The 57,671-nt window shown below is 39.6% G+C and carries 50 protein-coding genes and 1 pseudogene (1 of these 51 running past the window's edge); 30 read left to right on the forward strand and 21 right to left on the reverse strand.

Annotated features, from left to right (window positions below; all coding sequences use genetic code 11):
• Positions 1–39: 39 nt before the first annotated feature.
• From J2S25_RS10975 to J2S25_RS10985, 3 genes are all read right to left on the reverse strand, one after another.
• Complete coding sequence (locus J2S25_RS10975; RefSeq protein ID WP_307191890.1) at positions 40–648, reverse strand: hypothetical protein; 609 nt, start codon at positions 646–648, stop codon at positions 40–42.
• Positions 649–805: 157 nt separating this feature from the next.
• Positions 806–2,719, reverse strand: a complete 1,914-nt coding sequence (locus J2S25_RS10980; protein WP_307191891.1) for a DNA adenine methylase — start codon at positions 2,717–2,719, stop codon at positions 806–808.
• 65 nt (positions 2,720–2,784) lie between these two features.
• Entirely contained in the window at positions 2,785–3,003 is a 219-nt protein-coding gene (locus J2S25_RS10985; protein ID WP_307191892.1) for a helix-turn-helix domain-containing protein, read from the reverse strand.
• 1,253 nt (positions 3,004–4,256) lie between these two features.
• Here J2S25_RS10985 and J2S25_RS10990 point away from each other — a divergent pair.
• From J2S25_RS10990 to J2S25_RS11010, 5 genes are all read left to right on the forward strand, one after another.
• Positions 4,257–5,372, forward strand: coding sequence for a GntR family transcriptional regulator (locus tag J2S25_RS10990; protein ID WP_307191893.1), 1,116 nt, complete (start codon positions 4,257–4,259; stop codon positions 5,370–5,372).
• A gap of 71 nt (positions 5,373–5,443) precedes the next feature.
• Positions 5,444–6,262 (forward strand): MBL fold metallo-hydrolase, encoded by an 819-nt coding sequence (locus J2S25_RS10995; protein WP_307191894.1) that lies wholly within the window; start codon positions 5,444–5,446, stop codon positions 6,260–6,262.
• Between the two features lie 84 nt (positions 6,263–6,346).
• Positions 6,347–7,447, forward strand: coding sequence for an extracellular solute-binding protein (locus tag J2S25_RS11000; protein ID WP_307191895.1), 1,101 nt, complete (start codon positions 6,347–6,349; stop codon positions 7,445–7,447).
• 82 nt (positions 7,448–7,529) lie between these two features.
• Positions 7,530–8,537 carry an ABC transporter ATP-binding protein gene (locus tag J2S25_RS11005; RefSeq protein WP_307191896.1) on the forward strand — a complete coding sequence of 336 codons (1,008 nt, stop codon included), beginning with the start codon at positions 7,530–7,532 and terminating at the stop codon, positions 8,535–8,537.
• An 18-nt stretch (positions 8,538–8,555) separates the two neighbouring features.
• Positions 8,556–10,265, forward strand: a complete 1,710-nt coding sequence (locus tag J2S25_RS11010) for an ABC transporter permease (protein WP_307191897.1) — start codon at positions 8,556–8,558, stop codon at positions 10,263–10,265.
• Positions 10,266–10,925: 660 nt separating this feature from the next.
• On the opposite strand, the gene J2S25_RS11015 is transcribed toward J2S25_RS11010, so the two are convergent.
• Complete coding sequence (locus tag J2S25_RS11015) at positions 10,926–11,336, reverse strand: hypothetical protein (RefSeq protein WP_307191898.1); 411 nt, start codon at positions 11,334–11,336, stop codon at positions 10,926–10,928.
• Between the two features lie 542 nt (positions 11,337–11,878).
• Complete coding sequence (locus J2S25_RS11020; protein WP_307191899.1) at positions 11,879–12,160, reverse strand: hypothetical protein; 282 nt, start codon at positions 12,158–12,160, stop codon at positions 11,879–11,881.
• An 833-nt stretch (positions 12,161–12,993) separates the two neighbouring features.
• On the opposite strand from J2S25_RS11020, the gene J2S25_RS11025 reads away from it, so the two are divergent.
• Both J2S25_RS11025 and J2S25_RS11030 read left to right on the forward strand, forming a co-directional pair.
• Positions 12,994–13,464: a hypothetical protein gene (locus J2S25_RS11025; protein ID WP_307191900.1), complete on the forward strand. Its 471-nt coding sequence runs from the start codon at positions 12,994–12,996 to the stop codon at positions 13,462–13,464.
• A 114-nt stretch (positions 13,465–13,578) separates the two neighbouring features.
• A complete protein-coding gene (locus J2S25_RS11030; protein WP_307191901.1) occupies positions 13,579–15,267 on the forward strand; it encodes an RNA-binding domain-containing protein in 1,689 nt (562 codons plus the stop codon).
• 377 nt (positions 15,268–15,644) lie between these two features.
• Here the strand turns inward: J2S25_RS11030 and J2S25_RS11035 are convergent, their stop codons facing one another.
• Together J2S25_RS11035 and J2S25_RS11040 are read right to left on the reverse strand one after the other, a co-directional pair.
• On the reverse strand, positions 15,645–16,031 hold the full coding sequence (locus J2S25_RS11035; protein WP_307191902.1) for a retropepsin-like aspartic protease: 387 nt from the start codon (positions 16,029–16,031) through the stop codon (positions 15,645–15,647).
• Positions 16,031–16,288 carry a hypothetical protein gene (locus tag J2S25_RS11040; protein WP_307191903.1) on the reverse strand — a complete coding sequence of 86 codons (258 nt, stop codon included), beginning with the start codon at positions 16,286–16,288 and terminating at the stop codon, positions 16,031–16,033. The genes J2S25_RS11035 and J2S25_RS11040 overlap by 1 nt, the downstream gene beginning before the upstream one ends.
• A gap of 215 nt (positions 16,289–16,503) precedes the next feature.
• On the opposite strand from J2S25_RS11040, the gene J2S25_RS11045 reads away from it, so the two are divergent.
• Positions 16,504–16,638: a hypothetical protein gene (locus J2S25_RS11045; RefSeq protein WP_307191904.1), complete on the forward strand. Its 135-nt coding sequence runs from the start codon at positions 16,504–16,506 to the stop codon at positions 16,636–16,638.
• Between the two features lie 338 nt (positions 16,639–16,976).
• On the opposite strand, the gene J2S25_RS11050 is transcribed toward J2S25_RS11045, so the two are convergent.
• From J2S25_RS11050 to J2S25_RS11070, 5 genes are all read right to left on the reverse strand, one after another.
• Positions 16,977–18,224 carry a DUF4153 domain-containing protein gene (locus J2S25_RS11050; protein ID WP_307191905.1) on the reverse strand — a complete coding sequence of 416 codons (1,248 nt, stop codon included), beginning with the start codon at positions 18,222–18,224 and terminating at the stop codon, positions 16,977–16,979.
• A gap of 57 nt (positions 18,225–18,281) precedes the next feature.
• Positions 18,282–18,491, reverse strand: coding sequence for a helix-turn-helix domain-containing protein (locus J2S25_RS11055; RefSeq protein WP_307191906.1), 210 nt, complete (start codon positions 18,489–18,491; stop codon positions 18,282–18,284).
• A 10-nt stretch (positions 18,492–18,501) separates the two neighbouring features.
• The gene (locus tag J2S25_RS11060) at positions 18,502–18,981 is read right to left on the reverse strand and encodes a DUF2975 domain-containing protein (protein WP_307191907.1); all 480 of its coding nucleotides are present in this window, start codon (positions 18,979–18,981) and stop codon (positions 18,502–18,504) included.
• Between the two features lie 380 nt (positions 18,982–19,361).
• On the reverse strand, positions 19,362–19,826 hold the full coding sequence (locus J2S25_RS11065; RefSeq protein WP_307191908.1) for a DUF8821 family protein: 465 nt from the start codon (positions 19,824–19,826) through the stop codon (positions 19,362–19,364).
• Positions 19,827–19,840: 14 nt separating this feature from the next.
• Positions 19,841–20,335 (reverse strand): GyrI-like domain-containing protein, encoded by a 495-nt coding sequence (locus J2S25_RS11070; RefSeq protein ID WP_307191909.1) that lies wholly within the window; start codon positions 20,333–20,335, stop codon positions 19,841–19,843.
• On the opposite strand from J2S25_RS11070, the pseudogene J2S25_RS11075 reads away from it, so the two are divergent.
• Positions 20,316–20,570 (forward strand): annotated as a pseudogene (locus J2S25_RS11075) (helix-turn-helix transcriptional regulator); the annotation flags it as partial. The gene J2S25_RS11070 and the pseudogene J2S25_RS11075 overlap by 20 nt on opposite strands.
• 212 nt (positions 20,571–20,782) lie before the next feature.
• Here the strand turns inward: J2S25_RS11075 and J2S25_RS11080 are convergent.
• Positions 20,783–20,923, reverse strand: a complete 141-nt coding sequence (locus J2S25_RS11080; protein WP_307191910.1) for a hypothetical protein — start codon at positions 20,921–20,923, stop codon at positions 20,783–20,785.
• Between the two features lie 231 nt (positions 20,924–21,154).
• Positions 21,155–21,883: a MerR family transcriptional regulator gene (locus J2S25_RS11085; protein WP_307191911.1), complete on the reverse strand. Its 729-nt coding sequence runs from the start codon at positions 21,881–21,883 to the stop codon at positions 21,155–21,157.
• 228 nt (positions 21,884–22,111) lie between these two features.
• On the opposite strand from J2S25_RS11085, the gene J2S25_RS11090 reads away from it, so the two are divergent.
• From J2S25_RS11090 to J2S25_RS11125, 8 genes are all read left to right on the forward strand, one after another.
• Positions 22,112–22,660 (forward strand): hypothetical protein, encoded by a 549-nt coding sequence (locus tag J2S25_RS11090; RefSeq protein WP_307191912.1) that lies wholly within the window; start codon positions 22,112–22,114, stop codon positions 22,658–22,660.
• 147 nt (positions 22,661–22,807) lie between these two features.
• Positions 22,808–24,541 (forward strand): methyl-accepting chemotaxis protein, encoded by a 1,734-nt coding sequence (locus J2S25_RS11095; protein ID WP_307191913.1) that lies wholly within the window; start codon positions 22,808–22,810, stop codon positions 24,539–24,541.
• Positions 24,542–24,746: 205 nt separating this feature from the next.
• Positions 24,747–25,712 carry a substrate-binding domain-containing protein gene (locus tag J2S25_RS11100; protein WP_307191914.1) on the forward strand — a complete coding sequence of 322 codons (966 nt, stop codon included), beginning with the start codon at positions 24,747–24,749 and terminating at the stop codon, positions 25,710–25,712.
• Entirely contained in the window at positions 25,709–27,151 is a 1,443-nt protein-coding gene (locus J2S25_RS11105) for a sensor histidine kinase (protein WP_307191915.1), read from the forward strand. The genes J2S25_RS11100 and J2S25_RS11105 overlap by 4 nt, the downstream gene beginning before the upstream one ends.
• A gap of 1 nt (position 27,152) precedes the next feature.
• Positions 27,153–28,670: a response regulator gene (locus J2S25_RS11110; RefSeq protein WP_307191916.1), complete on the forward strand. Its 1,518-nt coding sequence runs from the start codon at positions 27,153–27,155 to the stop codon at positions 28,668–28,670.
• Between the two features lie 195 nt (positions 28,671–28,865).
• The gene (locus J2S25_RS11115; RefSeq protein WP_307191917.1) at positions 28,866–30,485 is read left to right on the forward strand and encodes a sodium:solute symporter family protein; all 1,620 of its coding nucleotides are present in this window, start codon (positions 28,866–28,868) and stop codon (positions 30,483–30,485) included.
• Positions 30,486–30,499: 14 nt separating this feature from the next.
• On the forward strand, positions 30,500–30,703 hold the full coding sequence (locus tag J2S25_RS11120; RefSeq protein ID WP_307191918.1) for a hypothetical protein: 204 nt from the start codon (positions 30,500–30,502) through the stop codon (positions 30,701–30,703).
• A 637-nt stretch (positions 30,704–31,340) separates the two neighbouring features.
• Entirely contained in the window at positions 31,341–32,711 is a 1,371-nt protein-coding gene (locus J2S25_RS11125; protein ID WP_307191919.1) for an MATE family efflux transporter, read from the forward strand.
• A 281-nt stretch (positions 32,712–32,992) separates the two neighbouring features.
• On the opposite strand, the gene J2S25_RS11130 is transcribed toward J2S25_RS11125, so the two are convergent.
• Both J2S25_RS11130 and J2S25_RS11135 read right to left on the reverse strand, forming a co-directional pair.
• Positions 32,993–35,428: an efflux RND transporter permease subunit gene (locus J2S25_RS11130; RefSeq protein WP_307191920.1), complete on the reverse strand. Its 2,436-nt coding sequence runs from the start codon at positions 35,426–35,428 to the stop codon at positions 32,993–32,995.
• A 3-nt stretch (positions 35,429–35,431) separates the two neighbouring features.
• Entirely contained in the window at positions 35,432–35,863 is a 432-nt protein-coding gene (locus tag J2S25_RS11135) for a MarR family winged helix-turn-helix transcriptional regulator (protein WP_044393344.1), read from the reverse strand.
• Between the two features lie 216 nt (positions 35,864–36,079).
• On the opposite strand from J2S25_RS11135, the gene J2S25_RS11140 reads away from it, so the two are divergent.
• Complete coding sequence (locus tag J2S25_RS11140; RefSeq protein WP_044393346.1) at positions 36,080–36,646, forward strand: hypothetical protein; 567 nt, start codon at positions 36,080–36,082, stop codon at positions 36,644–36,646.
• A gap of 272 nt (positions 36,647–36,918) precedes the next feature.
• Positions 36,919–38,421 carry a malate:quinone oxidoreductase gene (locus J2S25_RS11145; protein WP_307191921.1) on the forward strand — a complete coding sequence of 501 codons (1,503 nt, stop codon included), beginning with the start codon at positions 36,919–36,921 and terminating at the stop codon, positions 38,419–38,421.
• A 241-nt stretch (positions 38,422–38,662) separates the two neighbouring features.
• On the opposite strand, the gene ahpF is transcribed toward J2S25_RS11145, so the two are convergent.
• On the reverse strand, positions 38,663–40,192 hold the full coding sequence (gene ahpF / locus J2S25_RS11150) for an alkyl hydroperoxide reductase subunit F (protein ID WP_307191922.1): 1,530 nt from the start codon (positions 40,190–40,192) through the stop codon (positions 38,663–38,665).
• 13 nt (positions 40,193–40,205) lie between these two features.
• Complete coding sequence (gene ahpC / locus J2S25_RS11155) at positions 40,206–40,769, reverse strand: alkyl hydroperoxide reductase subunit C (RefSeq protein WP_307191923.1); 564 nt, start codon at positions 40,767–40,769, stop codon at positions 40,206–40,208.
• A 366-nt stretch (positions 40,770–41,135) separates the two neighbouring features.
• On the opposite strand from ahpC, the gene J2S25_RS11160 reads away from it, so the two are divergent.
• The 3 genes from J2S25_RS11160 (at position 41,136) to J2S25_RS11170 (ending at position 46,486) form a co-directional block, all read left to right on the forward strand.
• Positions 41,136–44,219: an efflux RND transporter permease subunit gene (locus tag J2S25_RS11160; RefSeq protein ID WP_307191958.1), complete on the forward strand. Its 3,084-nt coding sequence runs from the start codon at positions 41,136–41,138 to the stop codon at positions 44,217–44,219.
• 486 nt (positions 44,220–44,705) lie between these two features.
• Entirely contained in the window at positions 44,706–45,881 is a 1,176-nt protein-coding gene (locus J2S25_RS11165; RefSeq protein WP_044393355.1) for a ParM/StbA family protein, read from the forward strand.
• A gap of 14 nt (positions 45,882–45,895) precedes the next feature.
• A complete protein-coding gene (locus J2S25_RS11170) occupies positions 45,896–46,486 on the forward strand; it encodes a hypothetical protein (RefSeq protein WP_044393357.1) in 591 nt (196 codons plus the stop codon).
• Positions 46,487–46,650: 164 nt separating this feature from the next.
• On the opposite strand, the gene pepF is transcribed toward J2S25_RS11170, so the two are convergent.
• Positions 46,651–48,468 carry an oligoendopeptidase F gene (gene pepF / locus J2S25_RS11175; RefSeq protein WP_044393617.1) on the reverse strand — a complete coding sequence of 606 codons (1,818 nt, stop codon included), beginning with the start codon at positions 48,466–48,468 and terminating at the stop codon, positions 46,651–46,653.
• Positions 48,469–48,598: 130 nt separating this feature from the next.
• Positions 48,599–49,762 carry a tetracycline resistance MFS efflux pump gene (locus J2S25_RS11180; protein ID WP_044393619.1) on the reverse strand — a complete coding sequence of 388 codons (1,164 nt, stop codon included), beginning with the start codon at positions 49,760–49,762 and terminating at the stop codon, positions 48,599–48,601.
• 161 nt (positions 49,763–49,923) lie between these two features.
• On the opposite strand from J2S25_RS11180, the gene J2S25_RS11185 reads away from it, so the two are divergent.
• From J2S25_RS11185 to J2S25_RS11195, 3 genes are all read left to right on the forward strand, one after another.
• Positions 49,924–51,051, forward strand: a complete 1,128-nt coding sequence (locus J2S25_RS11185; protein WP_044393621.1) for an NAD(P)/FAD-dependent oxidoreductase — start codon at positions 49,924–49,926, stop codon at positions 51,049–51,051.
• A gap of 351 nt (positions 51,052–51,402) precedes the next feature.
• Positions 51,403–51,750, forward strand: a complete 348-nt coding sequence (locus J2S25_RS11190) for a DsrE/DsrF/DrsH-like family protein (RefSeq protein ID WP_044393623.1) — start codon at positions 51,403–51,405, stop codon at positions 51,748–51,750.
• A gap of 15 nt (positions 51,751–51,765) precedes the next feature.
• A complete protein-coding gene (locus tag J2S25_RS11195; protein WP_307191924.1) occupies positions 51,766–52,146 on the forward strand; it encodes a peroxiredoxin family protein in 381 nt (126 codons plus the stop codon).
• 193 nt (positions 52,147–52,339) lie between these two features.
• Here J2S25_RS11195 and J2S25_RS11200 read toward each other — a convergent pair whose 3' ends face one another.
• Positions 52,340–53,587, reverse strand: a complete 1,248-nt coding sequence (locus J2S25_RS11200) for a GGDEF domain-containing protein (RefSeq protein ID WP_307191925.1) — start codon at positions 53,585–53,587, stop codon at positions 52,340–52,342.
• Positions 53,588–53,813: 226 nt separating this feature from the next.
• On the opposite strand from J2S25_RS11200, the gene J2S25_RS11205 reads away from it, so the two are divergent.
• From J2S25_RS11205 to tnpC, 5 genes are all read left to right on the forward strand, one after another.
• Positions 53,814–54,716 carry an SGNH/GDSL hydrolase family protein gene (locus J2S25_RS11205; RefSeq protein ID WP_307191926.1) on the forward strand — a complete coding sequence of 301 codons (903 nt, stop codon included), beginning with the start codon at positions 53,814–53,816 and terminating at the stop codon, positions 54,714–54,716.
• Positions 54,717–54,739: 23 nt separating this feature from the next.
• Positions 54,740–55,204, forward strand: coding sequence for an HAD family hydrolase (locus J2S25_RS11210; RefSeq protein ID WP_307191927.1), 465 nt, complete (start codon positions 54,740–54,742; stop codon positions 55,202–55,204).
• Positions 55,205–55,596: 392 nt separating this feature from the next.
• Positions 55,597–55,908, forward strand: a complete 312-nt coding sequence (tnpA, locus tag J2S25_RS11215; RefSeq protein ID WP_307191928.1) for an IS66 family insertion sequence element accessory protein TnpA — start codon at positions 55,597–55,599, stop codon at positions 55,906–55,908.
• On the forward strand, positions 55,902–56,258 hold the full coding sequence (tnpB, locus tag J2S25_RS20045) for an IS66 family insertion sequence element accessory protein TnpB (protein WP_369293528.1): 357 nt from the start codon (positions 55,902–55,904) through the stop codon (positions 56,256–56,258). Before tnpA ends, tnpB begins: the two co-directional genes overlap by 7 nt.
• 43 nt (positions 56,259–56,301) lie before the next feature.
• A protein-coding gene (gene tnpC / locus J2S25_RS11220) for an IS66 family transposase (RefSeq protein WP_307191929.1) crosses the window boundary here: on the forward strand, positions 56,302–57,671 show its 5' portion. 256 nt of this gene lie beyond the right edge of the window; 1,370 of the gene's 1,626 nt are visible here — the first part of the coding sequence; its start codon is at positions 56,302–56,304; its stop codon lies off the right edge, out of view.

Consider the following 57,671-nt stretch of genomic DNA (forward strand, 5'->3'; position numbering starts at 1 on the left):
GTCGAAATGTTTCGAATTATATATGGACATTATAATCGACTAATTCTGGACAGGCAATACCGTCAACTTTCGGAAATTTAAGAGTGTCATAAACACTACTACATTATCAGTATCTTTTGTTATATAAGTAGAATTATTAGATTTATTTCTGTTACGGTTGAGTTCTCTCCCAGCCATAATATCTTCAATTGTGGCGAATGGTAATATATCATTTGGAAAATAATCGGATGTGTTCAAAAATTGCACACCTGCAGTAGCCATTAATCGGTATAAGAAGCGATAATAATTTGTATTATTATTTCCTTCAAAAGGAAGGAAATAAAAGTATATATTCTTATCGGTATTAGGGTCGGCGTAGTACCTTACTAATGAAGTCGGGAAGCTTTGGAAATATGCATTACGACCATCGACTGCTAAGTCAGGGACTAAAACGTATGAACTTGAACCGTTATATTCTAATAAAGCAAGTTTACCAACATTTACATCATTAATAAAATCAACAGTAAAGGTATCAATACCTGTAATTCGTAGACAAATATCCTTTAAGATTTCATTCGTTAGAAAGTCAGAATAATGGCTAGTGCTTTTTTGATAATTATTGTTAATAATGAAATGTGGTAGATTAGATGTCTTCATATTTTCTAACAATCACTTCCCCTTCATACCCCTTATGGAATTTAATTCTATTAAATCATAATTGACTTTTTAATCCATTTTTTAATTCGCGATTTATTTTCCTTTTATGCTCAGGAACGTTCACAAACTTAACATTGTTAGCGTTAATTGCTATTTTGATATATAAGTACTAGCTCCAAATTGCCATATTAACATCATCTAAGGATTCATGAGTAAAACTTGAAGAAGATACTAATTTGTCATAATTTATAATCAAGACCTCATTTCTCTTTCGACCAGGAATACCGGGTATATTTATTAATCTGTAACCTCTATCTTCAATCCAGGATTTTAATTGATAATTAACCTCTTCCTTATGTTCAAGTACATAAGAAATCATGAACTTAACTTTATTAAAATTTAGATAATCAGCAAATTCAAATAGTCCTTCTTCGTAGGTCTCGTTCCAGCCTTTAAATCCTCTTTTACCATCATTATAAGTTCCTGTTGTTAATCTGTATGGCGGGTCCATATAAACAAAGGTATCTTTATTAATTTCACTTTTTAATTCAGTATAATCACAGCTTTTAAAAATAACATCTTTTTCTTTTAATACTCTTGAGAAACTAATCATCTTCTCAAAGACTTTATCATTAAACCACCTCATACCAACAGGATTATTAAAGTTATAATTACTATTAAAACGTATTTGTTGTTGAAAGCCATATAAAATAATTGTATAGAGAAGTTTAGGGTTACGTTTTTCATATGGTAAAGAATTGTAGTAATCCCGTGCATTTAAATAGGCTTCTGAATTAGCAGCCTCAAGTCCAAATTTCTTAATAATTCTACGCATATATAAAAGATAATCATACGTATCATTTTCTTTAAATGATTCTACTAGTTCTTTAACCAAAAAATTAAAATCATTATATATTACTTTATTTGCTTTTATATTTATGCCGACATTGAAACCACCTCCAAATGCATCGATAAATGTTTCAATGTTATCAGGTAGATATTTTTTGATATCATCAATCATTTTTGACTTGCTACCAATATAATTTAGAGGAGATTCATAATTAACCTGATCATTATTCCTTTTTTCAATGAAGAATAGATATTCAAAATGGTCCTTTTTACCGTTAGACTTGAAGTTTTTATATTTTTTGTAGGATATTTTCTTACATACATACGTATCTACTTTTCCATAACGTTTTAAAGTAGCTTCAATAAAATCTTTAGACAAGAAGCCATCAATACTATAACTAAATAAAATGTACTTAGCTTTTGTTTTTGCTATGACTTTATCAAAAAGTATATGACTCTTATTGTCCTTTGACCAATCAGATCTCATAGGAGTTGTACTTCTAGAACCTGTAATCGGACTTATACTGGGGTTATCATCCAATACAAGGGTTTCCAAGATATGGTATTGAGTTCCATACTGATTTTGCGTATAAGGTGGATCTAAATATAAAATATCGCAATCAACTTCTGAAATAATGTTTTCAGTTTTATCATTATAAAAGTCTAGATTATTACGACTTGAGTTTTTTGATTCGACCTTAATAAACTGAATTGGCTTTACTGCTCGTGAATCCCAATGTTTTAAAAATGCCCCATATACCCCTGCAGTGTTTGAGACTAAGGATATAGATTCAATAAGGCAAGCTAATAGAAAGCAATATTCATCCTCAGATATAACATCTTTATTTTTCCATTGCTCAATTTTTGCTCTAAAAAAATCTATACGCCCTGCATTATGAGGACTAAAATACATTCTACTAGACCCAGCAGGAGAATAATTGGTATAGAAGAAGCCTTCTAAAATATCATCATTTTCATTAAAGTACTCAAAAGGATTAAATCCAAGTTTATCAAACTTGCAATTATGTGCACAAAGTCGCCCTCTAGTATAAATAACACTCCATGTCAGAGAATCATTGACAATTATATTAAAGTTCCCTTTCAAAGCGTCAGAAACTGAACCTGTTCCACAGAAGGCATCGAATAAGGTATAGTTTTGGTTTATTAATCCCCTTTCTTCAAGCAAATCATAAATTTCCGGTGTTATTGATTCTTTATTACCTAAATATCTCATATTTTTCTCCATTTATAAGTTTTTAGTAAATGTGTGACTTTGACTGTCTATTAAATTATCACTAATTAAATATCCTTTTTAATTTCCTTTATGATTTCAAATACATCATTGGGTGAACAATCTAGAGCTAAACATATCTTTTCGATAGATTTCATATCGATATAACCGTTCTTTCCCATCCTTGCGATTATATTTCCAGTTATATTGGCCTTCTCCTTAAGATCCATCTTTTTCATATCTCGCTCTATTAATAAACGCCATAATGGCTTATAGCTAAGCGCCATGCTATTTACCTCCGAAAAATATTGTAGCAACCTATAAAGAAAGTATATCAATATATACATTTATACACAATTAAAAATACCGTATACGAATATTTAAATAACGTAAAGGTAAAATTTGTAAGTTGATTACTAGGAATTAATTTATAGTACAACAACAATTGTTTATGAATAAAACACCATATTGTTTTAGAGAGGGACAAGGGGACAGGTTTATTGTCCCATTCTGTTTGTATATCCGATATCCTGTTAGGCTCTTTCCTGTCCCTTTTACATTAAGAGCCAGAGGACAAAATTAAAATCCTGATAAATCAATTTGTAAATAAAACCCTGTAAACAATTTGGTTATTCATATTAGAAAACGAGCGAATTTGGCTATATTCCATCCGAAATGGGGTTTGACAAATTACAAAAGATTCGTTCCACCAAGAGGTTACGGTACCAACTTCACAAGTTGGGTTTGGATGAAACCAGTATGATCAAGGGTCTTGGATTTTTGTCCGTTGGCTCTAACAAAAAAATATTTGGGATAGCTGCAGGGAATATGGTGGGACACGGTTCCTGTCCCCGCGTCCCTTCGAAAAGTAACAGAGTCTCATCTCACAAAACCAGTTTTTTCATTAGAAGCTGGGATAGAAGGTGTTGATATACCTTATTTTTCCGTTTTTCTTTATAGCATCTGGATAATTATAAACTTGTTTGAAAGGTTAATCTCCGTAAAATCAAATTCGAGTTCAATCTTGTCAATTTGACGTGGACGAGCATTTGTTCACCAAAAGGTGATCATATTGACCAAGAGCTGCAGAATTGTTTTTGCTCTTCTCTAGTTGAGGACTTATAGACTTCTACAAATTTTTCTAGTAGAAGATGAACCAATTCAGGAGGAATAACTTTTGTATCAGATTTGCTTATTTTCGTTTATAAGTCGTTCCTCTTTTGTTTGATTGTACTTTTCTCGTTGCCAGCTTGCAGCAAACGTTATTTTGCAACCTTAATCAATCTTATTTTTTCATATCATTGATATATGATTATCTACTGATATAGAAATCGTTAATATTTTTAGAATTTACGATATTTACAAAATCTTAAAGTTTATATCATTGAATATGTCAGTGACATTAGATAAGCTTTTTTTAGATCACTGATCAGGGTCGTAGTTATTAAGGATTCATCCTAGAAATCACTAGATTGAGATTCTATGTTAAGTTGTCAATGCTGCAGTCCACGAGTTTAAGAAATACGGGGGATAAATTTAGATGGAAAAAGAACAATCACCTAAGAAACCGAGTCAACTATACCTGCAAATTTCCGATAAGGTCAAAAGTATCATCCAGAGCCGCAGACTTCAACCGCATGATCCGGTACCTTCGGAGGGAGAGCTCGCGAAGTTATTTGGAGTAAGCCGGATGACGAGTAAGCTGGCACTGGAACATCTTGTTAAGCAAGGTATAGTGTACCGTCTGCCAAGAAGGGGAACGTTCCTTTCCGGACAACAAGATGAAGTTTCTTATGAAGGAGAAATACCGTCAAAAAGACAGTTACTTGCGGAGAATGAGAAACAGTATAAACAGATAGCTCTCATTGTACCACACTTATCCGATTACACTTCAAAAATAATTGAAGCTTCTGAGAACGAAGTGCGAAAGCATAATTGCGATCTTATTTTGAAAATAAGCAAGGATAAAGAAGATGAGGAACGTTGCTTGCAAAGGCTTGTTGAAGGGGGAATCGATGGGATCATTTTATTTCCCCAAGGTCGAAAGACATGCAGTGATCAGGTGATGAGATTGAAATTGCAACAGTTTCCAATAGTTATTATCGACCGTATATTTCGTGAGGTTCAGATTGACAGCGTATATCATGATCATTATAAGGGCTCTTACGAGATGACAAAGTACTTGATTGAGAAGGGACACAGGGAAATAGGATACACTTCGAACCCGATAGATAATATCACCAGCAGGGAGGAGCGGTATCACGGTTATATCCAGGCGCTGCTTGACCATGAGATTTCAATCAAAAAACAATATATACATTTTAAAAGTGCTCCATGCGATACAAGCTATATTAGCGAGAGTGATCCTGAACAGGAAACATTTATTCAGGGTAACCCGGATATGACAGCCATCATGTGTGGAGATGATTATGTCGCCATTTCAACATTATATACAGCAATGAGCATGAATATCTCGGTCCCTTTCCAACTTTCTCTTGTCGGTTTTTCTGATATCCATCTGTCAGCGTTAACTCCAATTCCTCTTACAACGGTCAGACAGGATACTCAAAAACTTGCCCAATCGGCATTTAATCTTCTTATGAAGCGGGTGAATCACTCTCTTGAGAAGCAAATTACAATCAAAATTGAAACGTGAATTGTGGAAAGAAAATCGGTTTGCGTGAATGTAAATAAATGACTCTAATATGTAAGATAGGTGAAATTAATATGAAAATCCATTTTTTAGGAACAGCAGCTGCGGAGGGCTTTCCAAATGCTTTTTGCCGCTGTGAAACTTGTCTTAAAGCCCGGGAACTTGGCGAAAAAAACATTCGTACACGAAGCTCGACAATAATTGACGATGTAATAAAATTCGATTATTCGCCTGATTCTTATATGCAGGCGCTTCGAGATAACATTGATTTTGGCATGATCGAGCATTTGCTTGTTACTCATTCACATTCAGATCATTATAATGCTTTCGATCTGGAATGCAGGAGAATGGGAATTGCTCACGGCCTTCAGCATCCGATGCATATCTATGGAAATGATGCGGTGATGCACCATACGCGTGTAGCCATCGGCCGCTTTGCAGGAAAACGGTTTGCATTCCACTTGCTCCGCCCATTCGAGACAATAGCTGTTGGTGAAATACTTGTTACTCCACTTCTGGCGGATCATGATCAAATGGAAACATGTTTATTGTATGTAATAGAAAAAGACGGAAAAAAGTTGCTATATGGACATGATTCTGGCTGGTTTCCGGAAGCGACATGGGAATGGTTAAAGGAGAAAAATTTAGATTGCGCGATACTCGATTGTACGCTCGGCAGGACAGGAAACTCACGTGACCGCAATCATATGGGCGTAGAAACCGTGCTTGAGGTTCAACGTCAATTTCAAAAAAAAAATATAGTGAAAAAAGAAGCGCAAATCATCGTCACTCACTTTAGTCATAATTCCGGGTTGCTTCATGAAGAATTAGAAAAAATATTCGAGTCATCTGGAATCGTGGTAGCGCATGACGGATTGATTTTTCACATCTAGAAGTTTCTTTCACACCATTGCCTAGGAATAGTTATCATGGGATTTTACTAAAAATAACATAAACCCTAAAGGAGATATAAGAAAATGTTTAAAAAATTTGCAGGTATTTCTTTGCTATTAATTCTGCTCCTGATGATAACGGCATGTAGCAGCGGAAATAACAGTAATGCCGAGTCGGACTCATCGAACAACACATCCACTGCATCTGTAGGGAATGAAGCGGTTAAGAATGAGAAGTTGATTGTTTATACGAATGCGAATTCCGATGGCCGTGGCGAATGGTTAATCGAGAAAGCAAAAAGCGCTGGCTTTGAGATTGAGCTTGTTGGAGCAGGCGGAGCCGACTTGGCGAATCGTTTGATTGCAGAGAAGAACAATCCAATTGCGGACGTGGTCTACGGACTGAACAACATGCTTTATGAAAATTTGAAAACAGAAAAAGTCCTGACCAAATACGACCCTAAGTGGGCTTTGGAAGTAGAGCCTGGTTTGAATGATCCGGAGGGTTACTATCATGGTCTTGTAAAACAAGCTATTTTGCTTGGATATAATCCGAATACATTCACAGCCGAGACCGCTCCAAAGGATTGGACGGAACTATACAAAAATCCAGCATTCAAGGGAAAATATGAAGCTCCAACCATGTTGGGGCAAATTACCCCACAGCTTGTAGTTGCAGGAATTCTGACCAGATACGAGGATCCGAAGGGTGAGCTCGGTATCTCCAAAGAGGGATGGAATGATGTTAAGCTTTTATTTGACAACGGTGTCGGAGCTGTTGAAGGAGAAGACTTCTATGCAAATCTGGCAAGTGGAAAAACGCCACTTGGAGCCGTAGTTTCAGGAACACTTAGCAAGAAGGAAGAGCAATATAAAGTGAAGGCAGGCATCGTAAGTCCGCAAATCGGTGTACCTATGATTGTGGAGCATGTAGCAATTATTAATGGTACAAAAAAGAAGGAAACGGCGGAACGATTTGTCGAGTGGATGGGAGCTGCTGAAGTTCAAGGGGAATTTGCTGCCAAGTTTAATTCTATGCCTGCAAATACGAAAGCAGCTGAAAACGCGAATGATTCCGTGAAGGAATTGTATTCAAATCTGAAAGCTCAGCCTATGGATTGGGAATTCATTGCTAAAAACATTGGAAAATGGGTAGAGAAAATTGAATTGCAGATCATGCAATAATCAATCTCAAATGAAGAAAAACTGCATAGTGGAGGCTTCATTATGCAGTTTTTAAAAAGAAAAAAAGGATATAGAGGTAAATATGATTACATTTAATAATATTCAAATTAACTTTGGGAGTTTCCATGCCATCAAAAACCTGAATCTGCATATTAAAGAAGGCGAGTTTTTTACCTTTCTCGGCCCGTCGGGTTGCGGGAAAACAACAATACTTCGGAGTCTCGTCGGGTTTATTGAGCCTTCGGGTGGACAAATTTTACTAAACAATAGCGATATTACCCATGTACCTATTGAAAAAAGAGGAATAAGCATGGTATTTCAAAGCTATGCTCTATTTCCTACTATGAATGTTTATGAGAATATTGCTTTTGGGATGCGTGTCAACAAGGCTTCGAAGGCTATTGTGGATCGGGAAGTGAGGGACATAGCACAGAAGGTGGATCTGAAGGAGGACCAACTTTATAAAAAAGTATCAGAATTATCAGGTGGCCAGCAGCAGCGGGTAGCTATTGCCAGAGCCTTGGTTCTGAAGCCGAGTATTCTGGCGTTGGATGAGCCTTTATCCAATCTGGATGCCAAGCTAAGAAACCAATTAAGAAATGAGCTAAAAAAACTTCAGAAGAAGTTCGGGATTACGACAATTTATGTTACTCACGATCAGGAAGAAGCATTAACATTATCTGATCGAATTGCTGTGTTCAACAATGGAATCGTGGAGCAAGTCGGTACCCCACAAGAAATCTATAACCAATCCAAAACAGAGTTTGTTTGCAATTTTATAGGGGACATTAATAAGATTGAACCGCTTATTATCGAAAACAGTCGATTGAAGGATTTTTTAGATCCTCAAAAAAAAGCATATATTCGCAATGAAAAAGTAAGCTTGCTTCCCCTCACTGGTTCCGATGTAGTACAAATGAAAGGGACTATCATTGATCAGGAGTTTTATGGATTATACAGTAAGTATTTAATAGAAGTTGAAGGCGGAGGAGTACTAAAGACCATAGAGAAGGAAAGTGGGCTAACCCTTAATAAAGTTGGCGAAGTCATTGATATAAATATAAATATCAGTGATATTCTTCAATACTAAGGGAAGGAGGGGAGTTTATTGAGTATAGAAAAAATAAAAGAGAAACTAGCAACCATTAATCCGACTACATTCATTTTTTATGGATTAATTGCCTGGTTTGTTGTTGCCTTTCTAATCTATCCAAACATAAATATTTATTATGAGATCTTCTTTAAGGATGGAAAACTATCCTTCAAAGCAGCTGAGAAGCTCTTGTCATCGGAACGTGCTATGAGAAGCTTGTATAACAGCCTTATTCTGGCAGTATCACTTGTTTTTACAGTGAACATTGTTGGCATAACTTTAGTACTGATCACAGAGTATTTTGATATCAAGGGCACGCGAATATTAAGGCTAGGGTATTTTACAACCCTTATATATAGCGGTGTCGTATTAGTTTCTGGTTATAAATTCGTATATGGTGAAAATGGCTTCATGACCAAACTCTTGGTTAATCTATTTCCTTCCTTTGATACGACATGGTTTCACGGCTATTGGGCAGTTCTTTTCGTAATGAGCTTTGCAGGTACCTCAAATCATGTCCTATTTTTAGGTAACGCAATTCGTAAAATTGATTTTCAAACAGTAGAAGCAGCAAAAAACATGGGAGCTTCCACTTTTTATATCTTATGGCGGATTGTACTTCCGGTCTTGAAGCCAACGATATTTGCTTTGACGATTCTTACCTTTTTGACAGGCTTGGCAGCAACATCCGCTCCTTTGATTTTGGGGGGGACAGAGTTTCAAACGATTACACCAGTGATCCTAACATTTTCAAAAAGTGTAACTTCAAGAGATTTAGCCGCACTATTGGCACTCGTTCTCGGTCTGGCTACATTAGCTTTGTTGACCATTATGATCAGATTCGAACAAAAAGGAAACTTCATGTCAGTTTCTAAAGTAAAATCGGAATTGGTCAAGCAAAAGATCAGCAATAAGCTCGGAAATATTGCTGTACACATGCTGGCGTACTTCCTGTTTCTCCTTTATGCCATTCCAGTCGTTCTAATTATTATTTTCTCGTTTACAGATGCACATAGCATAGCTACGGCAACGTTGAATTTTAACAGCTTCTCCATGAGTAATTACATGAATGTATTCTCCAACTCATCCGCATTAAAGCCTTACCTAGTTAGCATTGTGTACGCCGCTACAGCATCAGTAACCGTTGTAGTCTTAGCGTTGATGGCATCGCGAATTTTACAAAAGTTCAGGAACAAGTGGACGGTCATCCTTGAATATGCGCTTCTGATCCCCTGGATGTTGCCGTCGACCTTAATCGCAATTGGACTCATAGTAACATTTAATACACCAAGAATGATTATCGGAAATTCTATATTAGTTGGTACAGTCTGGATGCTATTTTTCGCCTATGTAATTGTACACATTCCCTTTACCTTACGAATGGTGAAAGCGTCTTTCTTTAGTCTAGACACCAATCTTGAAGATGCTGCCAAAAATTTGGGTGCCAAGTCTTTCTATACGTTCACAAAAGTATTGTTACCGATTATACTCCCGTCAACTCTAGCTGTTTTAGCTTTGAATTTCAATGGTATTTTGGCAGATTATGATCTTACAGTATTCCTTTATCATCCTTTATACCAGCCTCTTGGTATTGTTATTAAGAACAGTACGGATGCCCAGGCTCTGTCTGACACTAAAGCGTTGACTTTGGTGTATTCTGTAATCTTGATGATCATGTCTGCTATTACTTTATACTTTGTGTATGGAAGGAAAAGCAGGACTTGAAAAATGGGCACACTCACCTTATATAAACTGGACCTTGTAAAACAGACACGGATAAAAAACTACCTATCCGTCTGTTTTACAGGGTTTTTTGTCGTATTATTATTCTATATCGTGAAACGAGGGTGATTTTATGGGAGAGCATAAGGGACATGGGGACAGGTTTATTGTCCCATTCTGTTTGTATATCCGATATCCTGTTAGGCTCTTTCCTGTCCCTTTTACATTAAGAGCCAGAGGATAAAATTAAAATCCTGATAAATCAATTTGTAAATAAAACCCTGTAAACAATTTGGTTATTCATATTAGAAAACGAGCGAATTTGGCTATATTCCATTCGAAATGGGGTTTAACAAATTACAAAAGATTCGTTCCACCAAGAGGTTACGGTACCAACTTCACAAGTTGGGTTTGGATGAAACCAGTATGATCAATGGTCTTGGATTTTTGTCCGTTGGCTCTAACAAAAAAATATTTGGGATAGCTGCAGGGAATATGGTGGGACACGGTTCCTGTCCCCGCGTCCCTGTTCCAACCGAACGGGTTACACAGAAACAGGAAGCGGGCTTTTTGCACTTCAATATAAAGGAGAGAGAAAGCTTCTGCTTATCGCAGATAGCATCTAAGTAATGCGACACTATTTTTTATTCCATATGAAGATCATCATTTTTTTTTGGAACTGCAAGAGAACTCATATTTATGTTTTTTAACTACATCCAATAAAGTGTAACCAAGAATAAACGAAATCACAGTTAAGAAGTATCTGGATGTTAAAGCTATTGAGTCCAAGAAAAGAAATGACGCAATTATATCTAATGGTCTTAAGTTATTAAAGGAAAAAAAGATAAAGAGTGCCGGTAACATAATTAAAAACAATCGAACCCATTCAACCTTCCAAACACCTTCAGTTTTTAAATGCGAAACGAAAGAAGGGAGTTTAAATAATAAGCCATTAATGATTGATAAAAGTATAAAAACAAATGTAGAAACTTCAATAAGGTCCTTGCTTAAGTAATTCGCAATATTGTAAAGAACAATAAAATACACAATACCATAAATAATTTTAAATACCATATTATTCCTCCTTAACATCAAGCGTTGGCGAAATATCCGCCAACGCTTGATTAAATTGTTTCTTAGAAAGTATCTACTGCTGTCTGACTTGTTTGATAATATCCATTATAATATCAATCTCCTGCCCATCTAGCCATAGTAATGCTTGTGTATTTTAACACTGGGTCGTGATTAGCAGGGAACGAGTAGTCTGTCGGCCCCCAAGTGTAATAATAACTATTGTTGGTGTCTTTCCAACCTACACTTATATACTTATTGAAGTTTTTAGCGGACCCCAGACTACCTGCGCAATAATACACTCCGTGAAATTGATAGTTAAACTTTGCGTTTTTTACAGAATACTTAGACTCCACTCGCCAATATTGAACCTGGTTCCAAGTTAGCTGAACGAAGGTTCTTGAGTCTTTTGAGTATGTCTTCCACTCATGCCAGTATCTAATACCAACTTCATAAGTATTTGGCGCGTACTCAAAGGCCGGCCCTTTAAAAATAACACCATTTTCCGGACCAGGACAAGCTTCTGCTGAAATCGAACCATCATTTTAAGGTTTTTCAAGAACCGTAATCCTATTTTCACGAAGGTCTTCTGCGGTGATTTGCCCTGTTTTTAATAATTCCGCTACATGTTGATTTGATTCAGTTACATCAACTTCTTTATAACCCTCTTTTAAATACATAGCTTTTCGTTGTTCAAACTGATCGTTATAATACGCATCATCTGGCTTAGGATCTGGAACAAATTCCTCGTTTTTTTGAGCAGAAACACTAGAGGACAACAAACTCAACAGCAACACGAAACAAAGGAAAAGTACTGTTTTTTTCAAAAGAATAACCCCCTAAATTATTTGCACATCCTCAACTGTTAACAACTTGGAAGTTGGTTTGTATAATTAATGGTAAAGAAGAAAATCGGAAATTTCAAGGAAATATATGAATCTTTTGAACTAATACCAATTTTCCCGAGTTTTTATAAGAGTTATAATCTGGGTGAGATCACACTTACATACAATATCTAACTTCCGTCAATAAGTGGACCCTTAGTAGTTAATGACCAAAAGACAGCACAAAATCGCTTGTCCTATCCCGAAATAGACAGGATTGTTAATATGAACCTATCCAATTTTATATTTAGTCAGGAAAGGGGAAGAACAAATGAAGTCATATCATATCAGTGACAACGTCTAGATGGAGTCGGCTGTCTCTATCTAGGGGAATATCGGAAGCTCGATAAGTCTCAAATTCTTAGGCTTGCATCTGGTGATTATATACAGGGACATGGGGACAGGTTTATTGTCCCAATCTGTTTGTATATCCGATATCCTGTTAGGCTCTTTCCTGTCCCTTTTACATTAAGAGCCAGAGGACAAAATTAAAACCCCGATAAATCAATTTGTAAATAAAACCCTGTAAACAATTTGGTTATTTATATTAGAAAACGAGCGAATTTGGCATATTCCATTCGGAATGGGGTTTAACAAATTACAAAAGATCGTTCCATCAAGAGGTTACGGTACCAACTTCACAAGTTGGGTTTGGATGAAACCAGTATGATCAAGGGTCTTGGATTTTTGTCCGTTGGCTCTAACAAAAAAATATTTAGGATAGCTGCAGGGAATATGGTGGGACACGGTTCCTGTCCCCGCGTCCCTTCAGTAAGTTGATTGAGGATATCGAGTATGCCAATGATATAGTAAAATCAGCAAATCAGAAGAGACCATTATTTATTAGCTTTGAAAGTGAGGAGAAGTTTAGATCAGGAATTTTTACCAAGTATCCTGTGGAACTAGATGTTGTACTAAGTGCGCTAAATGATTTAAAAAGTCATCCGAGGATAGAGATTAAGGATAAGAATAGTGGAGATAGCCTGGAAACAAGATTAGAATTCTTCTACAACAATGAGCTTATTATGGAAGGGACAATAAGCCAATTTAGAGAGATTATGACTAATCCTAATAACCCAAATGATAAAGATCCTAGATTGGGTTTAGGAGATCGTTTTACGTTGGATGAATTCCCTAAGGAAGGAGATTCAACTGTTGTTAGGGTAATGAAGATGACTACAAAAACAAACCAATTAAACGGTAAACCTGATACTATTCAATATTATCTTGAACCTTATTTAAGTTAAGAGTAATTGTGTATTTTTGTAATGGTTTGAGAAAAAGTATGCTACTGTGTCAAATATGTGTAAAATAAAGATAAATAATATGAAAAATTTAACAAGAGAGGAGGAAATACTTAAATGAAGAGCAAAAGTGAGATAATGGATATAATCAACAAGTTAGATGATCATATAGCAGATGATTTTGAAGCTCAAGACTTGGACTTCAAACAATGGAATGATAGAAGTAGAGAAGATAATGTAAAGACAATGATTAGTTATGCTGTTTGTATGGCAAATGGTGGTGGAGGTAGTGTTGTCTTTGGTGTTGCTGACAAGGTCAAAGGTAAGGATTTAGCTCTGAAAGGAATACCTTTTGATATTGACGCGACAATTCTTCAAAAAAGGATTTACGAAAAGACAGATCCACATATAACTCCGTCTTTTGAGGATCTGTTTGTTCAGGATAATAAAATCAGGCTATTGATTATGCATATTTTCCCTGGAATGCCCCCACACACAACTACTGATGGTGCAGCTACTATTAGGCAAGGAAAAGATTGCTTACCATTTACCGGAACTTTAAGACGACAAATGGTAGACATAACCGGTCAAATGGATTATACCGAAGAAATAATCTATGAAGACTGGAAAACACTTTTTTCACATTCGGCAATGGAGCGTGTACGTGAAATTATGTCACGGGAAAGGGTAGATGAAACGCTAATATCTTTAAGTGATGAAGATTTATTAACTGCTATTGGTGGACTAAAAGGTCAACACTTAACTAAGGGAGCGTTACTTTTAGTCGGAAAACCTGAAGCAATCTCAAAAATTATCCCTCAACATAGATGGTCATTTAGGAAGATGATAAGTGATACTGATTATTCCCATCGCGATGACGGCACTCAGCCTATTCCATTAGCCTTATATGAGTTAGAGCGCTTTATCTCAGTTGATAATCCGCTTGTTACTATAGAATCAGGCTTGGTGCATCCAGAGTTTAATACCTACCCTACAATTGCATTACGAGAAGCACTTTTAAATGCGTTTGGTCATAGAGACTACAGAATGTTGGGTACAGTTATGCTTAAGCAATATAAAGAACGTTTAGTACTAACTAATCCTGGTCAATTTATTGGTGGGATAACACCACAAAACATATTACATCACCCGCCTGTAGCCCGAAATAATCATTTAATGGACTTGTTGGATAGATTGAAGCTTGTTAATAGGTCAAATCTGGGTGTTAAGAGAATATTTAAATCTCTACTTATTGAAGGAAAAGAGCCTCCACTGTATAGAGAAGTGGGCAATAATATTGAATTAACGTTTATTGCATCACCATTGGAGCAATCTTTTCAAAAGCTAGTTCAACAAATTTCAATGAAAGGTGTTCCGGTTGAGGTAGATCATTTACTTATACTTCAATATTTAATGCGTCATGAGCAGATTGATACAAGTACTGCTGGATACATTACTCAAAGAGGAACAGAGCAGGCAAAAGAACTTCTCAGTGGGCTTATGAAAAACTTTGATTTAATCGAACCAATTGGTCGAGGCAGAGGAAGGTATTACACTCTATCACGTTATGCTTATGGACTTTTACAGGATAGTTTAAGATATGAACGGCAACAACATCTAGATAAAGAAGCTGTAAAGACCCGAATACTATCTGTTTTAAAAGATAGAGACTTAACGAATGCAGAAGTACGTCAAATAACTGGAATGGATAGACGACAAGTGAATGCAATAATAAAAGAAATGGCATCAGAAGGTGTAAAAATAGTAGGGCACGGACGAGGAGCCAAATATACTATTAATAAATAAAATGTACAGAAATGACAAATAAATGTACATTATATCATTAAAAAAGTACGAAATTGGAGCCATTTAAGTGAAAAATATACAAATAAATGTACAAATAAATGTACATTAAAAACAAAATGGGAGAGGATATTTTCCTCTCCTTTATTAGTAAATCTTATTTAGTTTACCCTATCCCACGTTACGGTGAACCGTACCATAAGTAAATGAGGCTTTCTCCTGCTAAAAATAAAATACCAAAAATATGCAATTATTGAGTAAAAACTTGCATTTTTTCGGGTGCTTCTATTGAACACTAAGTAAAATCAGCCTCCTTTAACCTTGAAAATGTATAAATAAATAACTGGTAAGAATAGAATTTACTTTCTAATACTTGCCAGTTATTTATTTATATCTAATGTAAGCATATCTATGTTAATAATCGCTTTTATTTCCTGTAATAAATCCAAGCCGATAATACCGTCTAAATTGAAATCATAGTTCATCGCACCAACTTCTAAGGTAAAGCTCTGTACTTCCATATTACCAATTTTAATTGAATTAACCGTTTTAGAGAAAACAAATTCTGAACCTCCGACCCCACTGATACGATAAATAATATCGTTTTCTTCAGCAATGATGCCAATTTTCTCGGCTAAGTCAGTCGAAATAATCGTACTTCCTGAACCTGTATCAACTAAAACCCGTTGTAAAATGAGTTGTTCACCCCTAAATGTTAACTCCATGTCTGTAAGGAGTAATCCATTATCCACAAATAACTTCTTCATTATTTTCTTATACCTACCCATTTTTTCTCAATAATATTAGGGTTCTTTCGATTAGTATGGAGAACATATAACTCACGAGTAGGGTCCTCACGGTGAATTTCTTGATACGCTCGCATTGCTTCAGGAGATGTTGTAAACTTTTTCAAAGGAGTAACTTCTTCCAAAATTCGTTCACTTTGCTCATTTGTATAAGCTTGTACTGCCTCAATTAATACCCATTGTTCCGGAAACGCTTGGCACACGTCTTCCCATTTCATTTAAGTCACCTCCGAATACTTTAATAATATTTTATCATTTACAGTAAGTTTTTTGTACATTTACCATTCTCCGACAGAAGACTCCCACCTCAAGGAACATGTAAGGCGGTAGCCCAGTGAGTAAGTGGGAGATGAATGTCGGTTGGCAATAGCCAAAACCTTCCACCTACGAAATAATAGGAACATATATTCTCACCAAGGGAGGTGGAGGAACCATGTTAGTCAACAGAGACAATAAATTCCTTATCTATCCAAATAAAAAACAGGTTGAACTGAAAGCGGTATATGAAAGAGGGACATGGGGACAGGTTTATTGTCCCATTCTGTTTGTATATCCGAGATCCTGTTAGGCTCTTTCCTGTCCCTTTTACATTAAGAGCCAGAGGACAAAATTAAAACCCTGTAAACAATTTGGTTATTCATATTAGAAAACGAGCGAATTTGGCTATATTCCATTCGAAATGGGGTTTGACAAATTACAAAAGATTCGTTCCACCAAGAGGTTACGGTACCAACTTCACAAGTTGGGTTTGGATGAAACCAGTATGATCAAGGGTCTTGGATTTTTGTCCGTTGGCTCTAACAAAAAAATATTGGGATAGCTGCAGGGAATATGGTGGGACACGGTTCCTGTCCCCGCGTCCCTTTGTTCATTTTTATCAACATCCTTTACATTAATATAGCCTTTCTAATTAAAAAAGAAAGGAAAAGTAAATGTAACGAAAGCCGCCCAAAGTCCGTAAACTGGCAAATACTTAGTGACCGCATCTTGGATGGGTGAAGGTCCGGTCTTGTTTTGTAGAAAACGCATATAGGAGACCATAATCCAAATAAGATTTCCCCAGATAAGTATGTTTACACCTAAAACAGCAAGTCTGTTTGGTGTAATCCCATAAGAAGAAAGTCTGAACACGATGGCTGACAAAGCCACACTGTCAATGATAAGCGCAAGAACAATTAAGGAAAAGTTTATATAATCAGAAATGTTCTTTTTCTCGTCTGAGTCGCTTTCGGTAATGGAAAATATGGTAACGGCCAATACACCAAGGAGTATTCCGTTGAAGGCTATCAGAAAGTTGCGGTCCAAGAATGGATTTTTTCCGATCCATATCACCGTTATAAGATAGACCAACAATGTGACCAGGACAAGAGGACTAAAAATTTTAGCTATATATGGTGTAATATTCTTAGCAAGTTTAAGATTCATTGATACCAGGTATGCGGCCACAATAGCGAGAGCGGCAGCACCAAATAAAACGATATTACTAAAATAGAATTCTTCTATATCCAAGCCAACAATGCTAAATAACTGCATGGTTAATGCCGCTAGCACCATTCCGCTAACTGCCATGCTGGCGTAGAGAATAAAAAATTCCAAATTAAATTTAATATAGGCTAATCTTGTACTGCCTTTTGAATATTCGTTGCCTGTAAATGCAAGCCCCACCAATGCCCATAAGAATATGGGAAGGTGTAAATAAGCAAGGATAATACTGTCTTTATAATTTAATGGTAGCATATTAAGATAATACCCGGAAATTAGGAACAACGCTGCAAGGGAATAAATAACACTCTTTTTCGGAGTATTATTGTAAACAAAATAGGCAGCAATAAAGGGAATTATACCAAAAGCCAGGTTAATTGGAGCAATTGCTTCCTGTTCGACAAAATGGAAAATGATTCTGGTGCTTATCCCGGCCAGAATGGCTAAAATGCCCATGAATAAGAAACCTTTTTGAAGCAAGGGAGATTTTTCTGAATGTGCCGTCTCCTTGAAATGCAATCTTTCATACCAAATACCAAGAACCTGAGAATCAGGATTTTGTTCCCATGCGTCTGAGAATGACTTTTTAAAGGCTTTGGGGTCATTTCTAAACATTTTCTCCAGCTCATGGGGATTAGCAATATTATCAACAATTAAATTGGTACTGTCCATGATTATACCTCCCTCGTATATTGTCAAACTAAGACCTACTTTCCTCAACAATGATTATTAATCGTCACTTTTGTATTCTAAAATATCTCCAGGCTGACATTCTAATGATTTGCAAATCGCCTCTAGAGTTGATAATCGAATCGCTTTTGCCTTTCCATTTTTCAATATAGAAAGATTCGCCATCGTGATGCCAACCTTCTCCGAAAGTAACGTTACGCTCATTTTCCTTTTAGCCAGCATCACATCAATATTGATTATAATTGCCATTGGTTTCACCTCATATCGTTAAATCATTTTCTGATTTTATATCGATGGCATTTTTTAATAGCTTTTGAAGAACAGCAGCAAAGACTGCAATCATCATTGAAGCAAAAGGAACAACCAAACCGACAAAGATAACACCTGGGGCGTCGTCTTTCTCCGCAAAGAGATAGAAGAGTGGCAAGACTAGCACATGCAAGGTACTGATTGTGATGGCACAGAATTTGATATTCCTCAAAGAATATACAGATAATTGCGAGAAAGCTTTATTTTGGTCAATATAGCGTAAAAGTTTAAAAGCCTGATACAAAGCAAAGTAAAAGGGAATCGCCGATGCATCAAAAACGATAGTAACGAGGTATTTGATCAAATCAAACTCTGGTAGCAATTTTGCTGCAATATTACCTAGCTCAGGTACCAAAAAGATGCATAAAGCAAGAACTGGAATGCCCATAAGAACAACTGCTAACTTTAAAAATAGTGTTTCAGGTTTCATGAAAAACACCTCTCATAAGTATTGTTTATTAGATATTAACATGATATTTATTGCTAAACAATAAATTTTTATTAATTTTTATAATATTTTTGTTGTTAATAAGTTATTAAGGTGAAAATAAAAAGCATTTCTCTTTACAAAGAAATGCTCTAAAGGGTGTATCTCATGAGCCTCAGTTGAATTACTGTTAATCACTAAAAAAAGCTGACTTTTTGTTTAAAAAAATGAGCCGCAAATGAGGTTTTTTTGTTTTTTCTAAAAGTAAAATTCCAGCCGATCCTAATTTAATAGGAAAATTAGGCTGGAATTTTATTTTATGGAGAGGTGCTGTTTTGTTATTAGAATACATAGACTTTCTAAATGAATTGCTTTTACTTATCTTAATATTCTCCTTTTATAACAAAAAACGAGCCCCGAATGGTTCCAGCTAGTTTAGACCTCTGCCTAGCAAACTTAAACTTCCCTTCCAATTCTTTCGGCACCTCCATCCCCTCAGAAAGCTTAAAACCAACGGCGCGCTTCTTAGGGTCATCAACCGTATACATGACGTTTACCGAAAGACCATCTTCATAAAAGACGTAGGCCCATTTAATATGTTCTACTTGAAAACGCGATGTTTCTAAAGGTTTAGCAGCAAAGTCCATATTACGTTCCTCTTTCAAAATTTGGTTCACATAATCAATGGTCTCCTGGCTTTCACTAGCCTGTACAACCGTAAATTCATGCTTGTATTTGTTCAAAAAATAACGGGCTTCATTAGCGCGTAAACCAGCAAGTGCATCAGAAACGGACGAAGTCTCTAAACCAACGGTGGACACATTTTTAAAATCAACGATATAGGACAACTCCATCTCCCCTTTTATTTCCTAACAACAGGAATCCACATTTCACCAAAAAATGAGCCATTTCGCAGTCCCATCTCAACCGATGCATTTGGTCCGCCAACATAGGCAAAATCATTTACTTCAGGCAAAACTTGACCGAAGGCAATGCCAGTAAGCATATTGTTTAACTCTTCTGATGTCTCAGCTTCCCCTTTTACAACTAGGTATTCGCCTTTAGGAAATTGAATCACTCTGGATGCTTCCGGTAATGTTGCATCAGTCATGACGCCAGCATAATGCATCATCTTGTGATTGACAGCTTCATTTACAGCAAAAGTATAGTCATTTAATGCTATAGCCTTTAACATGTCAAGCCTGCCATCTTGTTTAACTGCTGACCAAAAGTCAGCCTTTTCCTTGCTTATGCCAGCATAGTCAGTGTAGTCGCTCTTAAGTTCAATACCAATACCCAAAACGGTAAAGCTGTCTTTTTCTTCTAGAGTATAATTTGAAAAATTACTAAGCCTCATCTCAGAAAACCAGCAAGATGACCTTGTTCTTCTAAATCAAATCCTGCTTTTTGAAGGGACTAATCCGAATAATCCCGACCTGCTTGATTTGTCAGATCTTCCCCATCCGATATTAGAGAAGCTCATCCAGATCCTACTTTTGGATATCACTTTAATGATTACGATCAAAGAAGGGAATGCGATTAATTCTTATCCAATTTATCTCTTGTACCTTTATCGTGAGTCCAAAAACTATTGAATGTTAGAGTAGTGCTCTTTAACAGATGGGAGAAGGTTAATGGATTGAATTAGAAGTCCTAGGAAGATGTAGAAAACATGAATAAACGCAACTCCTTGAATCATATACAATTCGACTGTAATCCAAATAGGGAATAATGGGGACATTATTAAAAATAATAATCAGACGAGGTACTGGCAAGAATAGAGTTTATTTTCTAATTCTTTCTGTTACTTATTCCTATCTAATGTAAGCATACCCATGTTAATAATCGCTTGCATTTCCTGTAATAATTCCAAGCCAATAATATCGTCTAAATGGAAACCATAGTTCATCGCACCGACTTCTAAGGTGAAGCTCTTTACTTCCATATACCAATTTCCCCATTTTTTCTCAATAAGATTCAGATTCTTTCGATTAGTATAGAGAACATATAACCACAAGGAGGGTCGCGTTGACATTTATCATTCTCAGACAGAATACTCCCGTCATGGCACATGTAAGTCGATAGCCCAGTGAGTAGGTGGGAGGAACCGATTGTGCAAATAATCGTTTAGGTCCATAAACAAGGAGAGGATCGACCTCTCCTTGTTTATTTCCCCTTATTTTTTTTGTGTGTCTGCATAGACTGCCATTGTATCGCGCATGAATGTCGCTAAGCCGTCACCGAATTGATCAATGTTTTTCGTGAATCGCTCGTCATCTACATACATTTGCCCCAACCCTTTGAAAGCCTCAAGAGAGTAGTTCCCGATTTTGTTTAAGAACTGATACCACTCATGAATCCCTTCTTGAGCCTCTTTGGAATCAGGTGAGAGATGGCGAAGAGAGGCGAGGTTACGATAGATTTCATTGAAATTTTCCTGGTCGGATGCAGTCATGTTTTTTGCGTTTTCATTTGCTTCATCAACTGCTTTATCTCCCCATTTTTTTCTTGCTTCTTGTTCATATGGATTGTGGCTGAAATCAAAGCCTTCGAATTTTTCTTGATTAGACATTTGTATTTCTCCTTTCGACTGTTGAATGGTTTTTTCGATAGTCCCAATCATCTTATCGAGCCGGCTCTTTTTTTCGAGAAGCATTTTATGCTGCAGTTCCAGGGCTTCTTGCCGGTCAAAAGATGGGCTATCAATAATTTCTTTGATTTTCTTTAAAGGGAAGCCAAGCTCTTTAAAAAATAAGATTTGCTGCAGGGTCTCGAGATTCTCGTCAGAATATACCCGATAGCCAGCCTCAGTGGTTTCCTTTGGGATTAATAATCCAATTTCATCATAATGATGTAGTGTGCGCACACTAATACCCACTAGATCGGCAACTTCCTTCACTTTCATCTTGTTTCGCTCCCTTCAAAAATTACTATAAAGCATCACGCAACGTGAGAGTCAATAAGAATAAAAATTATTATAAATTTAACTAACCTTTTGGGGGCAACGCTCATTTAACGACATCTATCGAAAAGATTCGGGGTGACGAGGGTCATAGTTGAAGTTATAAGTTATAATAGATGGGACGATTTTGAAGCTAAAATCAGATAATTACATTTGCGAGGTGATAGGAAGATGAAGAAAATAGTGATTGACTCTTATAACTTAGACAGAATTTCAACTAGGATGGCTAAAGATTTCGGAAGGATTCCAAATGGCCATGAAGATCAATATGCATATACACTTTCTTCAATGGAAGGGAATTTGCTGAAACTTCATCGCCAAGATCCCAGTCGAACAGGTTGGCATGCATTAACTGCTATTCGAATGGCATTACTAACGATTGACGCTTATCTCAAACAAGTAGAGAACGATTTCAGTCATCATGTGACTCCGGAAAATCAGTCTTTTTTATATGGACTTCTAATGAGCTTTGATCCCTATACCAATAACGAACTTTACGAAATACTAATGGAAAAAAACCCTAATTTTGAGTCTCGAGAATATTTTGGTACATTCATTAAATGCTTGTTAAGAATTGAAAAATCCATTGAACTTTGGACAAAAAGATCGGGGCAAAACGGGTATTTTGTGTTTATTGAAAACCATATGGGTCATTTGATTGATCAGGATGATAAAATGAATTTTTCTATTATGGTTCCACTTGTTGACTCGAGAGATTAACTATTGGATGAAGAATTCTCCATTGGAAAAACCGCAACTAAAATAGTTTTCCGTATTTCCGTTTGTTTTGTAAACGTTTTAAGTTATTCAACCGATATATTTACTGTCAATCGGTCGAATAATTTTCTTCAAAGGAGAGTCAGCCAGGTGAAATCGCTAAAAGGAAAGTTAATCAGTATGTCTTTGTTATTGCTAGCTATTCCTAGTCTCATTATAGGAACGGTTGGGTATGTTACTGCCAAAAATAGTCTTAATGAACTTGGGCAAACGAATTTAAAAAACGGTGTTGAGATGGCCATTCAAATGATTGATTCACTCGATCAAGAAGTAAAAGCAGGGAATGTTTCCATAGAAGAGGCTCAAGAGAGAGTAAAAACGTATTTAATCGGACCTAAAATTGGAGATGGGAAAAGGGAAATTCACACTCCGATAGACATAGGTGAAAACGGATATTTCCTTGTCTACGATGAACAAGGCCTTGAAGTTGCACACCCTACAATTGAAGGGGAAAATGTCTGGGAAACAAAGGACGTTGATGGAAACCTTATTGTACAGGAACAAATTAAAGTGGGAAAAGCAGGAGGCGGATTTTATTCATACAAATGGGCTTTGCCTAATGACCCAAATAAAGTAGCGGAGAAAATAACATACAGTGAGCTGGAACCTAATTGGGGTTGGATTGTCAGTGCCGGCACTTATAAGAAGGATTTTAATGCTGGGGCAACTCACCTTCTTACATTGCTGGGAATTACCCTTGGTGTTGCTTTACTCATTGGCAGCATCATCACCTATTTATTTTCCAAGCATCTTGCAGATCCAATCATTGCCATTACAAATCAGGTGAACGAGGTGGCAGAGGGCAATCTTGCTATAGAAATAAAGGAGATGAAACGGAAGGATGAGATCGGTTCACTTGTGACGGGATTCTCCCTGATGATCACTAGCCTGAAGGGATTGATCGGAAAAGTAGAACAATCCATATCCGAAATCAGTCTAACCTCTGATAACCTGAGTGCCATTTCTGAAGAGACAACTGCATCAGGGGAAGAAATCGGACGGGCCATCGAAGAAATTTCTAGAGGGTCGATTCAACAAGCATCCGAGACAGAAGAAACAAACCAAATTACCTTATCATTAGCCTCACAAATTGAAAACTTAAATACAAAAAACAATCATATGTTATTTGCTTCAAAGGACGCTCAAAACTCAAATACAACTGGTTTGGCATCTGTAGAACAGTTAAAATCGACTTCTCAGCAAAGTCATGTGCTAATTTTTGGAGTTCAAGAAGTCATTACCGGACTTTTAAATAAAGTAAAAGACATCGAAACGATTCTTGGAACGATCAATGAAATTTCAGCTCAAACCAATTTATTAGCTTTAAACGCAAGTATTGAAGCTGCTCGAGCTGGTGAACACGGGAAAGGATTTGCGGTCGTAGCCGAAGAAGTAAGAAAACTGGCAGAACAAACATCATCTGCAACAGAAAATGTCAGGCTAACATTAGCAGGCATTAAAAATGAAACAAGTATTGTTAACAAAGAAATGGAAAAGACAGCTGAGATAGTCAGTGAACAAAATGATGCCGTAAAAGGTACCGAAGCTGCATTTAAAATGATTGCTAACTCAATAGATAAAATTAATCAGGCAATCGAGGAAGTTAATGACGAAATGAAAGATCTTACTTCGGCTAAAGAGCAATTTACAACTTCGATCGAGCAAATAGCAGCGATTAGCCAGCAAACTGCCGCTTCTACGGAAGAGGTAACTGCATCAGTGGAAGAGCAGCAAAACGCAATTCAAGTCGTATCACAGTCAGCCTTATCGTTAAACGACGAAATTTCCGATTTAAAAAAGGCAATAAAGTATTTCAAACTATAGAATCAACAAAAGAGACAGCTAATTAGCTGTCTCTTTTGGTTGATGTCAATTTAAGACTAATAGTTACCTATTCGGAAGGGTTGGGGTGCTGGAGTTTCTAGAAGAATCACCTTAGCCAGTACTCAAAATAGTAGGATTAAGTTATCATGAAGAATAGTGTATGCAGCTATCATCGTTCATCAACGATTCAAAGGAGGGAGTTAGTTTGACTATAAAAAAATGGCATGTGGGGCTTGTAATCCTGCTCCTCGTATTTATCTATCTTTTCATTCAACTATTATTCGCCTCCGCTAAGATTCAAAGCTCCGTTAAAAAAACAAACCAGTTTGAGTCTGCGTCTGGCCCCCATGTTATTCTCATTACACAGGAGCTTGACAATCCTTATTGGAAAACCATAGAGCAGGGGGCAGTAGATGCAGCCGGAAAATTCAACATGAACCTGGAATATATCGGGCCTGCTCATATTAATCCAAACGAACAACTGGATTATTTTCATAAAGCTATTGCCGCAAAAGCGGATGCCATCATGGTCCAAGGAACAGTGGGAGAGGAGTTTGCCTCCCTGATGGATGAGGCAATGGCCCAGGGAATTCCGGTTATTACTGTAGACACCGATGCACCTGGTACGCGACGTTTAGCCTATGTAGGAACGGACAACTTTGCCTCCGGAGAAAAACTTGGGGAGTTAGTTGTTAAAGCTCAAAAGGGAAAAGGGCAGGTTGGCGTGATAATCGGCAGCAATACGGCAGAAAATCACAAACTCAGATTACAGGGCTTTTTATCGATTGTGCAACACTATCCCGATATCAAGGTAGTGGATATACAATCTTCGAGCATATCGCAAATTCTGGCGGAGCAGCAGGCAGAAAAAATGCTAAAAAAAAATCCGGAGATTCAAGTTCTTATTGGAACAAGCGCACTGGACGGCGTCGCCATTGTTCAGGCTGCTAAAACACTCAAGAAAGATCACATCAGAGTGTTTGGCTTTGATGATTTACCGGAAACCATTTTCGCTATCAAACAGGGAAAAATCGAAGCATCAATTGTCCAGCAGCCTTATAGAATGGGCTATGATTCCATCCAAATGCTCGATCAATTTTTCAAAAATCAAACAGTATCGACTACTCGTTACACAGATATCCATATTTTGAATAGGGGGAATGTAAAATGAATATTCGCACCAAGCTATTCATTTTCATTCCGGCACTGGTCCTCCTTTTAAACGGCGTTTTTTTGTTTGTTTTTCAAAGTGGAAAACAAGTCCAGGAAAATTATAACATTATGATGGATCGTATCTTGCTTTACAAGCAAGCGACAGATGAGACGGAGCAAACTCTCCGTTCCCTTAATCACTATTTGATTAATCCAACCCCGTCCACCTTATCGGAGTTTACTCAGCATCAACGGAAACTGAAAAAATTAAAAGAAAGTCCAGCCTTGGCGAACTTTAAAGGGGCTAACGCTCTTGCAAAGGAGGACTTCTATCACACGGTTGGAACATTGATCGAGCAGGAATCGGAAGTCATCCGTTCTTTTGAACAAAAGGACTTGGAAGCTTATACACAGCGTTATGCCAAAGCAGAAAAAACAGCTCGATTTCTGCAGGAAGAGGGTGAAAATCTTGTTGATTTGGAATTAAGCTTTTACCAGCCACTCTACTATGATATCTTAACCCAAACGGAAAAAATGAATAGATTAGGAGCGTACATGGTTGTAGTGACCATTCTGCTTAGTGCCGGTTTTGCCATCCTCTTGTCAGATAGCATCACTCATCCTATCAGCCGGCTGGTTCAGGCGGCGCGGCAGGTTTCCAAGGGAAATTTAGCTATTGAATTTCCGCGTTTTCCTGAGAGAAATGAGATTGGCATCCTTTCCGAAACTTTCCGGCAAATGCTAAAGGACATTCGCGATCTGATGGCCAAAAACTTGGAAAGTCTTCAAAAAGATAAAGTAGTTAAGGAGCTGGAACTGAAAGCCTTGCAGAGCCAAATCAACCCACATTTTTTATTTAATACCTTAAATATTCTTTCTAATCTTGCGATGATAGAAGGGGCAGAAGAAACTAGCGATTTGACCGTATCTGTTTCCAATTTAATCCGATATAATCTTAGAAAGCTTGATCAACCTGTGACATTGCGGGAGGAAATTAACCATGCCAAGGAATATTTCATCATCCAAAAAGCGAGGTTCCGCGACCGAGTAAGCTTTATTTCCGAAATTGAGGAAGAAGCTTTGGATCAGCTGATCCCTTGCCTGACCTTGCAGCCAATCATCGAAAATGCCTTTGTCCATGGGATTGAAGGGATGGAACAAGGTGCCGTCATCCGTTTAACAGTAAGAAAACTGGTGGACAGCATTGAAATTCGAATTTCAGATAATGGGAGTGGAATAACGGAGGAGATACGAAGTGCACTGCTTAACTTCGATCAGGAAGATGCTCTTCCGATCTCAAAAGGCCATTCGACAGGACTGGGGACAAAAAATGTGTTTAAACGTCTCCACCTATTTTACGGAAAAGACAAGCTTGTGGATATTGCCGCCGAGCAGCCGACCGGAACAACAGTGATTTTTAACCTGCCTGATAAAATAAAGGAACAAGGGGTTGTTTAAGGTGAATCGTATTTTGATTGCTGATGATGAAGCATTGGAACGGGAAGGCCTAGAGTTCATTTTAAATAAATATCTGCCAGGCCAATATAAAATTTTCCATGCAAAAAATGGACGAGAAGCGATTGAACAGGCGGAGGAAAACCAGCCGGATATTGTGCTGATGGATATCAAAATGCCCGGGATTCAGGGTTTGGATGCATTAAAAAGAATCCGCGAAATGAATCCAAAAACAAAGATGGTTGTGATTACGGCATATGATTATTTTTCCTATGCCAAGGAAGCGGTTCCGATTGGGATCAAGGAATACATCTTAAAGCCGGCTAAAAGAGAGCAGGTGGTTTCCCTCTTGCAAAGATTGACCAAGGAGCTGGATGAGGAAAAGGAAAAGACGCGAGAAAGCCTGAAGATGCAGGAGAAATTGACGGAGTTAATGCCACTGGTGGAAAGCGAAATGGCAATGATGATAATGGTCGACCAGGTGCAGGAGTTGAATCTTGTGCGTCTGGCAGAGCTGTCCCAATTTCAAATAGAGACAGGCTATTGCCTCGTGCTTGCCCTTCCGATTAATTCATTGAACAAGGATAAAAGAAAGCTATATGAAGCAGCGAAAAATTTTATGAAAACAAATGTTTCCTGTGTTGCCGGCCCGATGATTGGGAATCAAATTGTCTTCTTTCCTGCAGTGGATCGAACAAAACAGGGATACTCCTTAAGGATTGATGCGATAGAACTGGCCCAAAAATTAAGCGACTATATGCAGGATCGGTTCCGTCTAGAGGTTTCCATTGGCATTGGCTCCATCCAAACCAAGCTCGAAGGTTTGCGCCAGTCATATCAAGAAGCAATCCATGCTCTTGGTGAAAAAAACATTAACATTAACATCCGGCATTATGAGGATATTCTGATGAATCCAAGCTGGGACGGTTTTAAAAGCATGGACATAAATGAAATAATTTCTAGTTTCCGCCAGATGTTTGATCGTCTTAAACAGGATTCAGACAGCGATCTGAAATCTTGCAGGGATGCCGTTGTAGGTTTACTAGCGATCATCAGCCGCTATTTCCGTCAGTTTGGTATCCATCTAGAGGAAGGAACAATTGTCGCAGCCGATTTCCAAGAATTGCAAGAGATAGCTGAAAAGAGACTTCAAATGATGATTCACACTATTTTACAGCATAAAGGGAATAAGGCAATGGATGTCATGGAGCGTGCACGAAAATTTATTCAAGAACATTACCGTGAGGATCTATCAATGGAACAGACAGCCGAGCATGTTAATTTGAGTCCGTACTATTTTAGTAAAATTTTTAAGAGTGAAAACGGGAAAACATTTACCGATTATCTAACAGATATTCGTATTCAAAAGGCAAAAGAATTGATGGCGGAGATGACTATAAGCTTGAAGGAAGTCTGTTATGAAGTAGGGTATAAGGACCCGAACTATTTTAGCAGGGTGTTCAAAAGAGTGACAGGAATGACGCCAACTGACTACCGCCAGCAACTATCCACCTTTTTATAAGGTGGATTTTTTTGCGGTTCTAGGCAAAAAAGTGCTATTCACTTCTACGAGCATTTTTTTCAAAGATAAATGAGTCTAGAAGGATAGCAAGGAAGTGAAGGGATATGACCTTTTTGCCGAATGGAATTGTGATACCATAAAATATGTAAACGGATTCATTTATTAATCTACCATAATTTGAAAGGAGAAGGTACAATGAGTGACGCAATACTCCATCCACAATTAGTGGATTATGTTATCATTGCAGTCTATTTTATCTTTGTAATTCTAGTTGGAGTCGCCCTCAAGGATAAAATGAAAACGGGTTCAGATTTCTTCCTCTCTGACCGTTCCATCCCTGGGTGGATCACTAGTCTTGCTTTTTTATCAGCAAATCTGGGTGCACTTGAAATGTTAGGAATGGTTGCCAGCGGTTATCAATATGGAATAATGACCGTCCACTATTACTTAATTGGTGCAGTTCCGGCGATGATTTTTCTTGGCGTTTGGATGATGCCCTTCTACTATGGTTCCAAAGCCCGTTCTGTTCCGGAATATCTAAATTTTCGGTATAACGAGGCAACCCGAGCGTTAAATGGCATTTCCTTTGCGGTCATGACCGTGCTAATGTCAGGGATAAGCTTGTATGCCATGGCACTTATTTTAAAGGTATTGCTTGGTTGGTCGATGACCACCAGTATTTTACTATCAGCGGTGATTGTTCTTGTCTATGTAGCGATTGGTGGATTAACTTCTTCCATTTATAATGAGGTTATTCAGTTCTTCTTAATTTGGATTGGTCTGTTGCCAATTACCTTTCTTTCTTTAAAAGACGTCGGCGGCTGGAACAGTTTACTGGCACGTCTTCCGGATGGTTTTAGCCACGCTTGGCAAGGAACGGCTACAACTGCAGGGAACGGCATGAATGTTGAGTGGCTAGGGATTGTGCTTGGACTTGGTTTCGTCCTTTCCTTTGGTTACTGGACTACAGACTTTCTTGTTGTACAAAGGGCAATGGCTGCCAAAGACATGACTGCAGCTCAAAACACATCGATTCTTGCTTCTTTTCCAAAAATGCTCATGCCAATCCTTACGGTCATACCTGGAATGGCTGCGATTATTCTTTTGCCATCATTAGGCCAGGCAAGCGGTGTGGGTGATTACAATATGGCTCTCCCGTTATTAATGGCAAAGTATTATCCTCCCGGTTTATTAGGATTGGGGATAACGGCATTACTAGCTTCGTTCATGTCAGGTATGGCTGGTAATGTAACCGCATTCAATCAAATTTGGACATATGACATTTATCAAGCGTATCTTAATAAAAACGCTTCTGACAAACACTATCTGTTAATGGGACGCATTTCAACGGTTGCGGGAATTATCATCAGTATCTTTACTGCCTATATCGTTATGGGCTTCCCGAGTATAATGGACTACATGCAGACTTTATTCGGCTTTTTCAATGCTCCGTTGTTTGCGATTTTCTTGTTGGGGATGTTTTGGAAAAAAGCAACTCCTTGGGGCGGCTTTTGGGGCCTTTCAGCCGGCATTGCCACCGCGGCCATTCTTTATTACGGACTTCCAGCCGATCATTATGCAAGTCCTGCTGCCGGAAACTTTTGGAGAGCATGGTGGGCATTCTTTGCTGCATTTGTGGTCGAGACGGGTGTAAGCTTCGTTACTAAACCAAAAGAGGAAAAAGAACTTGTTGGTCTTGTCTATGGAATGAGCAAAAAAATAAACCATGCCCATTTGCCATGGTATCGCAAGCCTACTGTATTAGGGGCGATCTCCATGATCGTAATGGTTCTTATCAACATTTGGTTATTCTAAAGGAGGCGCAAAACTTGAAAATTTTCTTGGACTTAAGGGTAAATATCGGACTCGTGCTAACGATTATTGGAATCATTATCTTTCTCACCGGCCTTATAACTAAGCCTGAACTAGAATCACTTCATGGTGTGAACATTAACTTAATTTGGGGAATTGTCACAACAATAGTAGGAGCGTTCTTTTTAGGATTGTATTTTAAAAATCCGGATCAAGAATGATTATTTGCAACACTCAACTATGAAGCCGATGAAGACTATTTTGAGGAACTTGACAACTATAATTCCAAACTTTCTAAAGGAATTTATTGCCAACTACCCTGAACAAAAGACGTCAGATCGCGAAACTTTAAAAAACAAAAAGGGGCATCCAAAAGTCAAATAGAGACTTTATGGAACCCCTTTTTTCTTCCGCTCTAACGGCTAAGAGTCTGTCCGACAGAGTGAAATCCACGTATTTTTATTCAAAATGAATGTTTTTATACAATACAACGGATGAATAGGAAGCATCGCGTAATTATACACTAAAAAATTTATATCGGACAGACTCCTAGCACATCGAAATCGACAAACCGGTCCGAAGATAACACTAGTTTGGATAGCTTTAACCCTTTTCCAGTAAAATCTTTCTAAAGTTTCTTTTAGTTCGAGTGCATTTGTACGGTGAATAAGAATGAATAGAAAAAATGATTCTATCTGCAAGGGTTTGTGACGATTAAACTAGAAATAAAATGACATTACCCACCTGGGGGGATATTATATTGGAAGGTGGGCATTAATCATAACCTTCACAATGGCCATCATCATGGTCGTAGACATCCAATTTTGATGATTTTATTCGATAAGGGGGGATGAAAGAATGCAGGAGGCTGAAATCCAGCAAAATAAAACAACAAAGCAAAAATTATTTGTCATTCTTGCTCTAGCTATTCCGGCGATGATTGAAAACATTCTCCAAACCGTTGTTGGTTTTGTAGACACCTTGTTTGTTGCCAAGTTAGGCTTAAACGAAGTTACTGCAGTTGGTGTTGCGAATGCCATCTTGGCAGTATATATTGCCATCTTTATGGCGATAGGCGTTGGAACTTCTTCTTTGATAGCAAGGAATATCGGGGCAGGGGATTTGGAAAAGGCAAAATCAGTTGCTCGTCAGTCAACGTTTATTTCAGCAATTATTGGACTTCTTTTTGGACTGATCACCATATTTTTCAGTGAACCATTACTTCAGCTGATGGGAGCCGATTCCAAGGTTCTAGCAGACGGAGTAACATATTTCAAAATTGTTGGAATCTCATCCGTTTTTATCGCTCTCATGTTTACATTTGGCAGCATTCTGCGCGCTGCAGGAGACACGAAAACGCCAATGAAGGTCAGCTGGTGGATTAACATTTTGCATATTGGGTTGGATTATATCTTGATTTTTGGCGTTCTTGGGTTAACGGGGCTGGGAGTAGCTGGTGCAGCATGGGCTACGGTCATTGTACGTATAATCGGGACTTTGGCATTATATTTTTATATAAAAAAGTCTCAAGTATCCTTTCGTTTAATGGGAACTCGATCAACAAAAGATGCTCATTCAATCATCAAGCTGTCTACTCCTGCAGCAATCGAAAGATTAATCATGCGGCTGGGGCAGGTCCTCTACTTTGGGCTGATTGTAAAAATTGGAGCGGATACATATGCTGCGCATACAATTGCCGGAAATATTGAAACCTTTTCTTATATGCCTGGATATGGATTAGCTATAGCGGCTACCACTCTTGTAGGTCAAAGTATAGGGGCTAAACAGTCTAAAGAGGCGTTTGAATATGGAATGCTGACTACATGGGTGGCTGTCGTATTTATGTCATTGATCGGGGCGATATTGTTCTTCTTGTCACCTTGGTTTGCAACTTGGTTTACGACTGATAAAAACGCTGTAGATATGGTAGTGACAGCATTAAGAATTGATGCCTTTGCTCAGCCGGCATTGGCGGTTGGTTTAGTATTGGCAGGAGCTTTGCAGGGGGCAGGGGACACTAAGAGCCCTATGTATAGTACTGCAATTGGAATGTGGGTTATTAGGGTAATAGGAGTGTACATACTGGGAATCCAATTCGAAATGGGAATCGCAGGAGTCTGGATTTCCATTGCAATTGATTTATATGTTCGTGCGATCTACTTGTTCTATCGATTTAAAGTTAGGGCTAAAAGAACATCCGCCCTAAATGAATACAGTAAAAGGGAATGAAGGAAGCAGTGCAGCTTATACCTAGTGCACTGCTTCTTTGCATTCATCATGACAAATTAGGAATTGGTTATGGATTTATGTCTAATGCATAATTTTAGCACAATCGCTAACATTCTTTGCGCGTTATCCAGCTACAGCGAGTCTGTCCGATAAAAATTTTTAGCGTATAATTATGCGATAATGCTTCCTATTCATCCGTTTTATTGTCTAAAAACATTCATTTTGAATAGAAATACGTGGATTTCACTCCGTCGGACAGACTCCTAACCACTTGCACTTTCTTATTCAGTTTGGGCATTTTTTATTTTTTTTGTGCCCCATTTGTTTTCAAAAAGGATAATTATTGAAGGCAAGACTAATAGTGTACTGATTAAACAAAACATTGTATCTAATACGGTCGTAATTCCAAACGCTCTTAACATGATAAAATCAGAAAAGATTAGCGTACTAAATCCACCAATAACGGTTAAAGCAGATGCTGTAATCGCACGTCCAATTTTCGTCATAGCCGTTACCATAGCTTCCTTTGATTCTATTCCCTTTTCCCTTTCTTCTTGATACCTTTCCATGAGAAGGATCGTGAATTCGGTTCCTATCCCTAATATCAATGCACTTAGCACGGCTGTTAAGGGGTTAATAGCAACATCTAAGAAATACATCATTGCTGCAGACCAACCAATGACAAGTACAATAGGGACAATTGGATATAACGCTTGTTTTATTCGACGGTAAAGGACAAGTAAACTGAAAAACACTGCGCCAATTCCTAAGAAAGTGGAGAAGTGACGGTTGTCTGTTAAAGTGCTAATGCTTTTCACTGCAAGAACCATCATACCGGTTGAAGTTACTTCTACCCCATCAGGTGGTTGAATGTCATTTTCGATGGCTTCTATTAATTCTTTTTGCTGTTCCATTCCCATATTTTTCACGCTAAAGGTAATGGATGCCATTTTTTTATCTTTTGTAATCATAGATGATTTCATTGCTTCTGGTAGAGATTCAATTAACTGGTTAATTTGATCGTTATTATCAGGCAATTGACCATCATTCATCATCATCAAAGCAGATGCCATGCTTGTTGAAGATTCAATGGCTTCGTATTTATTCAGCTGACTTTTTTCGAATTCTTCCATCCATTGAAGCATTTCTGGTGTCGTTACGTCTTCAGATTCAATCATAAAATTCATTTCCATAGTTGAACCTATCGTATCCCTAATTTTATTTAACCCTATTAAGGCGGGTGAATCTTGTGGCATCAGTTTTTCAATATCTGTTTCCACACGAAGGTTATCCTCAAATGTAAAACTACCAATTGATAAGCCAATTGCTAACAATAAAACAATCAGTGGGTTGGCAACCACTTTTTTTGCTAACCACCCAAGCGCTTTTTCTATCTTATTTGAATGTTGTTTTTTAACAGTTTGACTTTTATTTCTATCACGAATGTTTAAGATGGCAAACATCAAAAATAATTCAAGAATATAAATAATAAAGACCCCAACAGCTAACATTTTGCCAAAGTCTTGAATCATTGGAACTTTGGAAACCAATAAGGTAATAAATCCTGCTGCCATCGTAATGACGGCTATACCGACTGCTGGTCCCATATGCTTAATGGAAGTAATAACGGATTCTTTTGCATTGCCTGATTTTGTAAATTCTTCGTCGTATCTGTTATGGAACTGAATAGCAAAGTCCGCTCCTAGACCTATTAAGATTGGGAGGATTGCCATTGTTACCATACTAAGTGGGATACCTAAATATCCCATTAATCCAAATGTCCAAACAATTCCAAGAAGCACAATCGGCAAAGTTAATAAACGCCATTTAACTGGAAATACAATTAATAAGATTACGAACATAAGGACAACGGACAGACCCAGCATAACTGCCATATCTTTCGTCATGCTATCTTGTATGGCTTGTGTTAATTTGGGTGTTCCTGATACAAGGGATTCTAGGCCGTTAATGCCTTTGTCCTGAAATGTAGTTTCTACATCATGAACAGCTTGGTTCATATCATCAATCGATAAATTCCCCGCTAATTTTATAACCATTACTGCATGCTGTCCATTTTGCGGTAAAAGCTTATTAGCCAATTCTTGAACATTTCCTTTTTCATCAAAAAGAACGGTTTTAACAAAAGTCTCGTTTGATAATGATGGTTCTCCTATTTTTTCCATTTGCAAGATTTGCGCACCATATTGGATTTCTATTTGTTGCATTACTTGTAATTTTGTTTCTTCTGCCACTTTTGCTTGCATTTCTTCTGAAGCACCTTGTTCTTTTGCTGTTTGAATAGCTTGGTTGACTGCTGCATCAACTGCCTGATTTGTCTGTTGTTGAAATGCTTCTTGCTGTTGTTGTGCTTTATCAACTGCCAATTCAACAATCGATGCTGGGCTAAATACATTATCAATTAAAGGATTATTAGTTAACTCTGTTTGTATTCCATTTATTTCATCAATTGAGGAAAGAATCTTTTCTTTGTCCCCCGATAACAACACAAAAATGGATTCACCGCCAAATTCGTTTTGAAAACGAAGATTATCTTGGAAAACAGGATCATCAGCTGGAATCATCATATCTTGACCTGTTTTCACTTCAATTTTAGTTGCTCCGATAACCATAATTACTGTTATTAAGATTATGAATATAATGGATATGAATGATTTCTCCGTAATCCATTTACCAATCGCTGAAAATAATGACTTCATGTATTATTCCCCTTTCTCCGAGAACGCTTTTGTAAGTAAATTCATAAACGTCTTTGTTTCTTCTTCTGTCCACTTACTAAAATAATGTTCTAAAACTTCATTTCTTTTTTGGGTGATTTGGTCATATAATTCCGCACCTTTTTTTGTAAAACTTATCCAAATAAGCCTTCTATCGGTTGTATCTCTCTCTCTGAGGACATAATCCAATTTAGTCATTTTATCAATTAATAAAGAGACAGCTCCAGTCGTAGTCCCTAGTTCGTTGACTATATCTTTTAAATTACATCTTTTCTCTTTAGAGATGGTTTGAAGAACAATAAATTGAGGAATTGTAATTTTTTCCTCAAAAATTTCCTGTGTTTCCTTTCCAAGACTTCTAATCAAATGGGAAATCAGATAATCAATTTTTTCATAATCAATTGGTTTTTTGAGCATAGTAATTACCTCCCGAAAAGTATATTACCATAAATAGTTTTAAAATAAAACTATTTAATTTTTAAACCTTTTAAGATGATAATTTTGATGATTTTATATCCTCGGTAAAAATTATGCAATGTTTGACTAATTTTCCCTCTATCTTGGTGTTTGGTATAAAATTGTTAGCTTTAGCGGAAACTGATGAAAAGAAAAAAATCGGTGGGGGTTATTTCAGTGAGTTACCAGGAATATTGGAAGCAAATAACGGAAAAAAACGATGAATTGACACAGTTAATCACTTCCTATTGGCACCAATACTCAGGTTTCGGAAATTGGCAGTTCTGGGTAGTTTTAGCCTTGCTTCTGCTGCCGTTGGTTTTGCTGTATTTTTTCATTGATCGGAACAGAATATTCGAGATTTTTTTCTTTGGTTATACGGTTCATATCCTATGGACATATGTCGAACTGGTCCTTGCAAATTATGGTCTTTTCATCCATACCTACTTCCTCTCGCCCTGGTTTCCTCAAGCTTTTAGTATGACAGCGTCTGCCTTGCCAGTTGGTTTCTTGCTTGTCTATCAATATTGTACGAATCATAATAAGAATTTTTATCTATATTCTGTCTTGCTTAGTGTGGTTTTCGCTTTCGGCTTCGCAACATTTGAAAACTTTATTGGCTTAGTGAAGATGGAGCGAGGAATGCATCAATTTTATATTTTTCTCATTGATATTGGGGTAGTTTTCTTGTCTTATTGGTTTACGAAAGGGATGCTTATATTAAGGGATAGAAGGAATGGCTAAACAGTTTGTTTTTCGAGTACAACGTGATAACCTTAGAATTTTTCATAGCATCCTCTTATCGGGCCATTGTTTCTATTGTTTGGCCTGTTTTGTATGTGTTCGGATTTTAGGATGACTTCACACTTTTTTACAGTGGCAAAATAGTTTATAATTATCAGTAAATAGCTTTGACCAATTTTTTTAATAGATTATGTTAAGGTTTTAACAAAATCGGAAGAAGTGTGTCTCAATCAGACGCGCTAACTCCAATATATGGGGCAAGGATGGATAAAATGAGCAGCATACAGAAAGCTACAGACGTGATCTTGATTGGTGCTGGTGTGATGAGTGCAACATTGGGATCGTTACTGAAACAGTTAGCACCAGAATGGGAAATCAAAGTGTTCGAAAAACTTTCTTCAGCAGGCGAAGAGAGCTCCAATGAGTGGAATAATGCCGGTACTGGACATGCAGCCCTCTGTGAGTTGAACTATACACCTGAAAAAGCGGATGGTTCAATCGATATTACCAAGGCCATTCATGTGAATGAACAATTCCAGCTTTCAAGACAATTTTGGTCTTATCTTGTAAAAAGCGATCTCATTCACAATCCTCAAGGTTTTATCAGGCCTCTGCCACACATGAGTTTAGTAGAAGGAGAAAATGAGGTAACCTTTTTGAAAAAAAGATATAAAGCGCTTTCGGCTATTCCTATGTTCCAGGGAATGAAGTTCTCAGATGACCCGGAAAAGCTGAAAGAATGGATGCCGTTAGTCATGGAAGGCCGGACATCTACTGAACCGATTGCGGCAACAAAAATAGATTCGGGTACCGATGTAAACTTTGGTGCTTTAACGAGGATGTTGTTTGAGCATTTGGAGGGTCAACATGTCAAGATCCACTATAAGCATAGTGTGAATGATATCAAACGCGAAAGTGATGGCTTATGGGAAGTCAAGGTCAAAAATCTCACTACCGGTACTGTGGAATTTCATAAAACCAAGTTTGTCTTTATTGGAGGCGGGGGAGGAAGCTTGCCGTTGCTGCAAAAAACTGGGATACCTGAATCCAAGCAGATTGGCGGATTCCCTGTAAGTGGCTTATTTTTAGTCTGCAACAACCCTAAAATAGTGGACAGGCACCACGCGAAGGTATATGGAAAGGCGAAGGTTGGGGCGCCACCGATGTCCGTGCCGCATCTTGATACAAGATTCATCGATAACAAAAAGACGTTGTTATTTGGCCCTTTCGCAGGATTCTCTCCTAAGTTCTTAAAGACAGGCTCAAACCTTGATTTGATTCGTTCGGTAAAGCCGGATAACATCGTAACGATGCTTGCCGCAGGAATGAAAGAACTGGACTTGACGAAATACCTGATTGAACAAGTAATGCTTTCCAACGAAAAGCGCATGGAAGAATTGCGTGAATTCATACCGAACGCCAAGAGCGAGGATTGGGGAGTGGTAGTCGCGGGTCAACGTGTACAAGTCATCAAGGACACAGAATCAAGCAAAGGCACACTTCAATTCGGTACAGAAGTCGTCCATGCTTCAGATGGATCCGTTGCAGCTTTACTAGGCGCATCGCCTGGTGCATCGACAGCAGTAAACGTCATGCTTGAAGTGCTCGAAAAATGCTTCCCGGAAAAAATGTTCGAATGGAAAGATAAAATCATGGAGATGATTCCTTCCTATGGAATATCTTTAGCGGCCAATCCGGAACTATTCCACGAGATCCAGGAATCTACAGCCCACGTACTCGGGTTGAACGATAAACAACAAGTTCATAGTATGTAAGATTCCCACCTTCGATCCCCTTTTAGAGGATTGAAGGTTTTTGGTAGAAAAGTGATTAAAGTGGTTAGCTGCTTCTCATTGGTAGATTAGTAGTGCTATGGGTTCGTTATTTTGACAGGTTGGAGGGTGAAGGGTTCAAAGTTGTCAAGAAACCGCTGTTATTTTGACAGGTTCGAGGGTAGAGCGAGCAAAGTTGTCAAAAAAACCGCCTGCTGCTCAATTGGCAGCAAAGCGGTCTTTGTTAGTTACGAATCAGGTAATCAAATGCACCTAATGCTGCGGTTGCGCCTGATCCCATTGAAATGATGATTTGTTTGTATGCACTGTCTGTACAGTCGCCTGCAGCGAAAACGCCAGGTAGGTTTGTGGCACCATGCTTATCAACGACAATCTCACCGAAGCGAGTGCGTTCAAGCGTGTCCTTGAGCCATTCTGTGTTCGGTACTAGGCCGATCTGGACGAATACACCTTGTAATTCAACGTGATGTTCTTCACTTGATGCACGATCGACATATGAAATTCCGTTTACTTTATCTGCTCCGGTAATTTCCGTTGTTTGTGCATTCGTCACGACTGTAACATTGGGCAGGCTGTTCAGACGTTCCTGTAAAACGGCATCCGCCTTTAGTTCAGGAGCGAACTCGATTACTGTTACGTGGTTTACAATCCCGGCAAGGTCGATTGCTGCTTCAATACCGGAGTTTCCTCCGCCAATAACAGCGACGTCTTTTCCTTCGAACAAAGGACCATCACAGTGTGCACAGTAGGCAACCCCTTTGTTCTTAAATTCTTCCTCTCCTGGTACGTTGACATTCCGCCAGCGGGCACCAGTTGAAATAATAACCGTTTTGCTTTTGAGAACCGCACCATTCTCGAGTGCGACCTCAATCATGTCTTTTTTCTCAAGTCGCTTTGCGCGTTGCAGGTTCATGATATCAACACCATATTCTTTCACATGCTCCTCAAGACTTGCAACGAGCTTTGGTCCTTCTGTATGCTTCACACTGATGAAGTTCTCAATGGCTAATGTATCCATGACTTGTCCGCCAAAGCGTTCCGCAATGATGCCGGTTCGGATTCCTTTACGAGCTGCATAGATGGCTGCGCTAGAACCAGCTGGCCCCCCTCCGACAACAAGAACATCATAAGGCTCTTTATCATCCAGCTCAGCTGCATCCGGGCCAGAGCCCAACTTCGCAAGGATTTCTTCAAGAGACATACGTCCGCTTCCGAATGGCTCGCCATTAAGGAATACGGTTGGCACCGCCATTACCTGCTTGCTTTCTACTTCCCCTTTAAAAGCAGCACCGTCAATCATGACATGGGAAATGCTAGGATTGAAAATGCTCATCACGTTCAGGGCTTGTACAACATCAGGACAATTATGGCAGCTTAGGCTTACATAGGTTTCAAATCGATATTCATCTGTAATTTCTCTAATCTGGTCGATGACTTTCTTGTCGACCTTAGGAGCTCTTCCGCTAACCTGCAGCAGAGCTAGAACTAATGAAGTGAACTCATGACCTAAAGGGATACCTGCAAAAGTAACCCCGGTATCTTCGCCAATACGGTTGACGCTGAAACTAGGTGTTCTTTCCAATTCGGCATGCTCCACTTTAATACGTGATGACATTGCTGCCAATTCATCTACTAAAGATAGCATGTCTCGTGAAACATCATCTGATCCCGCGCTAACTTTAAGCAGCACATCGCCTTCCATCATCTGAAGATATTGGGCTAATTGTGCTTTTATTTCTGCATCTAATAACATGGGTTAGTTCCCCTTAAATCTTTCCGACAAGATCAAGGCTTGGCTTAAGTGTTGCTTCGCCTTCTTTCCATTTTGCAGGGCAAACTTCGCCTGGGTTATTGCGTACATATTGTGCTGCTTTCAGCTTGTTTACTACTTGGCTTGCGTCACGGCCGATTCCACCTGCGTTGATTTCAACAGTTTGGATAATGCCGTCTGGATCGATGATGAAAGTTCCGCGTTCTGCAAGTCCATCTTCCTCGTTCAATACATCGAAGTTTCGAGTAACCTTCTGGGAAGGATCGCCAATCATGATGTACTCAATTTTCCTGATCGCTTCTGAGTGATCATGCCATGCTTTATGCGTAAAGTGTGTATCAGTGGAAACAGAGTAAACTTCCGCTCCCAATTTTTTTAGAGTAGCGTATTCGTTTTGCATGTCTTCAAGCTCAATAGGGCATACGAATGTGAAGTCTGCAGGGTAGAATACTACAACGCTCCACTTTCCTTTTAAGTTTTCTTCTGTAACTGTAATAAATTCTCCGTTGTGGAATGCGTTTGCTGTGAATGGTAAAACTTGAGTTCCAATTAATGCCATGATTATTTTCCTCCTTAAAATTGGTGAATTATTTTTGAAATAGTTTCCCTGAATGATTCAGTTAACTATTTGGTAAACTAGAATAATTCTAATACAGTAACGATTATTATATAAAATATAAAAAGTGTCAAGTGAACCGTATTAGTATATCCCATTTTCTTTCATTCATGTTTTTCAGACCTTTATATATATTTTATCAATGCCGTCCTATTAAATCCACCAATTGCCATTGCTTGTCGGAATCTATTTTAAAATCCTGGTTTTTGTAAAGACGGAGTGGTCTAATTGTTTATAAAATTGACAGATGACCGGTCAGTCACTATCATTAGAATGGATAGAAAAATGATGAATAAGGTAGGTGCAATAGTGAAAAATCTAGTCAATTTTGTGCTTGGAAATAAACTGGCTGTTTGGCTGCTAACCATCATCATCACGGTTTCAGGAATATATTCCGGTACACGTATGAATATGGAGACAATTCCAAATATATCGATCCCGTATTTGATGGTGATGGATGTTTATCCCGGGGCCACTCCGCAAAAGGTAATGGATGATGTGTCCATCCCAATAGAAAAAGCGGTCGATGGACTGGAAAATGTAAAGTACGTTTATTCCAATTCTTATTCCAATCTATCCAATATTCAGGTTGAGTATGAATATGGAATTGATATGGATGAAGCCAAGCGGGCATTGCAGTCGACTCTGGATGCAATTCAACTCCCGGAAGGTGCACAGGAGCCTACGATCACGAGCATCAGCATGAACATGATGCCGATCATGGCACTAAGTGTCAGCAGCTCGAAAGAGGACATTGTTGAACTAACAACAACAGTCGAGGATATCCTGCTTCCGAAGATCGATAAAATAGACGGAGTCGCTTCGGTTACGATTACAGGACAGCATATAGAAGAAGTGAATCTCGCATATAATGAAGCGAAACTGAAGCAGTTCGGTTTGACGGAAGAGAAAGTCAAAGAAATGATTCAGGCAAGTAATTTAGGCGTTTCGCTTGGACTTTTCGAATTTAAAGAAGGCGAGCAGGCCGTTGCGGTTGATGGCAAGTTCACAACGACGGAACAGCTGAAGAATATGCTGATTCCTGTCACACCATCGCAAGCAAATCCATCTCCTTTTATAAAGCTTAGTGAGGTTGCAGAGGTTGATCTTGTAGGCAAAGTACAATCCATTTCGCGTACAAATGGCAAGGATGCGATCGCCATCCAAGTTGTTAAGGAGCAGCAAGCAAATACAGTGGATGTAGTGAATGCCATAAAGGATTTAGTCAAAGAAGAACAGAGTAAAACGGATGGCCTCTCGATTGAAGTGTCACTGGATCAGGGAAAACCTATTGAAGATTCTGTAACAACGATGGTGGAAAAAGCTATTTTTGGCGGATTGATTGCGGTCTTGGTTATTCTGTTATTTTTACGAGATTTCAAGTCTACGATTATCTCGATTATCTCGATTCCAGTTTCGATTTTCATGTCACTTCTGCTGTTGAATTGGCTGGGAATAACGCTTAATATTATGACGCTTGGGGCAATCACGGTTGCCATTGGGCGGGTAATAGATGATTCGATTGTTGTTGTAGAAAATATATACCGTCGCCTTCACTTGAAGGAGGAAAAGTTATCTGGACGTGCCTTAGTTCGTGAAGCGACAATTGAAATGTTCAAACCAATTTTGTCGTCAACTCTCGTCACGGTGGCTGTTTTTGCACCATTGATTTTTGTGGGTGGCATGGTAGGTGAATTGTTTGCACCATTTGCATTAACAATGACATTTGCCCTTGGTGCTTCCTTGATTGTTGCGATTACGATCGTTCCAGCTTTGTCGCACTTCCTTTTCAGAAAGAAGTTATATGGTGAAAAAACAGACAGCAGCCACAAACAGACTGGAAAACTGGCGAGCTGGTATAAGAATATCTTAAACAAAGTGCTTAACCATAAAGTCATCACTTCACTTATTGCGGTTGTCCTTTTAGCAGGAAGCCTTGCGCTTACTCCGGTAATCGGCTTTAGCTTCATGGGCAGCGAGGAAGAAAAGGTGATGTATTTAACCTATACGCCTGGAGCAGGGGAGCTTAAGGAAGACACTTTGGCGAATGTAGGAAAAGTAGAAGAGGAAATGTTAAAGCGTGACGAGATTGACATTGTCCAAATCTCTGTTACCGAAGAAGCGGATCAAATGTCTGCAATGTTGGGAGCAGGTTCTGGCGGCGCATTAATGTACTTGATATTTGATCCTAAAATGGACAATTTCGCCGATGTTAAGAAAGAAATTGAACAATATGTTTTCAATATCGGACAGAGCGGTGAATGGAAGAGCCAAAATTTCGGGGGCACGTCGATGCCGGAGAACGAGATTAGCTACACATTCTACAGCGAAGATCTTCAAAAACTTACTGACTCTGTCAAGTTGGCTGAGAAAGAATTGAAAGGAATTAACGGCTTAGAAGATGTAAGTTCCACTGCAGAGGATGCCTACGTGGAATACACCTTTAAAGTCGAACAGGATGAATTGCTGCAATACGGGTTAACAGCAGGGCAAATCGTGATGATGCTAAACCCGAATAAAACAAAAGATACATTGACGACCATTGAAAAAGATGGTAACTCACTTGATGTCATCGTCCAGCAGGAACAGAAAAAGCAGCCTGAGTCGGTTGATGATCTGCTGGATACAGAAGTTCCTACAGCTATGGGAACAACGAAACCATTATCAGAATTAGTGACCGTAGAAAAAGGAACAACAATGAATACACTGGCCCGCAGTAAAGGGCAGTATTATGCGTCTGTTTCAGGAACGGTTACAGAGGATGATATTTCAAAAACAGCTGCTGAAGCTCAAAAGGCAATTGACGCCTTAGACCTTCCTAAGAATGTTGAAGTAGGCGTCGCTGGTGTTCAAGCAGACATGACGGAAACATTCTCGCAGTTAGGTGTTGCGATGCTCGCAGCAATTGCGATTGTTTACTTCATTTTGGTTGTCACCTTCCGTGAAGGAGTTGCACCATTTGCGATTCTCTTCTCCCTTCCATTTGCTGTAATCGGCTCGTTTGTCGGCTTACTTATTGGTGGCGAAACGATTTCCGTCTCGGTGATGATGGGTCTGTTGATGCTGATTGGTATTGTGGTAACGAATGCAATCGTACTCGTTGACCGAATCATTCATATGGAACGGGATGGACTGACGATGCGGGAAGCCATTCTCGAGGCTGGTGCTACGCGATTACGTCCAATTCTGATGACGGCTATTGCCACTGTCGGTGCGCTGATTCCATTGGCTATGGGCTCAGGAGGCGGAGGCTTGATCTCTAAAGGGCTGGCCATCACGGTAATTGGCGGCTTAACAAGCTCCACCCTGTTAACACTGATAGTAGTACCGATCGTCTACGAAGTGTTATCGAAGCTATTTAAAAAGAATCGCCGGGAAATACGAGAAGATTAACACTTGCCTTCGTGGATGCTGTCATCCACGGGGGCTTTTTTTGATAGATAAGAAAGTTTAAAAGTCCGCTTCGATAATTGGCTAGCTCCAGCGCTCGTACTTTTCTTCTATATCCATTCATTGAACGATACGTGTGGCAAATGGATTCCATGATGCTATTGCAAATCCATCTATACTTGTAAGTAAAATAGGAATCTGTGGAATGAAGAGGGGGTTTTTCACTATACAAAAGCCTTATAATCATTTTGTAAACATGTATACACTTTGTAAACGTAATGTGCACAAATGTGTTTACATGTTTACATAAGTGTATACATGGCGTAAATTCAATATGTATACGTTTTTGTATTTGTTGTATACAATCTTGGTCTCGTTTGCAAGTTTACAATTACATTTCTTTTTGCTCGTTCCTCTTGCAGTATCTATTATTTCCCTTTACCTTTAGAATAGAAGATAAATATACATAAAAGAAAAGGAATGATAGAAATGATGAAATCGAGAATTGCAGCAGTTGATGTTGGAAATGATTCTATTAAAGCTATTTTTGGAGAATTTGATAATGAGTTGAATATCCCCAATATCGTAGCAAGGGATACGGAAGACCGACCGGTAATTGGGATTGAGGAACTTGATACGAAGAATCCGCTTGATGGAATTCATATTCGCGTCCACTCCCCTGCCCTGAAAGAGAATAACGTAATCTATCGTGTCGGAAACCTGGCAACGAAAAGCGACAATGCGACAGAGCTCGATCCGGGAAGCAGCAAGTCAGAGGAAGATCAGACACTGGTCATGCTTTTCGCTACCCTTGCATTGGATGCAGTACAGGAAGGAAATGATAAGCTTTTCCCGAGAAACAAGAATGTCATTGATGCGAATTATACGCTCGGCACTGGTTTGCCGCTGCGTGAAGTAAAAGAAGGAAAGGATGCTGGCTACCGTTCAAAACTAGCAGGATCGGTCCACCAAGTAGAATTTCTTGTTACGCCAAAATACCAGGGACTGAAAGTCAATATCAAATTTGATGAAGTAAAGGTGTATCCTGAAGGATTCGCGGCTTATATTAATCTTGTAATGGATAACAATCTGAAAATCATTAATAAGGATTTGATTGATAAAAGAATTTTGATCCAAGATATCGGTGGATTATCAACAGATATCGCTGTCATCAAAAACCGCAATGTCGATGATGACAAGGCTCAAGGTTTCAACCTTGGTGTAGCAGAAGCGCTTGAACAAATCAGGGAAGAGATTCGCAGCAAACATGGCGTCGAGCTAGACAGCCGTACGGATGTTGTGGAAATCATTACACGCAAGAATGACCGCAACCATATCATGGTAAAAGGAAGCCGTACAAGCGTTCATGACATCACAGACCGTATTCTGCTTGAACTAGCTAAAAAGCAATACCGCCTGCTTCGCAATGTATGGGCAAAGAATTCTCAGACAGAAATCTGCTATTTTGTTGGCGGAGGCGCAACGGTTTTAAAAGAATACATCAAAACACTGAACAATAATCTTGATGGCTATAACATCGAATTTTTCGAGGATGAAAAAGAAAGCATTTGGATGATGGCGAACGCTTATTACAAGCTCATTATGGATTATGTGAAAAAGTTAGAAAAAAGCAGCAAGGCCGCTTCTGATCCTGTGAAAAGCTAAGATAAGGTGATTTTATGAAAAAAACCAACCCAAATGAGATTAAGAGAGGTCAAGCATTGTCCTTTCGTGTCCCCTCTGATACACCAGACCATATTTTAAGACATCTTCAAAACTTGAAGGAAACAGAGCGAAGAAACTTTTCGAGCAAAATTGCCGAATTTGTTGTAAAAGGTGTGGGAAATTCCTATTCGAGGGAACGCGAAACGATTACCATCCCGCTTCCTCGCAGTCTCAGCAAATCGCAGCGGGATTGGATTAAGCATGAGCATTCCGAAGCGTTGTTGGGCAATATTGTTTATCATCTATTAGCGGATCCGTTGAGGGCAACCGCACTGCTGGCCTCATTGAACAGCAAGTCAACGGAAATTGATGAAGCTCTTTATCTGCAGGAGGATAGAACCATGCTCCCGACAGCGTCCGAACTGGAAGCTCCGGGAGCGAAGGAATCGGCCTCCAGTGCGGAAATCGCAGACATGGAGCTGGACGATGATTTAGATGCATTTGAATGGGATTCATCCCAGCAAACAGAAGCAGCGGCAAAGGAAGAGTCAGAGGAAGATCTGGATGACCTGCTAGGAGATTTTCTCACTAAAATGAATAAGTGAACAGGAAGAAACCCTATGGAACTTCACATAGGGTTTCTTTTCATAAAAATAAGAACGACTTCACCGGTCAAGCCCTCCGAGGCACAGGATGTGCTAGACCCGCCAGCCACAGGACGTGGCGTTATCGGCGGGCAGCGCTTGTCGGGGCTGAACAAAGCGCTTTTTTATTGATAGGATGCTTCTAGTTGGTCAATTAGAGATCCTACATAACTGACGGCTTTTCGTACAGGTTCGGGAGTCGACATATCGATGCCGGCATGCTTCAGTAATTCTAGCGGCTTCATCGTTCCGCCTGCGCGGAGCACCTCAAGCCAGCGGTCGACAGCTGGCTGGCCTTGCTCCTGAATCAACTGCGAAACAGCAGTCGATGCAGTCAGACCGGCAGAATAGGTGTATGGATACAAGCCCATATAGTAATGAGGCTGACGCATCCATGTGAGTCCCGCTCCTTCATCGATTTCGACTGTATCGCCCCAGAAACCGGTCAGGACCTCTGTTTTCATTTCAGTAAGGGTTGTCGCCGTAAGCGCATTGCCTGCTTCTGCATGGGCATAAACACGACGCTGGAATTCAGCCTCAAGTAGGTGGGTCACAAAATTATGATAATAGGTTCCTAGCAGCTGCAGGACGACCCAGCGAATCATCTGCGGGTTATCCTTATTTTTTTCAAGAAGGTATTGGGCCAAAAGCATTTCGTTCATTGTCGAAGGCGCCTCTATGAAGTACATGGATGGGCGCACGTTCATGATACGCTGATTTTTATTCGCTAGGAAGAAATGGCCTGCATGGCCGAACTCATGGGCCAGCGTGAAGCAGCCGCGCATATTGTCCGCCCAGGTGATCAAGATATATGGGTGCGATCCATATGGGCTTGAGCAAAATGCCCCGGTAGATTTCCCGACATTATCAGCAAGGTCGACCCATCTTTCTGCAAAGCCTTTTTCAATCATTGCGGTATAATCAGGTCCCATAATCTTCAAAGAATCAGTAATCAACTGCTGTGCCTCATCAAAACTAATTTCAGGGTCAAAGTCAGGATCGAATGGAGCCTTCAAGTCACAAAACATCATTTTATCCAAACCAAGTACCTTCTGCTTTAATTGAGCAAACCGGCGCATATGCGGGGCCAGTTCCTTGTAAATGATATCAATTTGATTGTTGTACATTTCCTTTGTAACCTGCTGTGGTTCCAAAAGCATTGCAGTAACGGATTCATACTTCCTCAGCCTTGCAAGAGTCACCTGTTTTTTTACTTCAGTTGCATAGGTGGCAGCGATGGTGTTCTTATACTGTTTAAGGGTGGAAACAAAAGATTCATAGGCTTTTCTACGGATATAAGGATTCGGTGAAAATTCATATCGGCTCTCAAATAGCGCAAAGGAGACTGGCAAATCGTTGTTTTCTTCGTCCATGATGGACGAAAACTCCATATCCGCTAGTTTTGCCATATTGTAAATGTGGTAAGGCGCTGAATGAACTTCCCCTAAAGCAGCGAGGACTTGCTCCGTTTCGGGTGATAATTTATGCTTTTTCGTGTCGAGAAGCTCCAGGAGCGTCTTTTTGAAAGGCAGGAGTCCTTCCTCTGCTTGAATGAATTCTTCCACTTTGCCTTCCTCAAACTCGAGAATTTCTGATGAAATAAAGGATAGGGCAGCCATCGCTTTCGTGACGATCGATCCAACCTTTGCGGAGTTAGCCTGATTAGCTGGGTCAGTGCCGTCTGCGGACTGCTTCAGACTTGCATATGTATGGGCCTTGACCAATTTCTGAGTTAACTCTTCCTGGGCAGACAGGCATTCCAGTAATGCTTTCGGCCTTGTATGTAAGGTTCCCCTGTAGTCGTCGAATTTTTTTACTTCGGACTCAATCTCCTCTAATGCCTCGATCCATTTTTGCTCCGAACGGAAAAGATCAGTAAGATCCCATGTCAATGATTCAGCAATTTCTGAGCGAACAAGACGTTTTTCCACCGTTTGATTCATTTTTATCTCCTCCTTTGTCCTTCCATAATACTACGAATATCGAAACAATGTTAGAGAGAAAATGAAATATTTTGAAAAATCAATATAAAAAGACGGCTGTTGAGCCGTCTTTATTACCATTTTGCATGAATTATGCTTCCTGTTTAACGGTACGAACACTGTAAAAATGGTATAAAAGGAAAGCGATAGCAGAAAGAATAATTCCTGAAATATACGGCAATCCAATTGCAATCGAGAACAGCCATCCGCCTAATGGCGGTCCGATAATTCTGCCGAGCGAGTCAAAGGACGACAGGAGCCCAGTTGTTCCACCATGGCCTGTCGTAGATTTCTTGGTTAAAAGGGAAGAAACGCTTGGCCGAATCAATCCATTGCCAATTCCAAAAATGGTCAGGTAAAGAGCGGCCGTGCCAAAACTCTCCGTCAGAAGAATCAAGCCAAACCCGATCGCCGATACAACAATGCCAAGCTGAATGACCTTCCCTTCGCCGAGTGTTTTCGTCAATCTTCCGACTAAACCACCTTGGACAACCGCACCGGCAAGTCCCATGATCATGAATATATAGCCCAATTGAACCGAACCGAGAGCAGCTTTTTCCGCGGCAAAATAGGCAAAAGTAGCTTCGAGACCAGATAAAGAAAGGGAAACAAATAACTGAAGCAAAAACAAAAACGACAAAGGTTCTCCGACGGCTTTCACTAGTGAACTCCGCTCTCGTTGCTGACTAGTGCGCTGATCTGCTGAAAGCGACTCCTTTAAAACAAAAGTGACAACTAGGAATGTGACTAGGGATGTGGCACCTGCAATGTAAAAAGGGGTGCTCAAACTTGTTTTTGAAAATACGCCACCGATCGCTGGTCCAAAGATGAAGCCAAGTCCAACAGCAGCTCCGATGATTCCCATCCCTTTTCCGCGGTCCTCTTCTGAGGTGATATCTGCGACATAGGCCATCACCGTTGGCATATTGGCTGATGACAAAAATCCGCCGATAATCCGCGCTGCAAACAGCATCCAAAGCTGAGTAGACAGAGCCATCAGAAAAAAGGAGAGAGCCAAGCCAAGAATGCCAATCATGATGACTGGTTTTCTCCCTACCCTGTCCGAAATGCGACCCCACATCGGTGCGAATAAAAATTGCATCAGCGAGTAAACCGCCATCAACAGTCCAAGTTGTGTAGGGGATGCCCCGATTTCCTCCGCATAAAAAGGGATGACGGGAATGATGATCCCAAACCCGACCATCACAAGAAACATAACTAAAAATAAAATAGGCAGAGCCTTCTTTGTATTCATTCGCATATTCACTCCATTAAGTTAACGATATTGAAAATTATATCAGAAGAGCAGGGGTATAGCGAAAAGTTGACCTGATATTTTCATTTATTGGTTTTGAGTCTGAAACAGATTTTCTGTAATATGGGTAATAAGAAATTTTTACAGAAAAAGGTGTAGGGATGGAAAAATATGTGGTGATCGGAGCAGGGATTCTCGGTGCCTCAACTGCTTTTCATTTAGCAAAGGACGGAAAGAGCGTAACAATTATTGACCGAGAGGAGCCAGGACAGGCAACAAATGCAGCAGCCGGAATTATCTGTCCGTGGCTGAGTCAGCGGCGGAACAAGGCTTGGTATTTTTTGGCGATAAATGGTGCGGCTTATTATCACTCGCTGATCCAGCAGCTAGAAAACGACGGGGAACAGGAAACCGGGTATCAGCAAACTGGAGCGATAAGCGTAGATATCGCTTCAGATAAAATTCGAAAAATAGTAGAAAGAGCGATACAAAGACGGGAAATGGCACCCGAAATAGGCGATATCCGCCAGCTAAGCGAAAAGGAAACAAAGGCGTTATTTCCGCCGTTAGCGACGAAATATGCTTCTGTCCATGTAAGCGGGGCCGCGCGCGTGGATGGCCGTCTTCTGCGGCTGGCATTATTAGCTGCTGCCAAAAAACACGGTGCCAAATGGATAGCAGGTAATGCTGCTCTTGATTTTAGCGATGGCCAGGTAACAGCGGTTACGATCAACGGAACGAGGCTAGAGGCGGACAAGTTCATAATCACAGCAGGTGCATGGGCGCCTGAGCTAGTAAAGCCACTTGGAATGGAGCTAAAGATCACTCCGCAAAAAGCCCAAATCATCCATTTGCAGCTTGAAAACGAGGATACAGGAGAATGGCCTGTTGTAATGCCGCCAAATGCTGCGTATATTGTGACATTCGCAGACGGAAAGGTAGTGATGGGCGCCACCCATGAAAACGATATGGGATTTGACTTGCGGCCGACGTTAGGCGGGATGCAGGAAATCATCGATAAAGGTCTGGAGCTGGCACCTGGCCTAGCTGATGCAACCTTTCTTGAAACCAAGGTTGGTTTTCGGCCAGTCGCTCCGAACTTTCTCCCGATTATCGGCGCCGTTCCAGGATTCGAGAATCTTTACTTGGCAAATGGACTCGGGTCTTCCGGCCTGACAGTCGGTCCTTATCTTGGTTACCAGCTTGCAAAATTAGCAACAGGAAAAGAACTTGATATCGATCTCGCCTTATACAATCTATCAGAAGCAATCACCAAGGATATTTCCTAGGCAATGAAATATAGGAATTGAAACGCATATAAATCCCTGCATAGCGGGTATAACACTTAATCAGTGTTTACTAGAAAGCAGGGAGAACCATTTGTATGCAATGGAAGGGCGGAAAAAGCACAGCTGATAAACTGAATTCCCTCCACGACAGTTTGATCAGACGGAATTCAATAAATAGCAAGTCCGGTTCTCGAAAGGCTATCAAGCTGGCAATCTTGGACAAGGAGATACATTTAACACCAGAGATTTTAAGTTTCTAAAATACCACATTAGGTATATAATAATAGTGCAAACAGTTTATATTTTCTAGAAATGAAAGCGTAAGCAAATTAAGCGGAAGAAGGGTCGCTGATGGCCAAAAAGAAATTTGTTTATTTCGTTTCGTTGAGCTCCAATGTTCCTTTTGTTTTGAAAAAAGCGCTGAAAAAAGCAGAGGAAGAAAATGAGGTAGCGCTTTTCTTTGATTTGGATGGTGCAAGGGTATTGGATAAACGGTATTTGAAAATGGTGGAGAGAACCCATAATATCGATTTGCAAAAACTGATGAAGCAGGCGATGGATTTAGGAATCAAGTTTTATGGCTGCCAGATGAATGTGCTGATCGCCGATGGGCTGGAACTTGTGGAAGGAGCAGAATTGGCAGGAGTGGTAACTTTTTTGGAAGCCGCTTACCAGGCGGATGCAGTGCTAAGTTACTGATGGGGGGAAGAACTGATGGAGAAAAAGAAAGTAGTAGTAATGGCGTTGCATGATGAACTGGAGTCTGCTTATCCACCCTTGAATGTTGCAGTTGGCGCTGCTTCCTCAGGTGCGGATGTCATCCTTGCCTTTTCCCGGAAAGGGGTCAACATCCTTGATAAACGGTATGTTTCGGTCCCGTCCGAGGAGCTGAAGTATCTTTCAAACGCATTGAATGACTTTGGCGTAGCATCCGTCCATGAACTCCTGGGAATTGCTGTCGAAATGGGTGCCCAGCTGTATGTCGTTGATCTGGATGTAAAAGACAATTTTGAATTCATCCATCCAGCCGAACAAGTACCAATTAAATGGCTATTAAATGAAGCAGCATCCGCAGATTTATTCATGCATTTTTAAGATGAATTAGCAGCTATCCGAGTAGAAAACGATGGAATCATGACAGGTTCAGGGTGCAGGGAGGCGAAGTTGTCAAGAAAACGATGGAATCTTGACAGGTTTAGGTTGCAGAGAGGCAAAGTTGTCAAGAAAACCACGGAATCATGACAGGTTCGGGCTGCAGGGCACCAAAGTTGCCAAAAAACCTGCATTGTTAAACAGAGATCTTCTCGGAAAATCCGTTTTTGAAGGTGACTCTATTTTTGCCAAGCTCCTTCGATTTCAGCAAAAGCTGATCGGCGTGTATATAGCCTTTTTCCATGGAAGTATACTGATTCACTTGAAAGTAATATAGCCCGAAAGAAGAGGTGATTGTAATTTGATGCTTCTCCGATTGGTATTCGACCTCGACGGAGCTTGTTTCGACTCCATGGCGAATTTTTTCGACGAGATCGATGGTTTGGCTAAGCGATTTCTTTCTCAGAATTATGGTGAACTCTTCGCCACCGCTGCGGAATAGGTAGTCTTCCGTGGACAAATAGGATTTTAGCGTATTGGCAAAATGCAGGATGACCCGGTCCCCTACTGCGTGATTATAAGAGTCATTGACCAGCTTGAACTTATCGATATCAGCAACGACGATGGCTATTGTTTCATCCGTATCGTTTAATTCGCACATTGTTTTATCCATCCATGCTCTGTTCGGAATCCTGGTCAGAAAGTCTGTATAGGCCATTTGTTTAAACTTGTCCCGTTCAATCTTGTTTTTGATACTTTGTGACTTCGAATGGAACGAGCGGCTTACCAGATAGTTGAGGATGAACAGGCCGACAACCATTTCCCATTCCTGTTTCATCAATAGCAACAGCAGCAGGCCATTCGTGAACGCTGTTTTGCCGAGATCAAGCCAATTATTGCTCTCCCGGAAAAAACGGATAGCCTGCTTGAAATCCTTCATTTCGCCCATCATAAAAAAAGCGGTCGACAAAAAAGTATAGGAAATCAAAGTAGTGATCACTGTCAGCATCAACATCAAAATCCAAAAACCAAATGGGATGTTGGTGAACGCTTCGTGTCCCCATTGATACAAAAAGAAACCAATCGAGTAGTTCAGCGCATGTGCACCAATATTGTAAAATGTGTCCCAAAATTCATCTTTATCAGCGGTGTTGGAACGTTTCCTTGTAAAATAAACGGTGAACCGGTAGATTGTCTCAAAAATGAATAATCCGATTGGTCCTGCAAAAATTCCAAAGGATAGACTGTAGCTGATGCCATAGTCGAATTTTATTGTTCCGTTTTGCGCAGTAATCCGCAAATGATTATAAAGGCTAGAAAACAACCAATAAATAAACAATGCAATGAAAAATACATTTTTATCTAAGGTAAAGACACCCAGCCCAAAAGCAGTAGCAATGGCAGCAAAAAATAATGTAAAATCATATAACCTAGCTTTCAGCATAGGAAAAAAGTCCCCTCTCCAAACGTACACCCTAATTTTATCCTAATCCTAATTACAGTTGCAAAATAATTTTTTGATTTGTGCAAATTTTGTGGGCGTTTCCCTTTCTGTAGTTGATCATAAAAGTCTATAATATCTTTATAAGCATGAAAAGTCACCGGTTATCAAAAAAATATAAGAAATATTTTCAGAATATTTAATTAATTATTGTTGGAGAGGGATGGAAATGAAGCTGCTATTTGGCGGGATTTTGCTGCTTTTGGTGTTCGCTGTGACGGGTATATCCAAGTACCATCAGCGGAAGAGCAGGTTGATGCAATTGCCTGCCAACAATCCGCAGGCTTTTATCGAAAAAGGCTCGCGCCAGGAAGGAAAAAAACTGGTTGCTGTCATCGGCGGTGATATAGTTCACGGTACGATTAGCTACAATTTTGTTGATGATGCAGCCAGGAGACGAAGCTGCAAGGATTATCAATTTATCAATGCTGGCGTGAATGGGAGTACAGCTTATGATGTCCTCCAGCGCCTGGAAGACGTAATTGCCTGCCAGCCAGATTTTGTGGTCGTCCTAGTTGGGTTAAACGACGCTGCGGTTAAAATAGCACCTGAGTTTGCCAGGAATAATACCAAGCTAGCAGAGCAAGGAGAGAAACCGTCCTTACTGGTATACGAAAAGAATCTTTCCCTGATTGTTTCTAGATTGAAAGTGGAGACTTCTTCGAAAATCGGTCTTATGTCGCTGCCGGTAGCCGGTGAAAATCTCTTTTCAAAAGAGAATGTGGAATTGGACCAATACAATGAGGGGATAAAAAAAATTGCCGCTATGCATCATGTTTCCTATCTTCCTTTTAACGAAAAGTTAAAAGCTTATTTAAAGGGGAAAAATCAGACGAGAGGACGGTCGCTTAAAAATAGTTGGAAGCTCTACAAGAAATCGGTCATCGAGCATCTTGTATTTGGGCACAGTCTTGACCGCATCTCGTTTGCAAATGGATACTTGCTGCTAACGGATGGCATCCATTTAAACAGTACAGCGGGGATGATCGCCGCTCATCAACTCGAGCTATTCCTTAAACAAAATGAACACAACGGGTTTGCGAATGGAACGAAAGGAAGCTATACTAGCTAATACAAAAATGAGGGGGAATCTGCATGCTTGCTTGGAACATACCAGGGAGAGGACAGTACCAATTGCATCATCTGGTCTTGGATTTTAACGGAACCATTGCTTTTGGCGGGGAGCTGATTTCAGGCGTTGGGGATAGAATTCAGCTGCTTAGCAGGGAAGTGGAGATTCATGTTATTACTGCCGATACAAATGGAAGTGTGGCTCGACAGTGTGAGGGATTGCCTGTCACGGTACAAATTCTACAATCAGAGAATCATACAGGTGAAAAGGGAGAATTTGTCCGGAGTCTAACTGGCGTCCTCTCCATGGGCAATGGCGCAAATGATGAAGCGATGTTCGCCGAATCCGATCTTGCTGTGGCGATAACCGGAAGAGAAGGCTGCGCAACAGCAACGCTTCTGAAAAGCGACCTAGTGATTGAAAATATCAATGACGCGTTGGACTTGTTGCTGAATCCTAAGCGGTTGATCGCAACGCTTCGAAAGTAGAAATGAAAAAAATGCAGGAACACTAATTGGTAGCTATTTTCGCCAATAAGTAGCGCGGAATCGCCAATAAATTTATTTTTCGCCAATAAAACGCAAAGGTCGCCAATAAAATTGTGAAAACCGCCAATAAAAAGATTCAGGGGAATTCATCACAGGCGCGAAACTCACCCAATCGGCTCAATATCCAGGATATTGAGCCGATTTTTTTGTAAAAAAAATATATAATAGATTCACACACCACTTTTTCCATTATTAAGAAAATCTTAAGATTTATGCTCAGTGTATATTAAGGTTCATCGCCTAGAATAAACGTAAGCGTCAAACTACACCCACCTAGTTCCCGTGTCATTGCCATGAGATAATCTTCTCATGAATAATGAGGAGGCTTCTAAATGGAAAAAACAGAATTGCATATAGAATGGGAACGGCGGATTGAGGATTACGAATCAAGCGGCTATACTCAAGCCACATGGTGTTCAATTAATAAAGTAAACGTTAATCAGTTAAAGTACTGGATAAGAAAAATAAAAGGTCCAAAGCGAAACCGCAGCACCAAATCCAAATTCACACCTGTCGTTGTGACCGAACCACCTGCAAATGAATCAATGGAAATTAAAATCGGCCAGGCATCCGTAGGAATCCGACCTGGTTTTGATCCAGCTTTCCTCGCCGATATTGTAAGGACGCTTAAAACCTTATGTTGAATGAGGCGGTTATAAACTCCGTTTACCTCGCTCGAGGCAGTACAGATTTAAGAAAATCAATTGATGGCTTGGCCGTTATCATAAGGGAGGAATTCGATCTTGATCCCTTCTCTCCCTGTCTCTTCGTTTTCTGTAACCGGCAGCGTGATAAATTGAAAATCCTGCATTGGGCCCACAACGGGTTCTGGCTGTATTATCGTCGTTTGGAACGGGGGACATTCCAGTGGCCATCAGAAAACAGTTCGACACCATTAAAAATCAATTCCCGTCAATTACAATGGCTACTTGATGGGTTATCCCTTGAACAGAAACAGGCACATCAAGCCGTAAGTGCCCGAACAATCATATAAATTAATAGAAGAAATCCGGCTGTTTTTGTCGTATAATGAATCTATGAAAAAGACAACGAACTTCCCCACTCAAGACCCTACAATTGAAGATCTTCTAAAACGCTTGGAAGTGCTTGAAAACAAAAACGCTGAGTTAGAGGCGAAACTGAAAAACCAAAACGACTTGGAAAACAAACTAAAATGGTTTGAAGAACAGTTTCGTCTCCAGCAGCAAAAAAGATTCGGCATTTCGAGCGAAAAAACCAATCCCGATCAACTGGACCTTTTCAATGAAACCGAAAATGAAGCCAATCCAGAAATCCCGGAACCGGATTTGGATTCCATCACTTATCAGCGAAAGCGCAAGAAACATGGACAGCGTGCATTGATGCTTGAAAACCTGCCTGTGGAAACGGTCGAATACCGTTTGTCCCCGGAAGAGCAGGTCTGTTCGTGCTGCAACGGAGCTATGCACCAAATGAGCACGGAAGTCCGTCAGGAACTGAAGTTCATTCCTGCGGAATTGAAAGTGGTCAAGCACGTCCGCCATGTTTACGCCTGCCGTAAGTGCGAGCGCAAAGAACTTGAGACGCCAATTGTCACTGCACCAATGCCAAAACCGGTCCATCCGGGAAGCCTGGTTTCCCCTTCCCTCATGGCTCATATTATGAATCAAAAATACGTAGATGGTCTTCCTCTTTATCGCCAAGAAAAGCAGTTCAAAAGGATGGGGGTGGGGTTATCCCGGCAAACCATTGCCAATTGGATGATTCATGGAGCGGACCAGTGGCTCAGCTTGATGTATGATCGCATGCATCAAATTCTGTTGGAACAAGATATATTGCATGCGGACGAAACCACGCTCCAAGTCTTGCGGGAACCCGACAGGCCAGCCACTTCAAAATCCTATATCTGGCTTTACCGGACAGGGAAGGAAGGCCCTTCGGCCATCCTTTATGATTACAAGGAAACAAGGGCCGGCAAAAATGCGAAGGATTTTCTCTCCGGTTTTAAAGGCTTCTTACAAGTAGACGGTTACGCAGGGTATCATAAGGTACCGGATGTCACCCTGGTTGGCTGTTGGGCACATGCCAGAAGAAAGTTCGACGAGGCATTAAAGGCACTACCGCCTGCAAAGCGCCAGACCTCGGGAACCAAAGCAGCCGAAGGTCTACAATTCTGTAATCAATTATATAGAATCGAGCGTGATTTGAAGGAATTATCCGCTGAAGAACGCCATGAAAAGCGCCTTGAACTCAGCAAGCCAGTCATGGATGCTTTTTTGACTTGGCTAAAAAACCAAAAGGGCCAGGTACTACCGAAGAGTGCCCTCGGAGAGGCCGTCACATACAGTCTTAACCAGTGGGAAAAGCTTGAGGTATTTTTGCAGGATGGGCGTTTGGAGATCGATAATAACAGAAGCGAACGCTCGAT

Origin of the sequence: Mesobacillus stamsii (genome assembly GCF_030814065.1) — a bacterium.
GTDB classification, from domain to species: domain Bacteria; phylum Bacillota; class Bacilli; order Bacillales; family Cytobacillaceae; genus Mesobacillus; species Mesobacillus stamsii.

Bases quoted from the DNA above. Each gene is read 5' to 3' on its own strand.
- J2S25_RS10980 (WP_307191891.1), bottom strand. From the start codon at position 2,719: ATGAGATATTTAGGTAATAAAGAATCAATAACACCGGAAATTTATGAT.
- J2S25_RS10985 (WP_307191892.1), bottom strand. From the start codon at position 3,003: ATGGCGCTTAGCTATAAGCCATTATGGCGTTTATTAATAGAGCGAGAT.
- J2S25_RS10990 (WP_307191893.1), top strand. From the start codon at position 4,257: ATGGAAAAAGAACAATCACCTAAGAAACCGAGTCAACTATACCTGCAA.
- J2S25_RS10995 (WP_307191894.1), top strand. From the start codon at position 5,444: ATGAAAATCCATTTTTTAGGAACAGCAGCTGCGGAGGGCTTTCCAAAT.
- J2S25_RS11000 (WP_307191895.1), top strand. From the start codon at position 6,347: ATGTTTAAAAAATTTGCAGGTATTTCTTTGCTATTAATTCTGCTCCTG.
- J2S25_RS11005 (WP_307191896.1), top strand. From the start codon at position 7,530: ATGATTACATTTAATAATATTCAAATTAACTTTGGGAGTTTCCATGCC.
- J2S25_RS11015 (WP_307191898.1), bottom strand. From the start codon at position 11,336: ATGGTATTTAAAATTATTTATGGTATTGTGTATTTTATTGTTCTTTAC.
- J2S25_RS11030 (WP_307191901.1), top strand. From the start codon at position 13,579: ATGAAGAGCAAAAGTGAGATAATGGATATAATCAACAAGTTAGATGAT.
- J2S25_RS11035 (WP_307191902.1), bottom strand. From the start codon at position 16,031: ATGAAGAAGTTATTTGTGGATAATGGATTACTCCTTACAGACATGGAG.
- J2S25_RS11040 (WP_307191903.1), bottom strand. From the start codon at position 16,288: ATGAAATGGGAAGACGTGTGCCAAGCGTTTCCGGAACAATGGGTATTA.
- J2S25_RS11045 (WP_307191904.1), top strand. From the start codon at position 16,504: ATGTTAGTCAACAGAGACAATAAATTCCTTATCTATCCAAATAAAAAA.
- J2S25_RS11050 (WP_307191905.1), bottom strand. From the start codon at position 18,224: ATGGACAGTACCAATTTAATTGTTGATAATATTGCTAATCCCCATGAG.
- J2S25_RS11055 (WP_307191906.1), bottom strand. From the start codon at position 18,491: ATGGCAATTATAATCAATATTGATGTGATGCTGGCTAAAAGGAAAATG.
- J2S25_RS11060 (WP_307191907.1), bottom strand. From the start codon at position 18,981: ATGAAACCTGAAACACTATTTTTAAAGTTAGCAGTTGTTCTTATGGGC.
- J2S25_RS11070 (WP_307191909.1), bottom strand. From the start codon at position 20,335: ATGAGGCTTAGTAATTTTTCAAATTATACTCTAGAAGAAAAAGACAGC.
- J2S25_RS11080 (WP_307191910.1), bottom strand. From the start codon at position 20,923: ATGGAAGTAAAGAGCTTCACCTTAGAAGTCGGTGCGATGAACTATGGT.
- J2S25_RS11085 (WP_307191911.1), bottom strand. From the start codon at position 21,883: ATGAAAGTGAAGGAAGTTGCCGATCTAGTGGGTATTAGTGTGCGCACA.
- J2S25_RS11090 (WP_307191912.1), top strand. From the start codon at position 22,112: ATGAAGAAAATAGTGATTGACTCTTATAACTTAGACAGAATTTCAACT.
- J2S25_RS11105 (WP_307191915.1), top strand. From the start codon at position 25,709: ATGAATATTCGCACCAAGCTATTCATTTTCATTCCGGCACTGGTCCTC.
- J2S25_RS11115 (WP_307191917.1), top strand. From the start codon at position 28,866: ATGAGTGACGCAATACTCCATCCACAATTAGTGGATTATGTTATCATT.
- J2S25_RS11125 (WP_307191919.1), top strand. From the start codon at position 31,341: ATGCAGGAGGCTGAAATCCAGCAAAATAAAACAACAAAGCAAAAATTA.
- J2S25_RS11130 (WP_307191920.1), bottom strand. From the start codon at position 35,428: ATGAAGTCATTATTTTCAGCGATTGGTAAATGGATTACGGAGAAATCA.
- J2S25_RS11135 (WP_044393344.1), bottom strand. From the start codon at position 35,863: ATGCTCAAAAAACCAATTGATTATGAAAAAATTGATTATCTGATTTCC.
- J2S25_RS11145 (WP_307191921.1), top strand. From the start codon at position 36,919: ATGAGCAGCATACAGAAAGCTACAGACGTGATCTTGATTGGTGCTGGT.
- ahpF (WP_307191922.1), bottom strand. From the start codon at position 40,192: ATGTTATTAGATGCAGAAATAAAAGCACAATTAGCCCAATATCTTCAG.
- ahpC (WP_307191923.1), bottom strand. From the start codon at position 40,769: ATGGCATTAATTGGAACTCAAGTTTTACCATTCACAGCAAACGCATTC.
- J2S25_RS11165 (WP_044393355.1), top strand. From the start codon at position 44,706: ATGATGAAATCGAGAATTGCAGCAGTTGATGTTGGAAATGATTCTATT.
- J2S25_RS11170 (WP_044393357.1), top strand. From the start codon at position 45,896: ATGAAAAAAACCAACCCAAATGAGATTAAGAGAGGTCAAGCATTGTCC.
- pepF (WP_044393617.1), bottom strand. From the start codon at position 48,468: ATGAATCAAACGGTGGAAAAACGTCTTGTTCGCTCAGAAATTGCTGAA.
- J2S25_RS11180 (WP_044393619.1), bottom strand. From the start codon at position 49,762: ATGAATACAAAGAAGGCTCTGCCTATTTTATTTTTAGTTATGTTTCTT.
- J2S25_RS11185 (WP_044393621.1), top strand. From the start codon at position 49,924: ATGGAAAAATATGTGGTGATCGGAGCAGGGATTCTCGGTGCCTCAACT.
- J2S25_RS11190 (WP_044393623.1), top strand. From the start codon at position 51,403: ATGGCCAAAAAGAAATTTGTTTATTTCGTTTCGTTGAGCTCCAATGTT.
- J2S25_RS11195 (WP_307191924.1), top strand. From the start codon at position 51,766: ATGGAGAAAAAGAAAGTAGTAGTAATGGCGTTGCATGATGAACTGGAG.
- J2S25_RS11200 (WP_307191925.1), bottom strand. From the start codon at position 53,587: ATGCTGAAAGCTAGGTTATATGATTTTACATTATTTTTTGCTGCCATT.
- J2S25_RS11205 (WP_307191926.1), top strand. From the start codon at position 53,814: ATGAAGCTGCTATTTGGCGGGATTTTGCTGCTTTTGGTGTTCGCTGTG.
- J2S25_RS11210 (WP_307191927.1), top strand. From the start codon at position 54,740: ATGCTTGCTTGGAACATACCAGGGAGAGGACAGTACCAATTGCATCAT.
- tnpA (WP_307191928.1), top strand. From the start codon at position 55,597: ATGGAAAAAACAGAATTGCATATAGAATGGGAACGGCGGATTGAGGAT.
- tnpB (WP_369293528.1), top strand. From the start codon at position 55,902: ATGTTGAATGAGGCGGTTATAAACTCCGTTTACCTCGCTCGAGGCAGT.